This is a genomic window from Burkholderia sp. Tr-862 (assembly GCF_011753085.1).
GTDB classification, from domain to species: Bacteria; Pseudomonadota; Gammaproteobacteria; order Burkholderiales; family Burkholderiaceae; genus Burkholderia; species Burkholderia ambifaria.
The window spans coordinates 1-44,400 of sequence record NZ_VWWG01000048.1; the positions used below are offsets into that span (position 1 = coordinate 1).

At 66.5% G+C, this 44,400-nt stretch carries 43 protein-coding genes, 1 tRNA gene and 1 pseudogene; 30 read left to right on the plus strand and 15 right to left on the minus strand.

Translation table 11 applies throughout. The annotated features are described in order from the left end of the window. Together ssb and F3J14_RS15785 are read right to left on the minus strand one after the other, a co-directional pair. The coding region (gene ssb, locus F3J14_RS15780; RefSeq protein WP_166723789.1) for a single-stranded DNA-binding protein at positions 1-446 on the minus strand (446 nt) is incomplete at its 3' end. A gap of 103 nt (positions 447-549) precedes the next feature. Further along, complete coding sequence (locus tag F3J14_RS15785) at positions 550-1,737, minus strand: MFS transporter (protein WP_043173922.1); 1,188 nt, start codon at positions 1,735-1,737, stop codon at positions 550-552. 263 nt (positions 1,738-2,000) lie between these two features. On the opposite strand from F3J14_RS15785, the gene uvrA reads away from it, so the two are divergent. Further along, positions 2,001-4,886 carry an excinuclease ABC subunit UvrA gene (gene uvrA, locus F3J14_RS15790; protein ID WP_166723790.1) on the plus strand — a complete coding sequence of 962 codons (2,886 nt, stop codon included), beginning with the start codon at positions 2,001-2,003 and terminating at the stop codon, positions 4,884-4,886. A 257-nt stretch (positions 4,887-5,143) separates the two neighbouring features. Continuing rightward, positions 5,144-6,226, plus strand: a complete 1,083-nt coding sequence (locus F3J14_RS15795; RefSeq protein WP_166723791.1) for a hypothetical protein — start codon at positions 5,144-5,146, stop codon at positions 6,224-6,226. 102 nt (positions 6,227-6,328) lie between these two features. Here F3J14_RS15795 and purU read toward each other — a convergent pair whose 3' ends face one another. The 5 genes from purU to F3J14_RS15820 form a co-directional block, all read right to left on the minus strand. Beyond that, positions 6,329-7,213 (minus strand): formyltetrahydrofolate deformylase, encoded by an 885-nt coding sequence (purU, locus tag F3J14_RS15800; protein ID WP_166723792.1) that lies wholly within the window; start codon positions 7,211-7,213, stop codon positions 6,329-6,331. 50 nt (positions 7,214-7,263) lie between these two features. Next, a complete protein-coding gene (locus tag F3J14_RS15805; protein WP_166723793.1) occupies positions 7,264-8,121 on the minus strand; it encodes a DUF4743 domain-containing protein in 858 nt (285 codons plus the stop codon). Positions 8,122-8,126: 5 nt separating this feature from the next. Continuing rightward, on the minus strand, positions 8,127-8,741 hold the full coding sequence (locus tag F3J14_RS15810; RefSeq protein ID WP_166723794.1) for a LysE family translocator: 615 nt from the start codon (positions 8,739-8,741) through the stop codon (positions 8,127-8,129). Positions 8,742-8,767: 26 nt separating this feature from the next. Beyond that, complete coding sequence (locus tag F3J14_RS15815; protein WP_166723795.1) at positions 8,768-9,334, minus strand: adenine phosphoribosyltransferase; 567 nt, start codon at positions 9,332-9,334, stop codon at positions 8,768-8,770. A gap of 79 nt (positions 9,335-9,413) precedes the next feature. Then, on the minus strand, positions 9,414-11,420 hold the full coding sequence (locus F3J14_RS15820; RefSeq protein ID WP_166723796.1) for a monovalent cation:proton antiporter family protein: 2,007 nt from the start codon (positions 11,418-11,420) through the stop codon (positions 9,414-9,416). A gap of 125 nt (positions 11,421-11,545) precedes the next feature. Here F3J14_RS15820 and kdsD point away from each other — a divergent pair, with 125 nt between their 5' ends. From kdsD to F3J14_RS15875, 11 genes are all read left to right on the plus strand, one after another. Continuing rightward, complete coding sequence (gene kdsD / locus F3J14_RS15825) at positions 11,546-12,529, plus strand: arabinose 5-phosphate isomerase KdsD (RefSeq protein ID WP_166723797.1); 984 nt, start codon at positions 11,546-11,548, stop codon at positions 12,527-12,529. Next, a complete protein-coding gene (locus F3J14_RS15830) occupies positions 12,529-13,065 on the plus strand; it encodes an HAD family hydrolase (protein WP_166723798.1) in 537 nt (178 codons plus the stop codon). The genes kdsD and F3J14_RS15830 overlap by 1 nt, the downstream gene beginning before the upstream one ends. Positions 13,066-13,068: 3 nt before the next feature. Further along, positions 13,069-13,683: an LPS export ABC transporter periplasmic protein LptC gene (gene lptC, locus F3J14_RS15835; RefSeq protein WP_166723799.1), complete on the plus strand. Its 615-nt coding sequence runs from the start codon at positions 13,069-13,071 to the stop codon at positions 13,681-13,683. 20 nt (positions 13,684-13,703) lie between these two features. Further along, entirely contained in the window at positions 13,704-14,369 is a 666-nt protein-coding gene (lptA, locus tag F3J14_RS15840) for a lipopolysaccharide transport periplasmic protein LptA (RefSeq protein ID WP_006752624.1), read from the plus strand. Beyond that, positions 14,366-15,142, plus strand: a complete 777-nt coding sequence (gene lptB / locus F3J14_RS15845) for an LPS export ABC transporter ATP-binding protein (RefSeq protein ID WP_166723800.1) — start codon at positions 14,366-14,368, stop codon at positions 15,140-15,142. Before lptA ends, lptB begins: the two co-directional genes overlap by 4 nt. Before the next feature lie 170 nt (positions 15,143-15,312). Further along, entirely contained in the window at positions 15,313-16,818 is a 1,506-nt protein-coding gene (locus F3J14_RS15850) for an RNA polymerase factor sigma-54 (protein WP_166723801.1), read from the plus strand. Positions 16,819-16,976: 158 nt separating this feature from the next. Next, positions 16,977-17,336 carry a ribosome-associated translation inhibitor RaiA gene (raiA, locus tag F3J14_RS15855; protein WP_006477786.1) on the plus strand — a complete coding sequence of 120 codons (360 nt, stop codon included), beginning with the start codon at positions 16,977-16,979 and terminating at the stop codon, positions 17,334-17,336. Between the two features lie 169 nt (positions 17,337-17,505). After that, entirely contained in the window at positions 17,506-18,045 is a 540-nt protein-coding gene (locus tag F3J14_RS15860; RefSeq protein WP_006752627.1) for a PTS sugar transporter subunit IIA, read from the plus strand. Positions 18,046-18,174: 129 nt separating this feature from the next. Then, the gene (hprK, locus tag F3J14_RS15865) at positions 18,175-19,143 is read left to right on the plus strand and encodes an HPr(Ser) kinase/phosphatase (protein WP_010090664.1); all 969 of its coding nucleotides are present in this window, start codon (positions 18,175-18,177) and stop codon (positions 19,141-19,143) included. Positions 19,144-19,218: 75 nt separating this feature from the next. After that, positions 19,219-20,127, plus strand: a complete 909-nt coding sequence (gene rapZ / locus F3J14_RS15870) for an RNase adapter RapZ (protein WP_166723802.1) — start codon at positions 19,219-19,221, stop codon at positions 20,125-20,127. A 26-nt stretch (positions 20,128-20,153) separates the two neighbouring features. Then, positions 20,154-20,789 carry an LON peptidase substrate-binding domain-containing protein gene (locus F3J14_RS15875; RefSeq protein ID WP_006752630.1) on the plus strand — a complete coding sequence of 212 codons (636 nt, stop codon included), beginning with the start codon at positions 20,154-20,156 and terminating at the stop codon, positions 20,787-20,789. 122 nt (positions 20,790-20,911) lie between these two features. Here F3J14_RS15875 and mutY read toward each other — a convergent pair whose 3' ends face one another. Beyond that, positions 20,912-22,018 (minus strand): A/G-specific adenine glycosylase, encoded by a 1,107-nt coding sequence (gene mutY, locus F3J14_RS15880; protein ID WP_166723803.1) that lies wholly within the window; start codon positions 22,016-22,018, stop codon positions 20,912-20,914. A 34-nt stretch (positions 22,019-22,052) separates the two neighbouring features. Then, complete coding sequence (mutM, locus tag F3J14_RS15885; RefSeq protein ID WP_041491280.1) at positions 22,053-22,880, minus strand: bifunctional DNA-formamidopyrimidine glycosylase/DNA-(apurinic or apyrimidinic site) lyase; 828 nt, start codon at positions 22,878-22,880, stop codon at positions 22,053-22,055. Positions 22,881-22,966: 86 nt separating this feature from the next. Between mutM and F3J14_RS15890 the strand changes: the two genes are divergently transcribed. From F3J14_RS15890 to hisC, 8 genes are all read left to right on the plus strand, one after another. After that, positions 22,967-24,790 carry a tetratricopeptide repeat protein gene (locus F3J14_RS15890; RefSeq protein WP_166723804.1) on the plus strand — a complete coding sequence of 608 codons (1,824 nt, stop codon included), beginning with the start codon at positions 22,967-22,969 and terminating at the stop codon, positions 24,788-24,790. Beyond that, positions 24,790-25,410, plus strand: a complete 621-nt coding sequence (gene lolB, locus F3J14_RS15895) for a lipoprotein insertase outer membrane protein LolB (RefSeq protein WP_166723805.1) — start codon at positions 24,790-24,792, stop codon at positions 25,408-25,410. Before F3J14_RS15890 ends, lolB begins: the two co-directional genes overlap by 1 nt. 27 nt (positions 25,411-25,437) lie before the next feature. Then, entirely contained in the window at positions 25,438-26,319 is an 882-nt protein-coding gene (gene ispE / locus F3J14_RS15900) for a 4-(cytidine 5'-diphospho)-2-C-methyl-D-erythritol kinase (RefSeq protein WP_166723806.1), read from the plus strand. Between the two features lie 53 nt (positions 26,320-26,372). Then, a tRNA-Gln gene (locus F3J14_RS15905) sits at positions 26,373-26,449 on the plus strand. Between the two features lie 44 nt (positions 26,450-26,493). Further along, complete coding sequence (locus F3J14_RS15910) at positions 26,494-27,456, plus strand: ribose-phosphate pyrophosphokinase (RefSeq protein WP_006753281.1); 963 nt, start codon at positions 26,494-26,496, stop codon at positions 27,454-27,456. A 162-nt stretch (positions 27,457-27,618) separates the two neighbouring features. Next, positions 27,619-28,227 carry a 50S ribosomal protein L25/general stress protein Ctc gene (locus F3J14_RS15915; protein ID WP_006753282.1) on the plus strand — a complete coding sequence of 203 codons (609 nt, stop codon included), beginning with the start codon at positions 27,619-27,621 and terminating at the stop codon, positions 28,225-28,227. Positions 28,228-28,345: 118 nt separating this feature from the next. After that, positions 28,346-28,945, plus strand: coding sequence for an aminoacyl-tRNA hydrolase (pth, locus tag F3J14_RS15920; RefSeq protein ID WP_006760396.1), 600 nt, complete (start codon positions 28,346-28,348; stop codon positions 28,943-28,945). Between the two features lie 125 nt (positions 28,946-29,070). Then, positions 29,071-30,138 carry a histidinol-phosphate transaminase gene (hisC, locus tag F3J14_RS15925; RefSeq protein ID WP_166723807.1) on the plus strand — a complete coding sequence of 356 codons (1,068 nt, stop codon included), beginning with the start codon at positions 29,071-29,073 and terminating at the stop codon, positions 30,136-30,138. Positions 30,139-30,231: 93 nt separating this feature from the next. Here hisC and F3J14_RS15930 read toward each other — a convergent pair whose 3' ends face one another. From F3J14_RS15930 to rsmD, 3 genes are all read right to left on the minus strand, one after another. Continuing rightward, positions 30,232-30,498, minus strand: coding sequence for a YfhL family 4Fe-4S dicluster ferredoxin (locus F3J14_RS15930; protein ID WP_166723808.1), 267 nt, complete (start codon positions 30,496-30,498; stop codon positions 30,232-30,234). Between the two features lie 59 nt (positions 30,499-30,557). Next, positions 30,558-31,055 carry a pantetheine-phosphate adenylyltransferase gene (gene coaD, locus F3J14_RS15935; RefSeq protein ID WP_006398238.1) on the minus strand — a complete coding sequence of 166 codons (498 nt, stop codon included), beginning with the start codon at positions 31,053-31,055 and terminating at the stop codon, positions 30,558-30,560. Between the two features lie 111 nt (positions 31,056-31,166). Beyond that, positions 31,167-31,781: a 16S rRNA (guanine(966)-N(2))-methyltransferase RsmD gene (rsmD, locus tag F3J14_RS15940; RefSeq protein ID WP_166723809.1), complete on the minus strand. Its 615-nt coding sequence runs from the start codon at positions 31,779-31,781 to the stop codon at positions 31,167-31,169. A gap of 201 nt (positions 31,782-31,982) precedes the next feature. On the opposite strand from rsmD, the gene ftsY reads away from it, so the two are divergent. Then, positions 31,983-33,143 (plus strand): signal recognition particle-docking protein FtsY, encoded by a 1,161-nt coding sequence (gene ftsY / locus F3J14_RS15945; RefSeq protein ID WP_166723810.1) that lies wholly within the window; start codon positions 31,983-31,985, stop codon positions 33,141-33,143. Positions 33,144-33,237: 94 nt separating this feature from the next. On the opposite strand, the gene maiA is transcribed toward ftsY, so the two are convergent. Further along, positions 33,238-33,882 (minus strand): maleylacetoacetate isomerase, encoded by a 645-nt coding sequence (gene maiA / locus F3J14_RS15950; protein WP_006760402.1) that lies wholly within the window; start codon positions 33,880-33,882, stop codon positions 33,238-33,240. A 190-nt stretch (positions 33,883-34,072) separates the two neighbouring features. Here maiA and ybiB point away from each other — a divergent pair, with 190 nt between their 5' ends. Further along, positions 34,073-35,047, plus strand: coding sequence for a DNA-binding protein YbiB (gene ybiB / locus F3J14_RS15955; RefSeq protein WP_166723811.1), 975 nt, complete (start codon positions 34,073-34,075; stop codon positions 35,045-35,047). A 407-nt stretch (positions 35,048-35,454) separates the two neighbouring features. Further along, a complete protein-coding gene (gene leuA / locus F3J14_RS15960) occupies positions 35,455-37,101 on the plus strand; it encodes a 2-isopropylmalate synthase (protein ID WP_166723812.1) in 1,647 nt (548 codons plus the stop codon). A 143-nt stretch (positions 37,102-37,244) separates the two neighbouring features. Here leuA and F3J14_RS15965 read toward each other — a convergent pair whose 3' ends face one another. Then, positions 37,245-37,628 (minus strand): nuclear transport factor 2 family protein, encoded by a 384-nt coding sequence (locus F3J14_RS15965; RefSeq protein ID WP_006753292.1) that lies wholly within the window; start codon positions 37,626-37,628, stop codon positions 37,245-37,247. 45 nt (positions 37,629-37,673) lie between these two features. Then, the gene (locus tag F3J14_RS15970; RefSeq protein ID WP_166723813.1) at positions 37,674-38,243 is read right to left on the minus strand and encodes an acyloxyacyl hydrolase; all 570 of its coding nucleotides are present in this window, start codon (positions 38,241-38,243) and stop codon (positions 37,674-37,676) included. Positions 38,244-38,603: 360 nt separating this feature from the next. Between F3J14_RS15970 and rpoH the strand changes: the two genes are divergently transcribed. From rpoH to F3J14_RS16000, 6 genes and pseudogenes are all read left to right on the plus strand, one after another. After that, on the plus strand, positions 38,604-39,539 hold the full coding sequence (gene rpoH / locus F3J14_RS15975; protein WP_166723814.1) for an RNA polymerase sigma factor RpoH: 936 nt from the start codon (positions 38,604-38,606) through the stop codon (positions 39,537-39,539). 328 nt (positions 39,540-39,867) lie between these two features. Beyond that, positions 39,868-40,146 carry a cytochrome oxidase putative small subunit CydP gene (cydP, locus tag F3J14_RS15980; RefSeq protein WP_012364745.1) on the plus strand — a complete coding sequence of 93 codons (279 nt, stop codon included), beginning with the start codon at positions 39,868-39,870 and terminating at the stop codon, positions 40,144-40,146. Continuing rightward, entirely contained in the window at positions 40,136-41,713 is a 1,578-nt protein-coding gene (locus F3J14_RS15985; RefSeq protein ID WP_166723815.1) for a cytochrome ubiquinol oxidase subunit I, read from the plus strand. Before cydP ends, F3J14_RS15985 begins: the two co-directional genes overlap by 11 nt. Before the next feature lie 31 nt (positions 41,714-41,744). Continuing rightward, positions 41,745-42,881: a cytochrome d ubiquinol oxidase subunit II gene (gene cydB / locus F3J14_RS15990; protein ID WP_166723816.1), complete on the plus strand. Its 1,137-nt coding sequence runs from the start codon at positions 41,745-41,747 to the stop codon at positions 42,879-42,881. Between the two features lie 54 nt (positions 42,882-42,935). Further along, a complete protein-coding gene (gene cydX, locus F3J14_RS15995; RefSeq protein ID WP_166723818.1) occupies positions 42,936-43,058 on the plus strand; it encodes a cytochrome bd-I oxidase subunit CydX in 123 nt (40 codons plus the stop codon). 587 nt (positions 43,059-43,645) lie between these two features. Continuing rightward, positions 43,646-44,400: pseudogene (locus F3J14_RS16000) on the plus strand (carbohydate-binding domain-containing protein); the annotation flags it as partial.

A 44,400-nucleotide genomic window follows, 5' to 3' on the forward strand; every position in this document is an offset into this window, starting at 1 on the left:
CCGCCACCGCCGCGCTCCATCTGCTCGCCGCCGCGACCGCCGCCGCCGCCACCACCGTAGCCGCCGCCGTAACCGCCTTCGTCACCGCCACCACCGCCGCCGCCCGCGCCGCCACGGCCGCCGAGCATCTGCATCTGGTCGGCGACGATTTCGGTCGAGTAGCGATCCTGGCCGTCCTGGCCCTGCCACTTGCGCGTGCGGATGCGGCCTTCGATATAGACCGACGAGCCCTTCTTCAGGTATTCGCTGACGATTTCGGCGAGACGGCCGAAGAACGCCACGCGGTGCCACTCGGTCATTTCCTTGAAATCGCCGCTTGCCTTGTCCTTGTAGCGATCGGTCGTCGCGAGACGGATGTTCGCAACCGCGTCGCCGCTCGGCAGGTAACGGACTTCAGGATCGGCGCCGAGATTGCCGACGAGGATGACCTTGTTGACGGATGCCATGTGTTTCTCCAGTAAATTCGATGCCGGGCCGCCCGCGAAAGACGTCGGAGCGGCCCGCCGGACAAGCCGGCGAGCGCCGCCCGTGCGTGTCCGAAAAGTAGGTTCAGGCCTTGCGCGGCGGCGCTTTCATGCTGGCCGCGATTATAAGCCACGCCGCCACGAGCCCAGAACACGCATAGAAGACGGTGTTCGCGCCGCCATGCTTCAGCAGCCAGCCGCCCACGATGCCGCCGAGCGCGAGCCCGATCGATTGCGTGGTGTTGTAGACACCGGTGGCCGCGCCCTTGCGCGAACCGGGCGCGAGCTTCGACACGAGCGACGGCTGCGATGCTTCCAGGATGTTGAAGCCGAGGAAGTACACGAACAGGATCGCCGCCACAATCAGGATGGTATGCGGTGCGCTGCCGAGCAACAATTGGCCGATCAGGATAGCGAGAATCCCGCCGAGCAGCACCGGCTTCATCTTGCCCCGTTTTTCCGCGACGATGATCGCCGGGACCATCATCACGAACGCGAGCCCCATCACCGGCAGGTAGATCTTCCAGTGCGCGGCGACCGGCAGCCCGCCGTCGACCAGCAGGCGCGGCACGACGAGGAACAGCGCCGTCTGCGTCGCGTGCAGCACGAGCACGCCGAAGTTCAGGCGCAGCAGCTCGCCGTTGTGCAGCACCTCGGCGAACGGCGCCGGCACGTGCACGGGCTTCGCCGCGTCGGGCACGATCCACACGACGACGCCGATCGCGAGGATCGACAGCACGCCGACGATCGCGAACAGCCCGCTCATCCCGACCCAGTGGAAGACGATCGGCGCGCCGACGATCGCGACCGCGAACGACACGCCGATCGAGCCGCCGACCATCGCCATCGCCTTCGTGCGGTTCTGCTCGGAGGTCAGGTCGGCGATGAACGCGAGCACCGCGGACGACACGGCGCCCATCCCCTGGATCACGCGACCGACGATGATCCACGTGATGTCGTGCGCGAACGCGGCGACGAAGCTGCCGAGCGCGAAGATCACGAGGCCCGTGGCGATCACCGGCTTGCGGCCGAACTTGTCGGACGCCCACCCGTAAAAAATGTAGAACAGCGACTGCGTGACGCCATAGGCCCCGAGCGCGATGCCGACGAGCAGCACGTTGTCGCCGCCCGGGATGGTTTTCGCGTAGACCGAGAACACCGGCATGATCATGAACAGGCCGAGCATGCGCAGCGCGAAGATCGCCGCGAGCGACGTGGTCGCGCGCAGTTCGGGCGCACTCATGCGGGAAGACGTGGCGGACGGATTGGACATCGGGAATGAATTTCGAATGATCGGAATGTCCGCCCGGTGGCGGGCGGCGGAAGATCAGGGCCACCGGCCCGGCAGGCCTGGCAGGCGCTTTCCGGGACGTCCCACGGGCAGCCTGCGGGCCGCCCGAAGCCGTGCGGCGCGGCCGCTTCCCCGGCGTGGGCACCGCCTTGCTGCCAGTTGCTGCAAAGGCTGGGGGCCCCCAACGACGGCCTCGAAAAGCCGTTATAGTAGCAGGTTTGGTTCCCTCCATTTTCGCCAGGTTCATGGAACAGATCCGTATCCGTGGGGCACGCACCCACAACCTGAAAAACGTCAATCTCGACCTGCCGCGGCACAAGCTGATCGTGATTACCGGGTTGTCCGGGTCGGGCAAGTCGTCGCTCGCGTTCGACACCCTTTATGCAGAGGGCCAGCGCCGCTACGTCGAAAGCCTGTCCGCATACGCCCGCCAGTTCCTGCAGTTGATGGAGAAACCCGATGTCGACCTGATCGAGGGCCTGTCGCCCGCGATCTCGATCGAGCAGAAGGCGACATCCCACAACCCGCGTTCGACCGTCGGCACGGTCACCGAGATCCACGACTACCTGCGACTTTTGTTCGCACGTGTCGGCACGCCGTACTGCCCCGACCACGACATCCCGCTCGAGGCGCAGAGCGTGTCGCAGATGGTCGACGCGGCGCTCGCGCTGCCCGAGGAAACCAAGCTGATGATCCTCGCGCCCGTCGTCGCGAACCGCAAGGGAGAGCACGCCGAGCTGTTCGAGGACATGCAGGCGCAGGGCTTCGTGCGCTTTCGCGTGCGCTCGGGCGGCGGCACCGCGAACGAAGGCGTCGCGAAGATCTACGAGGTCGAGTCGCTGCCGAAGCTCAAGAAGAACGACAAGCACACGATCGACGTCGTCGTCGACCGCCTGAAGGTGCGCCCGGACATGAAGCAGCGCCTCGCGGAATCGTTCGAGACCGCGCTGCGCCTCGCCGACGGCCGCGCGATCGCGCTCGAGATGGATACCGACCACGAGCACCTGTTCAGCTCGAAGTTCGCGTGCCCGATCTGCTCGTACTCGCTGCAGGAACTCGAGCCGCGCCTGTTCTCGTTCAACAACCCGATGGGCGCGTGCCCGGAATGCGATGGCCTCGGCCAGATCACGTTCTTCGACCCGAAGCGGGTCGTCGCGCACCCGTCGCTGTCGCTCGCCGCGGGCGCCGTGAAGGGCTGGGACCGCCGCAACCAGTTCTACTTCCAGATGCTGCAGAGCCTCGCGGCGTTCTACGAATTCGACATCGACGCCGCGTTCGAGGACCTGCCGGAAAAGATCCGCAAGGTGCTGCTGTTCGGTTCGGGCAAGCAGACGATCCCGTTCTCGTACATCAACGAGCGCGGCCGCACGACGATCCGCGAGCACGTGTTCGAAGGGATTATCCCGAACCTCGAGCGCCGCTACCGCGAGACCGATTCGGTCGCGGTGCGCGAAGAACTCGCGAAGTACCAGAACAACCAGCCGTGCCCGTCGTGCGAAGGCACGCGGCTGCGCCGCGAGGCGCGCCACGTGCGGGTCGGCGCGGGCGACTACGCGCGCGGCATCTATGAAATCAGCGGCTGGCCGCTGCGCGACGCGCTCGGCTATTTCGCCGGCCTGTCGCTCGACGGCGCGAAACGCGAGATCGCCGACAAGGTGATCCAGGAAATCGTCGCGCGCCTGACCTTCCTGAACAACGTCGGCCTCGACTACCTGTCGCTCGAGCGCAGCGCCGAGACGCTGTCCGGCGGCGAGGCGCAGCGGATCCGGCTCGCATCGCAGATCGGCTCGGGCCTGACCGGCGTGATGTACGTGCTCGACGAGCCGTCGATCGGCCTGCACCAGCGCGACAACGACCGCCTGATCGCGACGCTCAAGCACCTGCGCGACCTCGGCAACTCGGTGATCGTCGTCGAGCACGACGAGGACATGATCCGCACGGCCGACTACGTCGTCGACATGGGCCCCGGCGCGGGCGAGCACGGCGGCGTGGTGGTCGCCGAAGGCACGCCGAAGCAGGTGCAGTCGAACCCGCAGTCGCTGACGGGCCAGTATCTGGTCGGCAAGCGCACGATCGAGTATCCGGACGAGCGGCTCGCGCCCGATCCCGAGCGGATGCTGCGCATCGTCGACGCGCACGGCAACAACCTGAAACACGTCGACCTCGAGTTGCCGGTCGGGCTCCTGACCTGCATCACCGGCGTGTCGGGTTCCGGCAAGTCGACGCTGATCAACGACACGCTGTATCACGCGGTCGCGCGCCACCTGTACGGCTCGTCGGCCGAGCCGGCGCCGCACGAGGCCATCGAGGGCCTCGAGCACTTCGACAAGGTGATCAACGTCGACCAGTCGCCGATCGGCCGCACGCCGCGCTCGAACCCGGCCACCTACACGGGCCTGTTCACCCCGATCCGCGAGCTGTTCTCGGGCGTGCCGACCGCGAAGGAGCGCGGCTACGATCCGGGCCGCTTCTCGTTCAACGTGAAGGGCGGCCGCTGCGAGTCGTGCCAGGGCGACGGCGTGCTGAAGGTCGAGATGCACTTCCTGCCGGACGTCTACGTGCCGTGCGACGTGTGCCACGGCAAGCGCTACAACCGCGAAACGCTCGAAGTGCATTACAAGGGCAAGAACATCAGCGAAGTGCTCGACATGACGGTCGAACAGGCGTACGAATTCTTCAGCGCGGTGCCGGTGATCGCCCGCAAGCTGAAGACGCTGCTCGACGTCGGCCTCGGCTACATCCGCCTCGGCCAGTCGGCCACGACGCTGTCGGGCGGGGAGGCGCAGCGCGTGAAGCTGTCGCTGGAGCTGTCGAAGCGTGACACGGGCCGCACGCTGTACATCCTGGATGAGCCGACCACCGGCCTGCACTTCCACGACATCGCGCTGCTGCTCGAGGTGATTCACCGGTTGCGCGACCAGGGCAACACGGTCGTGATCATCGAGCACAATCTCGACGTGATCAAGACGGCCGACTGGGTGATCGACCTCGGCCCCGAAGGCGGCGCCGGCGGCGGCCAGATCATCGCGCAGGGCACGCCCGAGGAGGTCGCGAAGACCAAGGCGAGCTTCACCGGCAAGTACCTCGCGCCGCTGCTCAAGCGTTCGCCCCGCAAGGCGGCGGCCGGCTGAGCGCTTCCGTTCCCGCGCGCGGCTGCCCCGGCCGCGCCCTGCCGGCGCTCGCCGCGGCGCCGGTCTCCTCGTTTTCCCTTGTGCGGTTTTCCCTTCTGCGTTTACACCACGAGCCAAACTGTCCCGTGACAGACCATAATGGCAGCTATACTTTACGGTCGTAAGGTTCGCTATCCGCACCAATCCGGTGCGACGCCGGGCGAGCACCGTCCTGCCGCCCACCGCGCGGCGCGACACACGAACGACAGGAATCCACGATGGAGAAGCAACAAGAGTCGCGCGACGCGCAGAGCCGCGAGCCCCACCTGCGCAGCGTGCGGCTGACGAGCGACTTCAGCCTGCCCAAGCTCTCGGCGATCGAGGTCGGCAGCTATCTGTTCGCCCTCGTCTCGATGGTGCTCGTCATCGAACTCAAGCTGCTGGGCGGGCTGCTGGCCGGCCTGCTGGTCTATCAGCTGATCCACACGATCGCCCCGGTGATCGAACGCCACACGACGAGCATGCGCGCGCGCTGGGTCTCCGTCGTGCTGCTGTCGATCGCGATCGTCGGCGGGCTCACGGGCCTGACGATCGGCATCATCGATCACTTCGAGCACACGGTGCCCAACCTGCAGAGCCTGCTCGGCCAGCTGATGCAGATCGTCGAGCAGACGCGCGCCCGCACGCCGGCCTGGATCGCGAACCTGCTGCCCGTCGACGTCGAACAGATGAAAACCAAGGCGGCGCTGCTGATGCACTCGCACATGGATCAGCTCCAGCAAGGCGGCAAGAGCGTCGCGCGCGGCTTCGGCCATGTGCTGTTCGGGATGATCATTGGCGCGATGATTGCGATCGGCGTCGAGCACGGCAAGGTGCGCCGGCCGCTGTCGACCGCGCTCGTCACGCGCGTGTCGCGCTTCGCCGAATCGTTCCGCCGGATCGTGTTCGCGCAGATCAAGATCTCGGCGATCAACGCGGCCTTCACCGGCATCTACCTGCTCGTCGCGCTGCCGATCTTCCACCAGCGGCTGCCGTTGTCCAAAACACTCGTGCTCGTCACGTTCATCGTCGGGCTGCTGCCGGTGATCGGCAACCTGATCTCGAACACGCTGATCGTCGCAGTGTCGCTGTCGGTCAGCATGGGCACCGCGATCGCATCGCTCGCGTTCCTCGTCGTGATCCACAAGCTCGAATACTTCCTGAACGCGAAGATCATCGGCGGCCAGATCGAGTCGCGCGCGTGGGAGCTGCTGCTCGCGATGCTGATCATGGAAGCCGCGTTCGGGCTGCCGGGCGTGATCGCCGCGCCGATCTTCTATGCGTACCTGAAGCGCGAGCTGTACATGCTGCGGCTGATCTGACGCGCCGCGCATCACGCGACAAAAAAACGCCGCGCCCCATCCAGGGCGCGGCGTTGTTACTTGCAGGCCGGCTGACGGCCGACGGCCGACGCGAACCGCCGATCAGCGGAACACGACGGTCTTCGTCCCGTTCAGCACGATCCGGTGCTCGACGTGCCACTTCACCGCACGCGCGAGCGTCACGCACTCGACGTCGCGGCCGATCGCGGTGAGCTGGTCGGGCGTCATGCTGTGGTCGACGCGCTCGACTTCCTGCTCGATGATCGGGCCTTCGTCGAGATCGGTCGTCACGTAGTGCGCGGTCGCGCCGATCAGCTTCACGCCACGGTCGAACGCCTGGTAATACGGCTTCGCGCCCTTGAAGCTCGGCAGGAACGAATGATGGATGTTGATCGCGCGGCCGGCGAGCTGCTGGCACATGTTCGGCGACAGGATCTGCATGTAGCGCGCGAGCACGACGAGATCGGCCCGGTGCTCGTCGATCACTTCCAGCACGCGCGCTTCCTGCGCGGCCTTCGCCGCATCGGACGAGCCGCCCACGAGCGGGAAGTGATGAAACGGGATGTTGTAGCTCGCGGCGAGCTGGTAGAACTCCTTGTGGTTCGACACGATCGCCGGGATCTCGATCGGCAGCTGGCCGGTGCGGTAGCGAAACAGCAGGTCGTTCAGGCAGTGACCGATCTTCGACACCATGATCACGACGCGCGGCTTCACGGCCGCGTCGTGCAGCTCCCAGCGCATCGCGAACTGCTCGGCGAGCGGCGCGAATTCCTGGCGAAGCGTGTCGAGCGCCGACGCGGCATCCGCGCCGTCGGCATCCTGCTCGAAGTGCACGCGCATGAAGAACTCGCCGGTGCGGCTGTCGCCGAACTGCGCCGAGTCGAGAATGTTGTTGCTGCGCTCGAACAGGAAGCCCGAGACCGCGTGAACGATGCCGTGCCGGTCGGGGCACGACAGTTTCAAGATAAAGCTGTGATCGGTCGACATGACCGCTACTCCCTTCGTTTCGGTATTCGTCAAATAGGCCGTTCGGCGCGTTACGCGGCCGGCGCGAACAGCGCGTCGATGCCCGCCGCGTCGGCCGCCGCGAGCCAGCGGTGGCGCAGCAGCGTGTCGAGCATCGCGAGGCTCGCATCCACCGTCGCGCGGCCTTCGCGCAACCAGCCGATCACCTCGGGCACGCCGGCCAGCAGGTGCTCGGCCACTTCGCCGTCCTGGTTGTGCGGCGCGAAGTCGCGCGGCAGCGGCAGGTCGTACACGAAGATCAGTTCGGACTGCGTGCCTTCCGGCAGCGAGCACAGCACCTGCACCGCCCGGCCCGCGATCGCGCGCGCCGCCAGTTCGGCCGGCATGCCGGCCTCTTCCCAGCATTCCTTCGTGAGCGTCTCGTGAACGCCCAAGCCCCAGCCGATGCCGCCCGCGACGACGTTGTCGAGCATGCCGGGGTCGGTGGCCTTGGTCGCGCTGCGGCGGCCGAGCCACATCTGCGGCGCGGCGGGCGAACCCGGCGCAGCCGCATATTCTACGATGCCGTTCAGGTGCACCGCATAAGTCTGCGTGCCGAAAAAACGCGACGCGGCGCGCTCGATATACGCGAGCGGCGGATCGTCGAAGCGGTTGCGGATCGCATAGATCTCGTCGCGCCAGCCGGGAATCGCGCCTTCGGCCGCCAGCGCGCCGATCGCGCTCGCGAGCGCCATGCTGCGCGCATCGACCGTGTCATAGCGCGCCGACAGCACGACACGCTCGTCGGTCAGCTCGAACACGTCGGGCCAGCGCTCGAGCTTCGCGACGTCGCGGCGACGCACCCAGCCGACCTGCTCGCCCGCGATCTCGAAACGCAGGTGCGCGAGCGGATCGAAGCGGCGCGCGGCCGCAATGCACGGAAACGTCATCGGGTTCAGTCCTTCAGCGCGACGCGGATACCGATCGCGATGAAGGTCGCGCCGGCAATGCGGTCGAGCCACACGCCGGCCTTCGGACGGCGCTTCAGCCATGCGCCGATCGCGCCCGCACTGATGCCGAACAGCGAGAAGATCGCGGCCGTCTGCAGCATGAACAGCGCGCCGAGCTCGAACATCTGCAGCGTCACGCCCTGCGCGCCGTGCGGATCGACGAACTGCGGCAGGAACACGACGAAGAACAGCGTGACCTTCGGGTTCATCAGGTTGCCGATCACGCTCTGCCGGAAGATCGCGCGAAGCGGCTGCGGCGCACGCGCATGCGCATTCGCGAGGCCCTGGCTGCGCAGCGCCTTGATGCCGATCCACACGAGGTACGCCGCGCCCGCGAGCTTCAGCGCCTGGAAGGCGACCGGCGACGAGCGCAGCACGGCCGCGACGCCGAGCGCCGCGAGCGTCGTATGGAACAGGATCCCGGCCGTGAAGCCGAGCGCCGCGACGAAGCCGGCCGCGCGGCCCTGCGAGATGCCGCGTGCGAGCACCTGCAGGTTGTCGGGACCGGGCGCGAACGTGATCGCGATCGACGTGGCGAGAAACAGCATGAAGTTGGGCATCGTGACCTCGCGGCGTGGGCCGGCGTTCAGTGGCCGGGGAATTCGGTGACGGTATAGACGGGCAGCCCCGCATTGCGCAGCAGCGTCGAGCCGCCGAGATCGGGCAGGTCGATGATCGCCGCGCCCTCGACGACGACTGCGCCGAGCCGCTGCAGCAGGTTGCGCCCCGCCATCATCGTGCCGCCGGTCGCGATCAGGTCGTCCATGATGATCACGCGGTCGCCGGGGCGGCACGCGTCCTCGTGGATCTCGACCGTCGCGCTGCCGTATTCGAGATCGTAGGATTCCGAGCGCGTCTTGTACGGCAGCTTGCCGACCTTGCGGATCGGCACGAAACCGACGCTCAGCTCGTACGCGACGATCGGCGCGATGATGAAGCCGCGCGCGTCGAGCCCCGCGACGTAGTCGAGCTTCGCATCGACATAGCGTTCGACGAACAGGTCGACGAGGATGCGCAGCGCCTTCGGGCTCTGCAGCAGCGTCGTAATGTCGCGGAACATGACGCCCGGCTGCGGCCAGTCGGGCACGGTGCGGATCTGGCTGTGGATGAAGGCGACCGGATCGAGCGGTGCGCCCGACGACGAATGCGGCATGAAACTCTCCGAAAAAAACGGTGCGCGAAGATCGGGCACCGTTTCGAATCAATACGGGTCAGGTCAACGAAATCGTGACTCAGGCGACCGCGACCGGCGGCTCGCGCCGATGGCGCGACAGCCGCTCCTCCGCGAGCGCGAGCGCCTCGGGCAGCCCGCGCAGCACGACGATGTCGCTCGCGCGCAGCTTGGTCAGCGGGTCGGGTTCGACGCCGCGGATCCCGTGCCGGCGGATCGCCGTGACTTCCAGCCCGAGCGCATACAGCCCGAGCTCCTCCAGCGAGCGCCCGACCGCGTCCGCGCGCGCGTCGACCGGCACCGATTGTAGCCGCACCTGCTCGTGATCGTCGTCGTCCGCGTCGTCCGCGCCGTGGAAATAGCCGCGCAGCAGCCGGTAGCGCTCGTCGCGCATCTCCTCGACGCGCCGCACGACCTTGCGCATCGGCACGCCGACCAGCACCAGTGTGTGCGACGCGAGCATCAGGCTGCCCTCGACGATCTCCGGAATCACCTCGGTCGCGCCGGCCGCGAGCAGTTTCTCGAGATCGGCGTCGTCGACCGTGCGCACGATCGCCGGCAGCGTCGGCTCCAGCTCGTGCACGTGGTGCAGCACGCGCAGCGCGGACGGCGTGTTCGCATACGTGATCGCGACGGCCGCCGCGCGATGGATACCGGCCGCGACCAGCGACTCGCGACGCGCCGCATCGCCGAACACGACCGATTCGCCGGCCGTCGCGGCCGCGCTCACGCGATCGGGATCGAGGTCCAGCGCGACGTACGAAATGCCTTCCTGCTCGAGCATGCGCGCCAGGTTCTGGCCCGCGCGGCCGTAGCCGCAGATGATCACGTGGCCGCGCTGCTTGAGGCTTTGCGTCGCGATCCGCGTCATCTGCAGCGACTGCTGCATCCATTCCGTCGACGACAACCGCATCACGATCCGGTCGGCGTTCTGGATCAGGAACGGCGCGGCAAGCATCGACAGCAGCATCGACGCGAGGATCGCCTGCAACAGCGTCGAATCGACGAGATGCCGATCGAGGATCAGGTTCAGCAGCACGAAGCCGAATTCGCCGGCCTGCGCGAGCCCGATGCCGGTGCGCATCGCGACGCCCGGCGTCGCGCCGAAGAGGCGCGCGAGCCCCGCGATCATCGTTCCCTTGAACAGGATCTGGCCGACGAAGAAGCCCAGCACGAGCAACGGGTGCTCCCAGATCACGCTCGGATCGAGCAGCATCCCGGTCGTCACGAAGAACAGCCCGAGCAGCACGTCGCGAAACGGCTTGATGTCCTCCTCCACCTGATGACGGAACGGCGTCTCGGAGATCAGCATCCCCGCGATGAACGCTCCGAGCGCGAGCGACAGGCCGAAGCGGTCGGTGATGAAGGCGGCACCGAGCGTGATGAGCAGCAGGTTCAGCACGAACAGTTCCTGCGAGCGGCGCCGCGCGACGACGTTGAGCCAGCGCGTCATGAAGCGCTGGCCGACGATCAGCAGCAGCGCGAGCGCGATCACGATCTTGACCGCCGCGAAGCCGAGCGTGATCGCGAGATCCTTGGACGACTCCGCGCCGAACGCGGCGATCACGATCAGCAGCGGCACCACCGCGAGATCCTGGAACAGCAGCACGCCGAAGATGTTGCGGCCGTGCTCGGTCTCGATCTCGAGCCGCTCGGCGAGCATCTTCGACACGATCGCCGTCGACGACATCGCGAGCGCGCCGCCGAGCGCGACGCTGCCCTGCCACGTGATGTGCACCCAGCGCTCGAACAGCGCGCCGAGCGCGACCGCGAGCACGAGCGTCCCGACCACCTGCAGCAGCCCGAGCCCGAACACGAGCCGCTGCATCGCCCTCAGCTTCGCGAGCGAGAATTCGAGGCCGATCGAGAACATCAGGAATACCACGCCGAATTCCGCGAGGTGCTCGGCCCGCTCGAGGTCCGCGGCGATACCGAATGAGTGCGGGCCAACCAGGATGCCGACGGTCAGGTAGCCGAGCATCGGCGGCAGGTTCAACGAGCGAAAGACGACGACGCCCACCACCGAGGCCAGCAGCAGCAGCAGGGTCATTTCGAGCGGGGAAATCACGGGCAAAGCGTCCTCGTTCGTCGGGGCCACGGCAATGCGGGCGCGGGTGGTGGCGGGGGGCAAGCGACCTCGGACGAGTCCGAAGGCGCGGCGCGGCGAACAAACGCCTTTGCTATACTCCGCGCATGATAGCGAAAATCAATGATGACCGGGCGCTCGCGCTCGCCCGCGACGTGCTCGACATCGAGGCGGACGCCGTGCGCGCGCTGCGCGACCAGCTCGACGGCGACTTCGTGCAGGCCGTCGCGCTGCTGCTCGGCTGCCGCGGGCGTGTCGTGGTATCCGGCATCGGCAAATCGGGGCATATCGCCCGCAAGATCGCGGCGACGCTGGCGAGCACCGGCACGCCGGCCTTCTTCGTCCACCCGGCCGAGGCCAGCCACGGCGACCTCGGCATGGTCACGTCGGACGACGTCTTCATCGGCATCTCCTATTCCGGCGAGTCGGAAGAGCTCGTCGCGATCCTGCCGCTCGTCAAGCGGATTGGCGCGAAGCTGATCGCGATCACGGGCCGCGCGGAATCGAGCCTCGGCACGCTCGCCGACGTGAACCTGAATGCCGCGGTGTCGAAGGAAGCGTGCCCGCTGAACCTCGCCCCCACCGCGAGCACGACCGCCGCGCTGGCGCTCGGCGACGCGCTCGCCGTCGCGGTGCTCGACGCGCGCGGCTTCGGCTCCGAGGATTTCGCGCGCTCGCATCCGGGCGGTGCGCTCGGCCGGCGCCTGCTCACCCATGTGCGCGACGTGATGCGCTCGGGCGACGACGTGCCGCGCGTCGGGCTCGACGCCACGCTGTCGGACGCGCTGTTCCAGATCACCGCGAAACGGCTGGGCATGACGGCCGTGGTCGACGCCGACGGCCGCGTGGCCGGTATCTTCACCGACGGCGACCTGCGCCGCGTGCTCGCGCGCGAAGGCGATTTCCGCACGCTGCCGATCGTCGACGTGATGACGCGCGAACCGCGTACGATCGGCCCCGAACATCTCGCGGTCGAGGCCGTGGAACTGATGGAGCGCCACCGGATCAACCAGATGCTGGTGGTCGATGCCGACGGCGCGCTGATCGGCGCGCTGAACATGCACGACCTGTTTTCGAAGAAGGTGATCTGATGAGCGCAGCGCTGACTGCGGCCGAACGCGCGAGCCGCGTGAAGCTGATGATTTTCGACGTCGACGGCGTGCTGACCGACGGCGGCCTGCTGTTTACCGCGGCCGGCGACGCGATGAAGTCGTTCAATTCGCTCGACGGCCATGGCGTGAAGCTGCTCGGCGAGGCCGGCATCGCGACCGCGATCATCACCGGCCGTCGCTCGGAGATCGTCGCGGCGCGCGCGAAGGAAATGAAGATCGCGCATCTGTTCCAGGGTGTCGAGAACAAGCTCACCGTGTTCGCCGACCTGATCGCGTCGCTCGACATCGGCGCCGACGCATGCGGCTACATGGGCGACGACTGGCCCGACCTGCCGGTGCTGCTGCGCTGCGGCTTCGCGGCCGCGCCGGCCAACGCGCACCCCGAGGTGATCGCCCGCGCGCACTGGGTGGCCGAGGCCCGCGGCGGCCACGGCGCGGTGCGCGAAGTCTGCGACGCGATCCTGCGCGCGCAGCACCGCTACGACGCGCTGCTCGCGGCTGCCTGCGGAGCCTGACGGATGAACACGCATTTCCGCTGGACCCAGTTGCTGCCGCTCATCGCGGTCGCCGCGCTCGCGGGCATCACGTGGTGGCTGCTGCAGGCGACGCTGCCGCCGCCCGGCGAGGGCACCGCGCAGCCGAAGCGCCATACGCCCGACTATTTCGCGGACAACTTCTCGGTCACCGAGCTCGACCAGTCAGGCACGACCCAGTACCGGCTGACGGCCGCGAAGCTGATCCACTATGAAGACACCGACAACAGCGACCTGACCGACCCGGCCATGCGCGCATTCCAGCCCGGCAAGCCGGTCGTCACGACCACCGCGAAGCGCGGCACCGTCAACGGCGATGTGTCGATCGTCGACTTGTACGACGACGCGCGCATCCTGCGCGTGGCCGGCGGCGGCGATCCGCAGATGCAGGCCGATTCCCAGCATTTCCGGATCTTCGTCAATGACGATGTGATCCAGACCGAAAAGCCGGTTAAACTTCAGCGCGGCCTGTCGCTCGTCAACGCGACCGACGGCATGAAGTACAACAACGTCACCCGGGTCATCGAGCTTTACGGCAACGTGCGCGGCACGATCGCCGCGGCGGACACGTCCGGCGGCTCGAAAGGTCAATCCAGGTAACGCATCCCTCACGTGACTGCATGAACGAACCGTTCCCTCGACAGAATTCCGGCGGCGCTGCGCGCGCCGTCCGCGCCGCGCTCGCCGCGACGCTCGTGGCGCTCCCGCTCGTCGGGCTGGCGCCGCTCGCCCATGCCGAGAAGGCTGACCAGAACAAGCCGATCAACGTCGAGGCGGACAACCTCACCTACGACGACCTGAAGCAGGTAACGGTCGCGACCGGCAACGTCGTGATCACGAAGGGCACGATCATCATCAAGGGCGATCGCGTCGAAGTGCGCCAGGATCCGGAAGGCTATCAGTACGCGACGTCGTTCGGCAGCGGCAAGAAGCACGCGACGTTCCGCCAGAAACGCGAAGGTCTCGACGAGTACATCGACGGCGACGCCGAGCGCATCGACTACGACGGCAAGCAGGACCTGACGACCCTGACGACCGCCGCGACCGTGCGCCGCCTGCAGGGCACGTCGACGATCGCCGACACCGTGCACGGCAGCGTGATCACGTACGACGGCCAGCGCGACTTCTACACCGCGAAGGGCGGCAAGGACGTCGCGGCGCCGGGCAATCCGAACGGCCGCGTGCGCGCGATGCTGTCGCCGAAGAGCGGCGGCCCCGGGCAGCTGAACGGCGCGCCGGCGAAGCTGTCGCCGTCGACCACGATCCAGGGAGCGCCGGGACAATGAACGCGCTACCGAATCGCCAGCCGGCCGGCACGACGAGTTCGCTCGTCGTGCGCAACCTGAAGAAACGCTACGGCTCGCGCACGGTCGTCAAGGACGTGTCGCTTGATGTGAAGAGCGGCGAAGTCGTCGGCCTGCTCGGCCCGAACGGCGCCGGCAAGACGACGTCGTTCTACATGATCGTCGGCCTCGTGCCGCTCGACGCGGGCGAGATCTCGCTGAACGGCAGCTCCATCAGCCTGCTGCCGATCCACAAGCGTGCATCGCTCGGCCTGTCGTACCTGCCGCAGGAAGCGTCGGTGTTCCGCAAGCTGACCGTCGAGGAAAACATCCGCGCGGTGCTCGAACTGCAGCACGGCGACGACGGCAAGCGACTGTCGAAGGACGCGATCGCAGCGCGCACCGAGGAGCTGCTCGACGAGCTGCAGATCGGCCACCTGCGCGAGAACCCGGCGCTGTCGCTGTCGGGCGGCGAACGTCGCCGCGTCGAGATCGCGCGTGCGCTTGCGACCAGCCCGAACTTCATCCTGCTCGACGAACCGTTCGCCGGCGTCGACCCGATCGCGGTGCTCGAGATCCAGAAGATCGTCAAGTTCCTGAAGCAGCGCAACATCGGCGTGTTGATTACCGATCACAACGTCCGCGAAACGCTCGGCATCTGCGACCACGCCTACATCATCAGCGACGGTTCGGTGCTCGCCGCCGGCGCGCCGAGCGAAATCATCGAAAACGAAAGCGTGCGCCGCGTGTACCTCGGCGAACACTTCCGCATGTAAGCTCCCCCTTTTGTGGCTGGCTGCACCCCGCCCGGCATCGCCGCGCGGGGCTGCGCCCGCGTGCCCCGCGCGGCGGCCCTGCCCGCGGCCGGGCGCCGCGCCGCGCGTAATCGCCGATGGCTCAATGCGGCTCGGTCGTGGCAAACTGCCGGTATGACTCCCTCTCTGCCATGAAAGCCAGCCTTCAACTCCGCCTGTCGCAACACCTGGCGCTGACCCCGCAACTGCAGCAGTCGATCCGGCTCCTGCAACTGTCGACGCTCGAACTGCAGCAGGAAGTCGCGATGGCCGTCGCGCAGAATCCGCTGCTCGAGAACGATGACGAATGGATCTCGAGTCCGCTGCGTGTCGCGTCGGACGGATCGCTGATTGCGCAGGCGCCTTCCGGACAGAACATCGAGCCGGGCCCCGCGAACGGCAGCAGCCAGTCGAGCGATCGCGCCGAGCGCGACGAGCCGGCCGGCGCCGACGAATACGACGGCTACGGGTCGAGCGACGCCGGCGACGGCCCGCAGTGGAATCTCGACGAGTACGGCCGCTCGAGCGGTGCCTCGGACGACGACGACCTCCCGCCGCTGCAGGTGCAGGAAGCCGCAACGTCGCTGCGCGACCACCTGTCCGCGCAATTGCGCGTCACGCAGGCCGGCCCACGCGATCGCGCACTCGTGATGTTCCTGATCGAATCGCTCGACGACGACGGCTATCTGACCGCCTCGCTCGACGAAGTGCTCAACGACCTGCCGCCGGAACTGGAAATCGACTGCGACGAACTGAATGCGGCGCTCGCGCTGCTGCACAGTTTCGACCCGGCCGGGGTCGGGGCCCGCTCGGCCTCCGAATGCCTGAAGCTGCAGTTGCTGCGCCTCGATCCGTCCCCCACCCGCACGCTCGCGCTGGAGATCGTGTCGCAGCACCTCGAGCTGCTCGCCGCGCGCGACTTCACGCGGCTGCGCAAGCACCTGAAGGCGAGCGACGACGCGCTGCGCGACGCGCACGCGCTGATCCGCTCGCTGGAGCCGTTCCCCGGCGCCGCCTACGGCAAGGCCGAGGCGGACTACGTCGTGCCCGACATCATCGTGAAGAAGGCCGGTCAGGGCTGGCTCGCTGAACTCAATCCGGAAGTGATGCCGCGTCTGCGGATCAACAACCTGTACGCGAACATCCTGCGCAACAGCCGCGGCGATCCGTCGGCCGGATCGCTGAAGCAGCAGCTCCAGGAAGCACGCTGGCTGATCAAGAACATCCAGCAGCGATTCGACACGATTCTGCGTGTCGCGCAGGCCATTGTCGAACGTCAAAAGAATTTCTTCGCGCATGGTGAAATTGCCATGCGCCCCTTGGTTTTGCGGGAAATTGCTGATACGCTGGGCCTACACGAGTCGACTGTCAGCCGTGTGACAACAGGCAAGTACATGCTGACCCCCTTCGGGACGCTGGAATTCAAGTACTTCTTCGGGTCACACGTTTCGACCGACACCGGGGGCGCCGCATCGTCGACCGCCATCCGAGCCCTGATCAAGCAACTGATAGGAGCTGAAGACCCAAAATCGCCACTTTCGGACAGCCGCATTGCCGAGCTGCTGGCAGAACAGGGTTTCGTGGTTGCGCGCCGCACGGTTGCCAAGTATCGCGAAGCCCTCAAAATCCCAGCAGTGAATCTGCGCAAGTCTCTTTAGCCTGCTGCCTGCCCGGCGGCGGGCGTCTTCCGGCCACCGCGCACACGGGGGACAAGCCGGGCGACCTGTCCGCGAATTTGCCGCCACGTGCGGCAAGGGCAAGTCGACCGGAGCGCCGCCTCGATGCGGCCGGGTGGTCACTCGCTTGGAGAAGCACTATGAACCTGAAGATCAGTGGACATCATCTCGAAGTCACGCCTGCAATTCGCGAATACGTGATCACCAAGCTGGACAGGGTGCTACGGCATAGCGATCAGGTGATCGATGGCACTGTGATCCTCTCGGTCGACAACCACAAGGAAAAGGACAAGCAGCAGCGCGCGGAAATCAATCTGCACCTGAAGGGCAAGGATATCTTCGTCGAAAGCGCAAACGGCAACCTCTACGCTGCGATCGATCTGCTGATCGACAAGCTGGACCGCCAGGTCGTCAAGCACATGGAGCGTCTGCAGACCCATGCGCACGACCCGATCAAGCTGCAGCCGTCGATCGACCAGATCGAACTGCCGCCGCAATAACGTTCACCGCAACACCCACGCCGCCCGGTTCGCCGGGCGTTTTTTTTGTGTCCGTACGGCAGTGGTGCGACCGGTCCGTCCATGCCGCGCCACGCACGCGGCTGTGCTCTATAATGTCCCGGTTATCGCCGGGGGGCGTTGGGTGCGGTAGCTGCCTTGCAGGTTGCCGATGCCAAACGCCTTGATATCGCCGAACATGGAAAATCAGTCTGCCGCCGCAAGGAGACCCCAGGCCGCCCAATCGCCTGCCAACATGAATCGCCTAGCCAAAATCCTGCCCATAGAGAACGTCGTCATCGACCTCTCCGTCACCAGCAAGAAACGCGTCTTCGAACAAGCCGGGCTGATGTTCGAGAATCAGAACGGCGTCGCCCGCAGCACCGTCACGGACAACCTGTTCGCGCGCGAGCGCCTCGGCTCGACCGGGCTCGGCGAGGGCGTCGCGATTCCGCACGGGCGCATCAAGGGGCTCAAGCACCCGCTCGCCGCATTCGTGCGGCTCGCCGACGCGATCCCGTTCGAAGCGCCCGACGGCCAGCCGGTCGGTCTCCTGATTTTCCTGCTCGTCCCCGAGCAAGCTACCCAACAGCACCTCGAGATCCTGTCGGAAATCGCGCAACTGCTATCCGATCGCGACGCGCGCGAGCGTCTGCACAACGAAACAGATCTCGCCGAGTTGCATCGCGTGCTCACTCAGTGGCAACCTTGAGTTGATCCGGGCGGAATATTTTCCCGAACGAGGCGGCACTCGCCGCCGTCCAGGGCCGCCCGGCGCCGGTCCGGCATGGCGACGCCCGTCGCCCCGCACACGCACCGGCTCATTGGAGTGACGAAAGTCATGGATACGTCCAGCATCAACGCCCAGAGCATCTTCGACGACAACGCGGCCACGCTGAAACTGAGCTGGCTGACGGGGCATGAAGGCTGGGAGCGCGGTTTTTCGGCCGACACCGTCGCCAACGCGACGTCCAGCGCCGACCTCGTCGGCCACCTGAACCTGATCCACCCGAACCGGATCCAGGTGCTCGGCGAAGCCGAAATCGACTACTACCAGCGGCAGACCGACGAAGACCGCTCGCGCCACATGGCCGAGCTGATCGCACTCGAACCGCCGTTTCTCGTCGTCGCCGGCGGCGCCGCCGCGCCGCCCGAACTCGTGCTGCGCTGTACGCGCTCGTCCACGCCGTTGTTCACGACGCCGATGTCGGCCGCCGCGGTGATCGACAGCCTGCGGCTCTACATGTCGCGCATCCTCGCACCGCGCGCGACGCTGCACGGCGTGTTCCTCGACATCCTCGGGATGGGCGTGCTGCTCACCGGCGACTCCGGGCTCGGCAAGAGCGAACTCGGCCTCGAACTCATCAGCCGCGGCCACGGCCTCGTCGCCGACGACGCCGTCGACTTCGTCCGACTTGGCCCCGATTTCGTCGAAGGCCGCTGCCCGCCGCTGCTGCAGAACCTGCTCGAAGTGCGCGGCCTCGGCCTGCTCGACATCAAGACGATCTTCGGTGAAACCGCCGTGCGCCGGAAAATGAAGCTGAAGCTGATCGTCCAGCTCGTGCGCCGCCCGGACGGCGAATTCCAGCGGCTGCCGCTGGAAAGCCAGACGGTCGACGTGCTCGGCTTGCCGATCAGCAAGGTCACGATCCAGGTGGCGGCCGGCCGCAACCTCGCGGTGCTGGTCGAGGCAGCCGTGCGGAACACGATCCTGCAGCTGCGCGGCATCGACACGTTGCGCGATTTCATGGATCGGCAACGACTCGCGATGCAGGATCCCGACAGTCAGTTCCCCGGCAAGCTCGTGTAACTTCCCCGCGCCGGCCTCGCAGCGCCGACGCGTCGAGCCGGTGCTATGATGAAACGTCAGGATTCTCTGCTTCCCATGCGTATCGTCCTCATCACCGGCATCTCCGGCTCAGGCAAGTCCGTCGCGCTGAATGCGCTTGAAGACGCAGGCTACTACTGCGTCGACAACTTGCCGCCGCACGTGCTCCCCGAACTCGCCCGCTACCTTGCCGACGGCGGCCAGCATCGGCTCGCGGTCGCAATCGATGCGCGCTCGAGCGCGTCGCTCGACGAATTGCCCGGCCTGATCCGCTCGCTGTCGCTCGAGCACGATGTCCGCGTACTGTTCCTCAACGCGAGCACGCAGGCGCTGATCCAGCGCTTCTCCGAAACGCGCCGACGCCACCCGCTGTCCGGTTCGCCGTCGCACGACGCGAACATCGGGCTGCTGTCGTCGCTCGAGGAAGCGATCGAGCGCGAGCGCGACCTGGTCGCGCCGCTCGCCGAATTCGGCCACCAGATCGATACGAGTACCCTGCGCGCGAACGTGCTGCGCACGTGGGTCAAGCGCTTCATCGAGCAGAAGAGCAACGACCTGATGGTGATGTTCGAGTCATTCGGCTTCAAGCGCGGCGTGCCGCTCGATGCCGACCTGATGTTCGACGTGCGCGCGCTGCCGAATCCGTACTACGACCATGAGCTGCGCCCGCTCACCGGGCTGGACCAGCCGGTCATCGCCTTTCTCGACGCACTGCCGATCGTCCACCAGATGATCGACGACATCCATGCGTTCCTGATGAAATGGCTGCCGCACTTTCGCGAAGACAACCGCAGCTACCTGACCGTCGCCATCGGCTGCACGGGCGGTCAGCATCGCTCGGTATTCATCGCGGAAACGCTCGCCGCGCGCCTCGCGCACGATGCGAACGTGATCGTGCGGCATCGTGACGCGCCAGTGGATGTCGACGCGTCGTCGCGGCTCGTCACCGAGGTCGACCGACCTTAGCGACACCGCCCTCTCCCCGGCGCGCCATGTCCACCCTATCGACCACCCTGATCGACCTGCCGCTGTTTCCGCTGCACACGGTGCTGTTTCCCGGTGGCTGGCTGCCGCTCAAGGTGTTCGAGGCGCGCTACCTCGACATGTCCCGCGCATGCCTGCGCGACGACGCACCGTTCGGCGTGTGCCTGCTCAAGAGCGGCCCCGAAGTCGCGCAGGACGGCGCCGTGTCGGTGCCCGAGACCATCGGCTGCATGGCGCGCATCACCGAGTGCGACACCGGCGAATTCGGGATGCTGTACCTGGAGGCGATCGGCACGCAGCGTTTCGAGCTGCTGTCGTATCGTGTCGAAGGCAACGGGCTGCTGGTCGGGATCGCGGAGCCGCTGCCCGACGACATCCCGCTCGAAGGCGAGCAGGCGCTCGCGCAATTCGGCTCGTGCGCCGAGGTGCTCGAGCGCATCATCGAGGCGCTGAAGAAATCCGAACCGGGCAAGCTGCCGTTCGCCGAACCGTTCCGCCTCGACGATCCGAGCTGGGTGTCGAATCGCCTCGCGGAACTGCTGCCGCTCGACCTGCGCGCGCGGCAGAAGCTGATGGAGTTTCCGGATGTCGGCGCGCGGATCGATGCCGTGCACCACGTGCTCGATCGACACGGATGGCTGTAGGCATCGGCCACCCGGTCACGTCGCAGCGTTACAGTGGTGCCGCCGCCGCGCATCGCCCAACGAATGGATGCCCCGCGGCGGCCGGGCGTCTTCCCTAGCGCGCCCTGCCCCTTCCCCTTTCGTTACAGCAGCGGCCCGCTCAGCGCATCGAGCAGCTTGCGCACGGGCGCCGGCACGCCATACGCATCGAGCCCGCTCAGCGGCACCCACGCCGTCTCGGCATCCTGCGCGTGCGCGGCCGGCAGGCCGCCGTTCGTCATGTCGCTCAGCCGCGGCTCGATCTCGAGCCGGAAATGCGTAAACGTGTGCGTGAACGAAGCGAGCGGCACCGGGCCGCCGCCGCCGAAACCGCGTGCGAGTGCCGCGAGCGCGGCATCGCCGTCGGCCTGCGGCAGGCACCACAGGCCGCCCCAGATGCCGGCGGGCGGACGCCGCTCGAGCAGCACGGCATCGCCGTCGCGCAGCACGAGCATCCAGGTCTTGCGTGTCGGCACGGCCTTCTTCGGCCGCGCGGCCGGTAGTTCACGCTGCCGGCCCGTCGATTGCGCGACGCAGTCGCCCGCGAACGGGCAGCGCGCGCAATCCGGCTTGCCGCGCACGCACAGCGTCGCGCCGAGATCCATCAGCCCCTGCGTGTAGGCACTCACGTCGGCCTCATTCGCGGCGTCCGGCAGCAGCGATTCGGCCAACGCCCACATGTCGTTCTCGACACGCTTCTCGCCCGGAAAGCCTTCGACACCGAACACCCGCGCGAGCACGCGCTTCACGTTGCCGTCGAGGATCGTCGCGCGCGCACCGTACGCGAACGACGCGATCGCCGCGGCCGTCGAGCGGCCGATGCCCGGCAGTTCGGCGAGCGCGTCGGGCGTCGACGGGAATACACCGCCATGCTCGGCGACCACAACCTGCGCGCAGCGGTGCAGGTTGCGTGCGCGCGAGTAGTAGCCGAGGCCGGCCCACAGCGCCATCACGTCGTCGGCCGGTGCGGCCGCGAGCGCGGCGACGTCGGGAAAGCGTTCGAGAAAGCGCAGGTAGTACGGGATGACGGTCGATACCTGCGTCTGCTGAAGCATGATTTCCGACAGCCAGATCCAGTACGGATCGCGGGTGTTCTGCCACGGCAGGTCGTGGCGGCCGTGCATGCGCTGCCATGCGATCAGGCGCGTGGCGAACGTGCGGTGCAGCGGCGTGACGGGGAACGGAGCAGGAGCAATGCGGGGCGGCTTCAAGTGTTCGAATCTTTGAAAAAAGGTTTCAACGGGCTCAACGCTGGCAGGTCGGGCAGAAATAGGTCGAGCGCTGACCCTGCACGATCTGGCGGATCGGCGTGCCGCATACGCGGCAAGGCAGCCCCGCACGGTCATAGACGAAGCAGTCGAGCTGGAAATAGCCGCTTTCGCCGTTGCTGCCGACGAAATCGCGCAACGTGCTGCCGCCGCGCTCGATCGCGTCGGCGAGCGTCGCGCGCACCGCGTCGGCCAGTCGCTCGTAGCGCGGCAGCGATACCTTGCCGGCGGCGGTCGTCGGCCGGATACCGGCGCGAAACAGGCTCTCCGATGCATAGATGTTGCCGACGCCGACGACCATGTCGCCCGCGAGCAGCGCCTGCTTGACCGACACCGTGCGGCCGCGCGTGCGCGCATGCAGCAGCGCGCCGGTGAACGCCGGCGAGAACGGCTCGACGCCGAGGCTCGCGAGCAGCGGATGCGCATGCACGTCGCCCGCCTCGCGCGGGTGCCACAGCACGGCGCCGAAGCGGCGCGGATCGCGAAAGCGCAGCACGAACTCGTCGAAGATCCAGTCGATGTGGTCGTGTTTCGCGGCGACCGGCACGCCGGCCGCGGGCAGCACGCGCAGCGTGCCCGTCATCCCGAGATGAACGATGAACCAGCCCGCGTCGACCTCGAACAGCAGGTACTTGCCGCGACGCTCGACGGCGAGCACCTCGCGTGCGCGCAATTGCTCCGCGAGCCCCGCCGGCACGGGCCAGCGCAGCATCGCGGTACGGACGTCGACACGCTCGACGCGGCGGCCCGCGACAAAGGGCTCGATGCCCCGGCGCGTGACTTCGACTTCTGGCAACTCTGGCATGTTTTGCGGGTCTGAAACGGGATTCACGATCGTGCGTGTATTGTAGCGAGCGCGTTACAATCGGTTGAAACATCGAACGGATTTCCATGACTCTGCCCTCGAAGCTGCTTCTGAAGCGCCCCGCCGCCGAGCACGGCGCGCGCGCCTTCCCGGTCCGCCGTGCGCTCGGCGCCGCGCTGTTCGCCGCCTGGACCCTCACCGCCATCCCGGCTCACGCGCAGGATCCGGCATCGGACGACGCGCAGCCGCAGGGCGCGTTCGAGCATGTGATGGCGGATGAGCAGAAGAATCTCCCCGGCGTCGCGCTGACGAGCCAGATCGTCTACCAGGTGCTGGCCGCCGAAGTTGCGCTCCAGCGCAACCAGCCGGCGCCGGCCTACCAGACCTACCTCGCCCTCGCCCGCGACACGCGCGATCCGCGCATGGCGCAGCGTGCGACCGAGATCGCACTGGGCGCGCAAAGCCCGGCCGACGCGCTGTCCGCGGCCAATCTGTGGCGCCAGTACGCGCCCGATTCGAACCGCGCATCGCAAGTCGACGCCGCGCTGCTGGTGCTCGCCGGCAAGCCGGCCGACGCGCAACCGCTGCTCGCGCGTGAGCTGGCCCGCGCGACCGGCGAAACGCGCGGCCCCGCGATCCTCGCGCTGCAGGCGCTGCTGGTGCGCGGCTCCGACCGCGTCGCGGGCCTCGCGGTGCTGAAGGACATGCTGAAGAACGACATGAACCGCCCCGAGGCGCAGCTCGCGATCGCGCGGCAGCAACTGGCGGTCGACGACAAGGAAGGCGCGGCGCGGTCGCTGAAGCAGGCGCTGCAGATCCGTCCTGACTACCTGCCGGCGGCGTTGATGCTGTCGCAAATGGGCCCCGCGGAGCGCGCGGCCGGCATCACGTCGTTCGAGAAATATGTTCAGCAGAATCCGAAGTCGCGCGATGGACGGCTCGCGCTGTCACAGCTCTATCTCGCCGACGACCGCCTCGACGACGCGCAGAAACAGTTCGAGACGATGCGCAAGCTCGACTCGAAGGACCCGACGCCGCTGATGGCGCTCGCGCTGATCAAGATCCAGCAGAAGAAGCTCGATGACGCGAGCGCGTACCTGAAACAGTACGTGCAGCTCGGCGACAAGCAGTCGAACCTCGATGTCGGCCAGGGCTACATCTACCTCGCGCAGATCTCGATCGAGCAGGGCAACGACGCGCAGGCGTCGCAATGGCTCGACAAGGTCGACCAGACGAGCCAGCACTACCTGCCGGCGCAGATCACGCGCGCGCAGCTGCTGCAGAAACAGGGCAAGACCGACGAGGCCCGCAAGGTGCTCGACGATCTGCCGATCAGCGATCCACGCGATGCGGCCGTGGTCGCACGCACCGACGCGTCGATCCTGTTCACCGCGAAGCGCTATCCGGAAGCCGAGGCGCGGCTCGGCCAGGCGGTCCAGGACTTCCCGGACGATCCCGACCTGCGCTACGACTACGCGATGGCGGCCGAAAAGACCGGCCACTACGCGACGATGGAAAAACAGCTGCGCGAGCTGATCCGCACGCAGCCCGACAACCCGCAGGCGTACAACGCGCTCGGCTATTCGCTGGCCGATCGCAATCAGCGCCTGCCGGAGGCCAGCAAGCTGATCGACAAGGCACTGTCGCTCGCGCCGAACGACGCGTACATTATGGACAGCCTCGGCTGGGTGAAGTACCGGATGGGCGACACGACCGGCGCGGCCAAGGTGCTGCAGCGCGCGTTCGAGTTGCAGCCGAATGCCGAGATCGGCGCTCACCTCGGCGAAGTGCTGTGGAAAAGCGGCGCGCAGGACGACGCGCGTATCGCATGGCGAGCCGCGCAGAAGCTCGAGCCCGACAACGACACGCTCGTGCAGACGCTGAAGCGCCTCCAGATCAACGGCCTCTGATGCGGATGTTCCCGATGCTTTCCCTGTCTTCCCGCGCGCTGCGCACGCTGGCCGCGGCCGGCGCGGCGCTCGCGCTCGCCGGCTGCGCGAGCACGCCGCCGTCGGCGAACGCGCCGGCCGGCGCCGCGTTGCAGACGGCCGCGACGCATGCGTACCATGGCCGTTTCGCGGTGCAGTACAACGACCGTCTCGGCAGGCAGCAAAACGTGTACGGCAACTTCGACTGGCTGGAGCACGGCGACGACGTGTCGCTCGAACTGCGCAGCCCGCTCGGCCAGACGCTCGCAGTCGTGAAATCGACACCGCAGGCCGCAACGCTCGAACTGCCGAACCGCCAGCCGCAGTACGCGACCGACGTCGGCGAACTGATGCAGAACACGCTCGGCTTCTCGCTGCCGCTGGCCGGCCTGCGCTACTGGCTGCTGCCGACACCCGCGCCCGCGACGCCCGCGCAGACGGTGCGCGACCCGGCCGACGCGACACACGTCAAGCAGATTCGCCAGGACGGCTGGACGATCGACTACCTCGCCTACGCGGATGCACCGGCCACCGGCGTCAAACGCGTCAACCTCGTGCGCGCGACGCCGCCGCTCGACATCAAGCTCGTGCTCGACCAGTAAGCACGTGAACCTAGCCCCGACATACGCATGACCGATTCGACCCGCTCGCTGCGCAACTGCCTTGCGCCCGCGAAACTCAACCTGTTCCTGCACATCACCGGCCGTCGCCCGAACGGCTATCACGATCTGCAAAGCGTGTTCCAGCTGCTGAACTGGGGCGACACGCTCCACTTCACGCTGCGCGACGACGGTCGTGTCGCACGCGTTACCGACGTGCCGGGCGTGCCCGAGGAAAGCGATCTCGTCGTGCGCGCGGCCAACCTGCTGAAAACGCATACGGGCACCACAGCCGGCGTCGACATCGAGATCGACAAGTGCCTGCCGATGGGCGCGGGCCTCGGTGGCGGCAGCTCCGACGCGGCGACGACGCTGCTCGCGCTGAACCGCCTGTGGCAGCTCGACCTGTCGCGTACGGAACTGCAATCGCTCGCGGTAAAACTCGGCGCCGACGTCCCGTTTTTTGTTTTTGGAAAAAATGCGTTCGCAGAGGGTATCGGAGAAGAATTAGCTGAGGTAGAATTGCCGACTCGCTGGTTCCTGGTTGTGACGCCGCGAGTTCATGTCCCCACCGCTGAAATTTTTTCAGATGAGTTGTTGACAAGGAATACGAAGCCAGTCACAATTGCTGACTTTCTTGCACAGCAAAACAGCGATGCGGGATGGCCAGACAGTTTCGGCCGGAACGATATGCAGCAAGTTGTGACAAGTAAGTACGCGGAAGTTGCGCAGGTGGTCAAATGGTTGTATAATGTGACCCCCGCGAGGATGACCGGCTCCGGAGCAAGCGTGTTTGCAGCGTTTCAAAGCAAGCACGAGGCAGAAGCGGCGAAAGCCAAGCTGCCCACCGGTTGGAACGGTGCAGTTGCCGAGAGCCTGAACGAGCATCCGCTCTTCGCTTTCGCGTCATGAAGTTTTGCTTTGCCGGATGGCCTACAAGTCCGGTGAAGTTATCAGTTAAGTGTAGGGGAGTCGCCAAGTTGGTCAAGGCACCGGATTTTGATTCCGGCATGCGAGGGTTCGAGTCCTTCCTCCCCTGCCAAAAATTTTCCCGCATTTCCCGCCCAAGCCTGAAGCAGGTGCACGATGAGCAGCCACAGCCTTGATGGCCTGATGGTCTTTACTGGCAACGCGAATCCCGCGCTCGCCCAGGAAGTCGTCAATATCCTTGGAATCCCCCTCGGCAAAGCAATGGTCAGCCGTTTCTCCGACGGCGAGATTCAAGTCGAGATCCAGGAAAACGTGCGCGGCAAGGACGTCTTCGTCCTGCAATCCACGTGCGCGCCGACGAACGACAACCTGATGGAACTGATGATCATGGTCGACGCGCTCAAGCGCGCGTCCGCCGGCCGGATCACCGCTGCCATCCCCTACTTCGGCTATGCCCGCCAGGACCGTCGCCCGCGCTCGGCGCGCGTCGCGATCTCGGCGAAGGTCATCGCGAACATGCTGGAAATCGCCGGCGTCGAGCGGATCATCACGATGGATCTGCACGCCGACCAGATTCAAGGTTTCTTCGACATCCCGGTCGACAACATCTACGCAACGCCGATCCTGCTGGGTGACCTGCGCAAGCAGAACTACGCGGATCTGCTCGTCGTGTCGCCGGACGTCGGCGGCGTGGTCCGCGCCCGGGCACTCGCGAAGCAGCTCAACTGCGATCTCGCCATCATCGACAAGCGTCGTCCGAAAGCGAACGTCGCCGAAGTGATGAACATCATCGGTGAAGTCGAAGGCCGCACCTGCGTGATCATGGACGACATGGTCGATACGGCCGGCACGCTCTGCAAGGCCGCGCAAGTCTTGAAGAATCGCGGTGCGAAGCAGGTGTTCGCGTACGCGACGCACCCGGTTCTGTCGGGTGGCGCCGCCGAGCGTATCGCCGCATCGGAACTCGACGAGCTGGTCGTCACCGATACGATCCCGCTGTCGGCCGAATCGCTGGCCTGCTCGAAGATCCGCTCGCTGACGAGCGCGAGCCTGCTGGCCGAAACGTTCTCGCGAATCCGTCGCGGCGACTCGGTGATGTCGCTGTTCGCGGAATCCTGATCGCGTAACGACACGAAAAAGCATGCGCGGAAAGCGAAGCGGCAACGCTTCGCTTTTTGCACAATCGGACGGGATAGACGAAACCCCGCCCGTTTCATCAGGGGCCGCCATTTCGCAGGCCCCGTTTTACTGCCTGGTCGCGGGCAGCTAATGGAGAATCACATGAAAGTCGTCGCTTTCGAGCGCCAAGAGCAAGGTACGGGTGCGAGCCGCCGCCTGCGCAACGCTGGTAAGACCACGGGTATCGTCTACGGTGGCGAAGCAGCCCCGCAAAAGATCGAACTCGATCACAACGCGCTGTGGCACGCACTGAAGAAGGAAGCCTTCCACTCGTCGATCCTCGATCTCGAAGTGGCCGGCCAGTCGCAACAGGTTCTGCTGCGCGACGTGCAATACCACCCGTTCAAGCAACTCGTGCTGCACGTGGACTTCCAGCGCGTCGACGCGAAGAAGAAGCTGCACACGAAGGTGCCGCTGCACTTCCTGAACGCTGAAGTCAGCCCGGCAGTGAAGCTGTCGAGCGCAGTCGTCTCGCACGTCGCGACGGAAATCGAAATCGAGTGCCTGCCGTCGGCACTGCCGGAATTCCTCGAAGTCGACCTGTCGAAGATCGAAGCAGGTCAGTCGCTGCACGCGAAGGACATCGCTCTGCCGAAGGGCGTGGCGCTGGTCGCGCACATCGACGCGGAAAACCCGGTTGTCGCATCGGCGACGATCCCGGCTGGCGCCGTGTCGGACGCAGCAGGCGAAGGCGAAACGCCGGCTGCCTAAGGGCTGCCCACGCGCCCGTTCGATCCGTTTCACGAAACGGTCGACGCAACCCGCCGCGGCTCGCCCGGCGGGTTTTTCTTTTTCTGCGCCCAGGCGGCGCTGCCGCCTACGAAACGTCATGATCAAACTGATCGTCGGCCTCGGCAATCCCGGGGCGGAATACACTGCGACGCGCCACAACGCCGGCTTCTGGCTGGTCGACCAGCTCGCCCGCGAAGCCGGCGCGACGCTGCGCGACGAGCGCCGCTTCCACGGCTTCTACGCGAAAGCGCGCCTGCACGGCGAGGAAGTCCATCTGCTCGAGCCGCAAACCTACATGAACCGCTCCGGCCAGTCGGTCGTCGCGCTCGCGAGTTTCTTCAAGATCCTGCCCGACCAGATCCTCGTCGCACACGACGAGCTCGATCTGCCGCCCGGCACCGTGAAGCTGAAGCTCGGCGGCGGCAGCGGCGGCCACAACGGCCTGAAGGACATCTCCGCGCACCTGTCGTCGCAGCAGTACTGGCGGCTGCGCATCGGCATCGGCCATCCGCGCGACCTGATCCCGGAAGGCGCGCGTGCCGGCGCGAAGCCCGACGTCGCGAACTTCGTGCTGAAGCCGCCGCGCCGTGAAGAGCAGGACGTGATCGACGCATCGATCGAGCGCGCGCTCGCCGTGATGCCAATGGTCGTCAAGGGTGAGCTCGACCGCGCGACGATGCAGCTGCATCGCAACTGAAGCCGCGCCGGCACGGTGCAACGTGCCGTCCGGCGGCGCCGGGCGGACTCTCGGTCCTGTGCAATTGCGCACCGCGTCGCCCACATGCGGTAATCTGGTCGTTTTTGCCCGTCAGGAGCCAAGCGGTGAGCCGTTACTGGAGCGACGTCGTTCAGCAACTCGTGCCTTACGTGCCGGGCGAACAGCCCGCACTCGCACACCCCGTCAAGCTGAACACCAACGAGAATCCCTATCCGCCTTCGCCGCGCGTCGTCGCGGCGATCGCACGCGAACTCGGCGACACCGGCGACACGCTGCGTCGCTATCCCGATCCGCTCGCGCGCGCACTGCGCGAGACGGTCGCGGCCCATCACCGCATCAAGCCCGAACAGGTCTTCGTCGGCAACGGCTCCGACGAAGTACTCGCGCACGCATTCCAGGCACTGCTCAAGCATGAGCGGCCGCTGCGCTTTCCCGACATCTCGTACAGCTTCTATCCGACCTACGCGCGCCTGTACGGCGTCGAGACCACGATCGTGCCGCTCGCGGACGACTTCTCGATCCGTGTCGAAGACTATCTCGACGACGCGGGCGGCGTGCTGTTTCCGAACCCGAACGCGCCGACCGGGCGCGCGCTGCCGCTCGCGGACATCGAACGGATCGCGGCCGCCAACCCGTCGTCGGTCGTGCTGATCGACGAAGCGTATGTCGATTTCGGCGCGCAATCCGCGATCACGCTGATCGACCGCTATCCGAACCTGCTCGTCGTGCATACGACGTCGAAGGCGCGCTCGCTCGCGGGCATGCGCGTCGGCTTCGCGTTCGGCGATGCGGCGCTGATCGACGCGCTCAATCGCGTAAAGGACAGCTTCAACTCCTATCCGCTCGACCGGCTCGCGCAGGCCGCCGCCCAGGCCGCATACGAAGACACCGACCATTTCGACGCGACCTGCCGGCGCGTGATCGACACCCGTGCGCGCCTCACGCACGCGCTCGAGGCGCTCGGCTTCGACGTCGTGCCGTCGGCCGCGAATTTCGTGTTCGCGCGCCACCCCGCGCACGATGCGGGCGCGATCGCGGCAAAGCTGAAGGATCGGGAAATTTTCGTGCGGCACTTCCGCGCGCCGCGCATCGACCAGCACTTGCGCATCACCGTCGGCACCGACGCGGAATGCGACGCGCTCGTCGCGGCGTTGCGCGACCTGATCGGCTGAAGCACAAGCGGGAAGCGGAACCGGCGCCGAGGGGCGCCGGTCGAGGAAATCGTGACGTCGTGACGCGTGCGTCACGGCGGGGTCACTGCGGGGTCACTGCGCATCGTCGCCCTTCGCGGCGGTCAACGCGTAATACTTCTCCATCAACTGCGCGTGCGATTCGTCATGCTGCGGATCGCGCGGAATGCATTCGACCGGACACACCTGCTGGCACTGCGGTTCGTCGAAATGGCCGACGCACTCGGTGCACTTGTTCGGGTCGATCACATAGATATCCGGGCCCATCGAAATCGCGCCGTTCGGGCACTCGGGCTCGCACACGTCGCAATTGATGCACTCGTCGGTAATCATCAAAGACATACTGATCTCACTTCTTCAGGCCGGCGGCCGGCTTCGCGACGAAACCGGCCGGCGCCGCATCACGCGGCCGGGCCTCCCATCGCGGCGACTTTCTCGGTCAACCACTTCTCGACGGACGGGAACACGAATTTGCTGACATCGCCGCCCAACTGCGCGATTTCGCGCACGATCGTCCCCGAGATGAACTGGTATTGATCGGACGGCGTCATGAACATCGTCTCGACGTCGGGCAGCAGATAGCGGTTCATCCCCGCCATCTGGAACTCATACTCGAAATCGGACACGGCACGCAGGCCGCGCACGATCACGCGCGCGTTGTTGGTGCGGACAAAGTCTTTCAACAGGCCCTTGAACCCCATCACCTTCACGTTCGGATAATGGCCGAGCACCTCGTTCGCAATCTTCAGACGTTCTTCCAGCGAGAAGAACGGCTTCTTCGCGCGGCTGTCGGCTACTCCGACCACCAGCGTATCAAAAATACTCGACGCACGCCGCACGAGGTCTTCGTGCCCGCGCGTCAGCGGATCGAACGTACCGGGATACACGGCGACTACCATGTCGCTCCTCCTGTCATCACGCAAACGGGGTGGCAGCCGTGCGATGCGCACGCCACTGCCGAGATGGGCATGCGTCGCCTGTCCGGCGCGCCGCCTCGTATGGAACGCGCATTATTCATCATTTTCGCGCTGCAGCAAATGGTAGTGAACCGCACCGGCCTTGCCGTGCTTGACCACCTGCCACCCGGCGAGCGCTTCGTGCGCGGCCGGGTCGAGCTCCGCCCCCGTCTCGACGTAGAGCAAGCCATCCGGTGCGACGAGCGGCGCCGCCAGCGCGATCACGCGATCGAGCACGGCCGGCTCGCCGAACGGCGGATCGAGGAACACGACGTCGAACGCGCCCGGGGTCAGCCCGGCCGCGAGCCGCAGCGCATCGGCTTCCGCGACCTCGACCGAGCGCGCGCCGAGCTTGTCCTTGATCGCGCGCAGCTGCTGCGCCGCGCGCGGGTGGCGCTCGACCATCACGACGCTCGTCGCGCCGCGCGACGCGGCCTCGAACCCGAGCGCGCCGGTGCCCGCGAACAGGTCGAGACAGCGCCGGCCGTCGAGATCCTGGCCGAGCCAGTTGAACAGCGTCTCGCGCACGCGATCGGGCGTCGGCCGCAGGCCGTCGAGATCGAGCACGGCGAGCGGCGTGCGTTTCCAGTCACCGCCGATGATGCGGATCGTGTGCGGCTTGCCGCGGCCGGAGGAGGCCGCCGGGCGGCCGGAAGAGGGACGGGACATACGGAATATCGACGACGGAGGGACCGGGTGCGCACGGGGGCGCACCGCTAAACAGGCGCACGTTACCACAGCGGCGGCACCGGCTGACGCGAGTGCCTCGCCGCACTGATAAAATGCACGGTTTCGGCCGCCGTGCGCACGCCCGACGGCCCCTGCCGCGCTCCGCCCCGCGGCGCCCCGCCCTCTTCCCGACGTCAGACCATGTTCAGCTTCTTCAAACGATTCAAGAAAACGCAGGAGTCCGACTCCACGGAATCGCAATCGGCCGACGCGCTGCAACCGGACGAGCCGTCCGACGCGCCCGCCCCCGATGCCCGTCAGGCGATCGAAGCACCGCCCGCCCCCGCGCAACCGCAACCGACCGCGCCGGCCGTCGTGATGACGGTCACGCCGACCAACGACGGCAGCGACGAAGTCGTCGAAGCGGTCGAGATCGTGCCGCCGCCGACGCAGGACGCCTCGGCGAAGAAATCGTGGCTCGTGCGCCTGAAAACAGGGCTCGCGAAGACGGGTTCGAGCATCACCGGCGTGTTCGTCAACACGAAGATCGACGAGGACCTGTACGAAGAACTCGAAGCCGCGCTGCTGATGTCCGACGCCGGCGTCGATGCGACCGAGTACCTGCTCGGTGCGCTGCGCGAGAAAGTGCGAACCGGCCGGCTGACCGATCCGCAGCAGGTGAAGAGCGCGCTGCACGACCTGCTCGTCGAACTGCTGAAGCCACTCGAGAAATCGCTGATGCTCGGCCGCGCGCAGCCGCTCGTGATGATGATCACGGGCGTGAACGGCGCGGGCAAGACCACCAGCATCGGCAAGCTCGCGAAGCATCTGCAGAGCTTCGACCAGTCGGTGCTGCTGGCCGCGGGTGACACGTTCCGCGCGGCCGCGCGCGAACAGCTGGCGGTCTGGGGCGAACGCAACAACGTGACGGTCGTCCAGCAGGAAAGCGGCGACCCGGCCGCGGTGATCTTCGACGCAGTCAGCGCCGCGCGCGCGCGCAAGATCGACGTGATGATGGCCGACACGGCCGGCCGCCTGCCGACGCAGCTGCACCTGATGGAAGAGCTGAAGAAGGTGAAGCGCGTGATCTCGAAGGCGCACGACGGCGCGCCGCACGAGGTGCTGCTCGTGATCGACGCGAACACCGGCCAGAATGCGCTCACGCAGGTGAAGGCCTTCGACGATGCGCTCGGCCTCACGGGCCTGATCGTCACGAAGCTCGACGGCACCGCCAAGGGCGGGATCCTCGCCGCGATCGCGCGGCAGCGCCCGGTGCCCGTCTACTTCATCGGCGTCGGCGAGAAGGTTGAGGACCTGCAGCCGTTCAACGCCGTGGAATTCGCGGACGCGCTATTCGACTGAACGCCGCCGGCCCGCATCGCACGGGGCGCCTTCGGGCGCCCTTTTTCATGCGCGCAGGAAACCGCCAGCCGGCGGCCGCGGCATCGTTCGGCGGTCATTCGGCGTCGGGCTGCACGCCGGGCTCGGCGGCCTTGAACGCGTCGAGCGTCGACGCGTAATCGGCCACCCGCTGGATCGTCGGGAAGCGCGTCGTATCAATCGAGAAGCGGTTCGCGTTGAACACCTGCGGCACGATGCAGATATCGGCGAGCGTCGGCGTGTCGCCGAAGCAAAGCTTGCCGGTGCGCGGATCGTTCGCGAGGCGCGTCTCGAGCGACGCAAAGCCCGCCTCGATCCAGTGCCGATACCATTCGTTCTTCGCTTCCTCCGGCACCTTCAGCGTGTGCTTCAGGTACTTGAGCACGCGCAGGTTGTTCAGCGGATGGATCTCGCACGCGACCTGCAACGCGATCGCCCGCACATACGCGCGGTCGCCCGGCTGCTTCGGCAGCAGCGCGGGTTCGGGATGCGTTTCCTCGAGATATTCGATGATCGCGAGCGATTGCTGCAGCGTGGCATCGCCGTCGATCAGCGTCGGCACGACGGCATCCGGATTCACCGCGCGGTAGGCGTCCTTCAGTTGCTCGCCGCCGTCGCGCAGCATGTGCACGGGGACCGTTTCGTACGGCAGCTGCTTCAGGTTCAGGGCGATCCGCACGCGGTACGACGCGGAACTGCGGAAATAGCTGTAGAGCTTCATGGGATGTCTCTCGTAGTCGTATTTGGCCGGCGACGGGATGCGCAGGGCACCGCCGGGAACCCGAGTTTAGCGCGCCGCGCGGTGCCGACGCGCGCGGCCGCGTCCTTGGGCGAGCCGCGCCCATGCGATACTCGGGGCATTCCTTACCGTTCACCGCGCGGCCCGATGCCGGCCGCCCGCCCCACGCCCGATGACCGCTCCCCACGACTCCGCAGCCTCGCCGTTCCCTTGCGCCCGCTTCATCAAGGAAATCGGCCGCGGCCCGAACGGCGCACGCGCGCTGTCCGCCGAAGACACGTTCGAGCTCTATCGCGCGATGCTCGATGCGCGCGTGTCGGACGTCGAGCTCGGCGCGATCCTGATCGCCTATCGCCTGAAGGGTGAAAGCGCCGACGAACTGGCCGCGATGCTCGCCGCCGCGCAGGCGTCGTTCGAACCCGTGCACGTGCAGGATGCCGCGTTCCGCCCGGTGTCGATTCCGAGCTACAACGGCGCGCGCAAGCAGCCGAACCTGGTGCCGCTGCTCGCGCTGCTGCTCGCGCGCGAAGGCGTGCCGGTGCTCGTTCACGGCGTCGAGCGCGATCCGGGCCGCGTGACGAGCGCGGAGATCTTCTCGGCGCTGTCGATCGCGCCGTCGACGTCGCACGACGCGATCGAGGACACGCTCGCCGAGCGCCGCGTCGCGTTCGCGCCAATCGATGCGCTGGCGCCGCGCATCGCGCGCCTGCTGTCGATGCGCCGCGTGCTCGGCGTGCGCAACTCCACGCACACGCTGGTGAAGATCCTCCAGCCGTTCGCGCCGGCCGGGCTGCGGCTCGTCAACTACACGCATCCGCCGTACCGCGAGAGCCTCGCGCAACTGTTCCGCGATCATCCGGACGCCGCGCTCGGCGGTGCGCTGCTCGCGCGCGGCACCGAAGGCGAAGCGGCGGCCGACACGCGGCGCCAGGTGCAGGTCGACTGGCTGCACGACGGCGTGTGCGACACGCTGATCGAGGCCGAGCGCTCGTCGACCGACGCGCCGCCCGTCACACTGCCCGAATCGCGCGACGCGGCGACGACGGCCGCCTGGACGGACGCCGTGCTGCGCGGCGAAATTCCGGTGCCCGACGCGCTTGCGCGGCAGGTCGCGACGATCGTGCGGATCGTCCGGACCGCACCGTAATCGGTATCCCGGGTCGGCCCCACCCGGGTCGGCCCCTTTCGCGCCGACCTTTGAACCGACCATTTGACACGCGCATGCATCCTGACATAGAGTTGTCGCCATGCGTTCCTTTCCGAACACCCTCCGAATTACCTCCGGCCGCCTAGCGCGGTCGCTATCGCTACGACTAGCCTAAGGCTCGCGTAGCGCCGTGTGCTGTCCGCACGGTCCCTCCAGCAGTTCCTCGCAGCACCCTTCTCGCAGTTTTTACAACCCGAAGTCGTCAGCATTCGTCCGTCTATCCGTCGGTCGATTCGCGAAGATCATCCGCATCCGCGGCGCGTTTTCTGCGCCACGGTGCGAGGCAGCGCCAACCGTCGCCCCTGCCGCCCGTCTTCGCTCGCGACTTGAGACCCGAGGTCCAGAAGATGAAGCGCAACCCGCAAGACAAGTACCGTCCGTTCGAACCCGTCCGCCTCAATGGCCGCCGCTGGCCGACCCGCACCATCGAGCGTGCGCCGGTCTGGATGAGCACCGACCTGCGCGACGGCAACCAGTCGCTGATCGAGCCGATGAGCATCGAACAGAAACTGGAATTCTTCGACATGCTGGTTGCGATCGGTTTCAAGGAAATCGAAGTCGGTTTTCCGTCGGCGTCGCAAACCGACTTCGATTTCGTCCGCAAGCTGATCGACGACAAGCGCATCCCCGACGACGTGACGATCGAAGTGCTCGTGCAGTCGCGCGAAGACCTGATCGCACGCACCTTCGACGCGCTCGAAGGCGTGCCGCGCGCGATCGTGCACCTGTACAACGCGATCTGCCCGTCGTTCCGGCGCATCGTGTTCGGGATGTCGAAGGACGACGTGAAGGCACTCGCGGTCGACGGCACGCGCCTCATCAAGGAACACGCTGCGGCCCGCCCGGACACGCACTGGACCTACCAGTACTCGCCGGAAACCTTCAGCATGACCGAACTGACGTTCGCGCGCGAAGTGTGCGACGCGGTCGCGCAGGCATGGCGGCCGACCCGCGATCACAAGATGATCGTCAACCTGCCGGCGACCGTCGAAGCTGCGAGCCCGAACGTGTTCGCCGACCAGATCGAGTGGATGGACCGCAATCTCGCGTATCGCGACAGCATCGTGCTGTCCGTGCATCCGCACAACGATCGCGGCACCGCGGTCGCGGCCGCCGAACTCGCGCTGCTCGCGGGCGCCGACCGCATCGAGGGCTGCCTGTTCGGCAACGGCGAGCGCACCGGCAACGTCGATCTCGTCACGCTCGCGCTGAACCTCTATACGCAGGGCATCGACCCGGGCCTCGATTTCTCCGACATCGACGCGGTGCGCCGCGTGGTCGAGCGCTGCAACCAGATTCCGGTGCATCCGCGCCATCCGTACGCGGGCGACCTCGTGTTCACGGCATTCTCCGGCTCGCACCAGGATGCGATCCGCAAGGGCTTCGCGCAGCAGCGGCCCGACGCGGTGTGGGAAGTGCCGTACCTGCCGATCGACCCGGCCGACCTCGGCCGCAGCTATGACGCGGTGATCCGCGTGAACAGCCAGTCCGGCAAGGGCGGCGCGACGTTCCTGCTCGAACGCGGGATGGGCTTCACGCCGACACGTCGCGTGCAGATCGAATTCAGCCACGCGGTGCAGACGCTCGCCGACGCGTCCGGCGAGGAAGTGACCGGCGATGCGATCTGCGCGCTGTTCGCCCGCGAATTCTTCGAGACCGCCGGCCCGGCCGCGCGCCACGGAGACGGCGCGCGCTGGCAGAACCGCGACATCGCGGTCGCGCCGCCGGCCGACGCGACGCCCGAAGACGCCGTGCAGCGCGTGGCCGCGGCCTTCGCGACGGCGGCCGGCGCGACGATCGACGTCGCGTCGTGCGAACACGCGCGCACGACGGACGGCAGGATCGCGGTATCGGTCGGCTGCCGGATCGGCGATGCGCCGCTGCGGCATGGCGTCGGGGTGCACGCCAATGCGGCGAGCGCCGCGCTCGACGCGGTCGTCAGCGCGATCAACCGCTCGACCTGGCATTGCGCCGACCGACGCGCGGCGGCCTGAGCGCCGGGTTTCACTTCAGGGTTTGAACGTCAGGGGGCGGGGCGTGACCGCCCGTGCGCCGCGCGATCCGCGCCGCACGGGCCAGCAAAAAGCGGCCCAGAAGGCCGCTTCAGTGGGGACATGAAAAGGAGCGCCACGCGCGCTCATGTCTCGGTTGCGCACCGCGTCGCCTGCCACGCCAGCAGGCGCCAGTGGCCTTGCTCGTGGGTGTGGACGGCCGTATAGGCGATCGGAAACACCAGCCCGCCGTTGTTCGTTTCCATCTCGATCAGCGCGCGCCCGGTGACGACGCAGGTGGCGTCGCCGACGGTCAGCAGGTCCTGCGACTGGATTTCGATCTGGCGATAGCGGCGGCGGCCGGCGACGATTGCGTCGATGAACTGCTGCTTGGTTTCTCGTTTGCCGTTGGTGTGCACGAAGAACACCTTGTCCGACAATTGCGCGTCAAGCGCCTCGCCGTCCCCGTCGACCATCGCCCGGAACCGATCGCGCTCGAGGGCGCGAATCGCATCGACCACCTTCGTCATCGCCTGACTCCTCGGCAACGCGCCCGCCGTGCGCGGGCGTGCGGATCAGAAGTTGTACTGCACGTAGAACTGGTGGAAATTTATACCAGGATTCGGCTCTTTGATACCCGCGTTAGACACATGTTGAAAACGGTAACCGAGCTGATACTGTTGGCGTTCTCCGAACTGCGCGCCGACGCCGACCACGTCCGCGAACTGGAAGGACGTCGACAGCGACAGATTGTTCGAGATCGTCGGGTGAGTCAGGAACCGGATGCCGGCACCGGCCTCGATGAACGGGCGAACCTGGCCCGCGCTCTTGATGAAACGGAACATCGGCGTTGCGCCGAACTCCCCGAGATTGGCGTGAACGTTGCCGCCCGTATGCCAGTAGCCGACGTGGCCTTCCATCACGAACGCGAAGTGCCAGCCACCGATTTCCCACCAGTTCCAGCCCGGATCCCACACCACGGCGAGATCGGCCTTGTCGATCCCGCGGCGATCGGAAAAACCGCCGCCCGCTTGAATCCCCCACCGGTCCGCGAATGCGGCCCCCGATCCGCCCAGCAGCGACGCCGCCAGCAGCGCATGCAGCGCAAGCCGGGAATGGGACCGGCGATTCTTCTTATTGTTCATCTGACACTCCAACTTTGCGGGTTGAATGGAGCCTTGCCGCAGCGGCCGGCCCGAGCGAACTGAATGGTATGGTAAAGGACTTTTCGGATCGGCATCACGAAGCGAAATTGTTTGCTTCCAAAAGTACAAAAATCGAAAACGTCTACTGATTACCATCTGAAACAAGGGTTTACGGAACTTCGTCCAGCGAGCCCGGTCGCAAATTAGACTATCGACTCGACAAGTTCGATAGAAAAACCGGGAACTTGGATGTCCACGCGCCCTCTAAGGATTAGCACTCGAATTACGGGAGTGCTAAGATGGGCCCCGGAATCTCATCCGAGACCAGGGGTTTGTCCCTGATTCCAAAGGAGTTTTTTAGTGAGCCACGCCCTGACCCTTCCGAACACCCTGAGCCCGACGCCGGCCAAGGCCGAATCGGCAGGCTCGCTGGCGCTCGCAACTCATTCGATGTTGCCGGGCCAGCTTGGCAACATCGACGCGTATATCCAGGCCGTCAACCGGATCCCGCTGCTGACCGCCGAGGAAGAACGCCGCTATGCGACCGAATTCCGCGAAGACAACAACCTCGACTCGGCACGCCGCCTCGTGCTGTCGCACCTGCGGCTCGTCGTGTCGATCGCGCGCAACTATCTCGGCTACGGCCTGCCGCACGGCGACCTGATCCAGGAAGGCAACATCGGCCTGATGAAGGCGGTGAAGCGTTTCGACCCGGCGCAAAACGTGCGCCTGGTGTCGTACGCGATCCACTGGATCAAGGCCGAGATCCACGAGTACATCCTGCGCAACTGGCGGATGGTGAAGGTCGCGACGACGAAGGCGCAGCGCAAGCTGTTCTTCAACCTGCGCAGCCACAAGAAGAGCATGCAGGCGATGACGCCCGAGGAAATCGACGGCCTCGCGCAAGAGCTCAACGTCAAGCGCGAAGACGTGACCGAGATGGAAACGCGCCTGTCGGGCGGCGACATCGCGCTCGAGGGGCAAGTGGATGACGGCGAGGAGTCGTATGCGCCGATCGCCTACCTGGCCGATTCGCACAACGAGCCGAGCGCCGTGCTCGCCGCGCGTCAGCGCGACATGCTGCAGACGGACGGCATCGCGCAGGCGCTCGAGGCGCTCGACGCACGCAGCCGCCGGATCATCGAGGCGCGCTGGCTGCACGTCGACGACGACGGCTCGGGCGGCTCGACGCTGCACGATCTCGCGGCCGAATTCGGCGTGTCGGCGGAACGCATCCGCCAGATCGAAGCGAGCGCCATGAAGAAGATGCGCACCGCACTCGCCGAATACGCTTAAATCCACGATTTAGAGCGCTTCACCGAAAACCGCTGCCCGACCGGCAGCGGTTTTTTTTCGTCTGTCGTTTCGCACATTGCTCCGCTAATTAATCGGCCTTATTGACCGGCTATTGGATGGATTCCAGCCCCATCCGCATACCCTTGATCTACCTCAAGTTTTGGCCCGCGATTCGCGACGGTCTGCCGCAGCGCGGCACTCGGCATCGGAAAGCCGGCGCTTTAAAATTGGCATGTCGGCTTAAAAGGATTAAAACAGCTTAAGTTCCGTCATAAATCCGACGTAAAGTCGCCCCGAAACCAACGTAAATCGATTCAGGATAATCGCCTTGATCTCGATCAACAAAGAGCCTGCGCCACCTCCCCCGCAGGCCGCCGGCACGATCGGCTGGCGCGCGCGCATCGCCGCATGGGCGCGCGGCCCGACCCTCATGCGCGACATCACGCTGGTGCTGATCGTCAAGCTGATCCTCCTGATGTCGCTCAAATACGCATTCTTCAATCATCCGCAGGCCGAGCACATGTCACTGCCGCCTGCCGTCGTCGCCGAGAAGCTGCTCTCGGTGCCGGCTCCTGCATCTACCGAGGGAGACCACCATGATAAGTAGCGAAGTCGTCGATCTGTCACGTTTACAGTTCGGCATCACGGCGCTCTACCACTTCCTGTTCGTGCCGCTGACGCTCGGCCTGTCCTGGCTGCTCGTCATCATGGAAGCCGTCTACGTGATGACCGGCAAACAGGTCTACAAGGACATGACCCAGTTCTGGGGCAAGCTGTTCGGGATCAACTTCGCGATGGGTGTGACGACCGGCATCACGCTCGAATTCCAGTTCGGGACGAACTGGTCGTACTACTCGCACTATGTCGGCGACATCTTCGGCGTGCCGCTCGCGGTGGAAGGCCTGATGGCGTTCTTCCTCGAATCGACGTTCGTCGGCCTGTTCTTCTTCGGCTGGAACCGCCTGTCGAGGATCAAGCACCTGATGGTCACGTTCCTCGTTGCGCTGGGCTCGAACCTGTCCGCGCTGTGGATCCTCGTCGCGAACGGCTGGATGAACAACCCGGTCGGCGCGGCGTTCAACTACCAGACGATGCGCATGGAGATGACGAGCCTGTTCGACGTGCTGTTCAACCCGGTCGCGCAGGTGAAGTTCGTGCACACCGTGTCGGCCGGCTACGTGTCGGCGGCGATGTTCGTGCTCGGCGTGTCGTCGTGGTACCTGCTGAAGAAGCGCGACGTCGACTTCGCGCTGCGCTCGTTCGCGGTCGCGGCCGGCTTCGGCCTCGCGGCGACGCTCTGCGTGATCGTGCTCGGCGACGAATCGGGCTATACGACCGGCGAAGTGCAGAAGATGAAGCTCGCCGCGATCGAATCCGAATGGGAAACGCAGCCGGCGCCCGCGTCGTTCACGTTGATCGGCATTCCCAACCAGGAAGAGCAGCGCACCGACTATGCGATCAAGATCCCCTACGCGCTCGGCCTGATCGCGACGCGCTCGATCGACGAACCGGTGATCGGCCTGCGCGAGCTCGCGAAGCACAGCGAGGAGCACATCCAGAGCGGGATGGTTGCGTACGGCGCGCTGCAGAAGATCAAGCAGGGCGACACGAGCGAGGCGACCCGCGCGTTGTTCGACCAGCACAAGGAATATCTCGGCTACGGGCTGATGCTCAAGCAGTTCACGCCGAACGTGACGGACGCGACGCCCGAGCAGATCAAGGCCGCCGCGAAGAAGACGATCCCGCCAGTTGCGCCCGTGTTCTTCTCGTTCCGGATCATGGTGGCCCTCGGCTTCCTGTTCGTCGCGACGTTCGTTGCCGCGTTCTGGTTCTGCGCGCGCCGCGAGCTGCTGCAGGACAACCGCCGCTGGTTCCTCCGCTATGCGGTGTGGGCGATCCCGCTGCCGTGGATCGCGATCGAATTCGGCTGGATCGTCGCCGAGCTCGGCCGCCAGCCGTGGACGATCGCCGGCGTGCTGCCGACGCACCTGTCCGCGTCGAGCCTGCAGCCCAGCGACCTGTACCTGAGTCTCGCCGGCTTCATCCTGTTCTACACCGCGCTGTTCGTCATCGAGATCAAGCTGATGTTCAAGTACGCGCGTCTCGGCCCGTCGTCGCTGCATACCGGCCGCTATCACCACGAACTCGCCGCCGGCGAGCGTGCCGCGGTCTGAGCACGCGCCCGCAACGGAACAAGGAATCGCTATGGACTATGCAACTCTCAAGCTGATCTGGTGGCTGCTCGTCGGCGTGCTGCTGATCGGCTTCGCCGTCACCGACGGCTTCGACATGGGCGCGACCGCGCTGCTGCCGTTCCTCGGCAAGACCGACGACGAGCGCCGCATCATCGTCAACACGGTCGGCGCGACGTGGGAAGGCAACCAGGTGTGGCTGATCACGGCCGGCGGCGCGATGTTCGCCGCGTGGCCGCTCGTCTACGCCGCGTCGTTCTCCGGCTTCTATTTCGCGATGCTGCTCGTGCTGTTCGCGCTGTTCTTCCGGCCGGTCGGCTTCGACTATCGCAGCAAGCGGCCCGACCCGCGCTGGCGCGCGGGCTGGGACTGGGGCCTGTTCGTCGGCGGCTTCGTGCCGGCGCTGGTGTTCGGCGTCGCGTTCGGCAACCTGCTGCAGGGCGTGCCGTTCAAGTTCGACAGCGACCTGCGGGTGACCTACTACGGCGGCTTCTGGGCGCTGCTGAACCCGTTCGCGCTGCTCTGCGGGCTCGTCAGCCTCACGATGCTCGTCGCGCACGGCGCCGCGTTCATCAAGATGAAGACCGACGGCGTGATCGCGCGCCGCGCGTCGATCGCACTGCGCGTGTCTGCGCTCCTGGCGGTCGTGCTGTTCGTGCTGGCCGGGGTGCTGGTCGCGTCGACGATCGGCGGCTTCCACATCACGCACGCCGCGCCGAACGACACGGTCGCGAACCCGCTGCTGAAGGACGTCGCCGCCGGCGCGGGCCTGTGGCTCGCGAACTACGGCGAGTATCCGTGGATGATGGCGGCGCCGGTGGTCGGGATCGCGGGCGGCCTGCTCGCGCTGCTGCTCGCCGGCTCCAGACAGGAAAAGACGGCGTTCTTCTGCACCGGCCTGATGGTCGCCGGCGTGATCCTGACCGCGGGCTTCTCGATGTTCCCGTTCATCATGCCGTCGTCGCTCGACCCGCGCAGCAGCCTGACCGTGTGGGATTCGACGTCGAGCCACATGACGCTGCAGGTGATGCTGTTCGCGGTGATCGTGTTCCTGCCGATCGTCCTGCTCTACACGAGCTGGGTCTATCGCGTGATGCGCGGCAAGGTCACGCGCCAGACGCTCGAAGAAAACGAGCACTCGATGTATTGAACCCGGCCGGGGCGCGCATGCGCCCTCGCCCACCGTTTCACAAGGAGTCGGATCATGTGGTATTTCAGCTGGATTCTCGGTATCGGCGTCGCGCTGTCGTTCGGCATCGTCAACGCGATGTGGCTCGAAGCGCGGCAAAAGCCGCAGGAAGCGCCGGTGCGCACACGCCGCGACTGACGCGTGCGCGGCGGCGGCACGCATCTCGCCCCGCCGCCGCTGCCTCCGGAACGAACCTCGCTGCATGCGAGGTTTTTTTTCGTCCCGGCAGTGGGGAGCCCGCGCGGCAGGCCGATGCCAATTTAGCGCCAGATTGATACCACTTGAATACCAATAAAAGGTTTCATATGATCGTTGGACGCGGCCGCCAACAGGCCGAATCCATTTGAGTGGGGGAGACATGCGAATCCCGTGTGGGGCGCGCGCCTGCGCGTCGCGTCGCCGCTTGCGTGTGGCGGCCGGTTGCCGGGTGACGGCGCTCGCCGTCGCCGTCGGGCGCGACCACCCCGATACCGCCGGCGACGCGCGCCTCGACGCCGCCGCCTCTGCCGCCCATTCCCGATGAACGCGCCGACGTGCCCTCGCCGATCGGATCGGCACGCGTGCCCGCCTCCCGTTCCGTAACGCACGCGACCCGCGTGCCGCATACGTCCGGCGCAACCGCCTCGCGCCGGGCGCTGGTGTCCCCGCAGCTCCGTTGAAAGACCCGACCGCAGCGACGTCGTCCCACGACGCCGCCACGCCCCCCTTTTTTCTCAGGAGTTCGAATGAAGAGCACGTTGCCCTCCCTGTTGACCGGCTTGCTGATCGCGGCGCTGTTGCCGGCCGCGACCTGCGCCGAGCCCGCGCAAACCGCCGCCGGCGCAATCGCCGGCACCGCCCGGCCGGCCACGCAGCCGGCCGATCTCGCCGCACTGCTGTCGAATGGCCTCGCGTTGCGCTTCACCGTGGACAACAACCACGCGGCCGCGGCCGGCGTGCCATGTGCCGACCTCGGCGCCGACGGCGCGGCTTGCGCGACGGGCCGCCTGTTCCTGCAGAACCGCGGCCACCAGCCGATCGCCGACGGTGGCTGGAAGCTCTATTTGCACAGCATCCGCCGCCTGCTGCGAATCGACCGTCCGGGCTTTGCGCTGCGCCGGCTCACCGGCGACCTGTACGAGCTGACGCCGCAGCCGGGATCGGTACGGCTCGCGCCCGGCGCATCGAGCTGCCGTTCGTCGCCGAATACTGGGTGCGGCGCTACAGCGACGTGATTCCGCGGCCGTACGTCGTCGTCGACGGCGCACCGCCTGCGGTGCTCCGCTACAACGACACCGACGACGAGCTTCGCTACGTCGAATCGCTGCCGGCCGACGCGCAGAACAACTCGACGGGCAACGCGCCGGCCGTCGCCGCGCGGCCCGACGCGAGCCGCGCGCTGCCGAGCGTGAAGCGCGAGCAGCCGCTGCCCGGCGCGCTCGATCTGCGCGGCGTCGAGCTCTTGCTGGCCGGCCTGCCCGACGCGCAGGTCGCGGCGCTG

Coding starts and splice junctions, on each gene's coding strand:
- ftsY (WP_166723810.1), top strand. CDS start 31,983: ATGTTCAGCTTCTTCAAACGATTCAAGAAAACGCAGGAGTCCGACTCC.
- F3J14_RS15805 (WP_166723793.1), bottom strand. CDS start 8,121: ATGACGTTTCCGTGCATTGCGGCCGCGCGCCGCTTCGATCCGCTCGCG.
- lolB (WP_166723805.1), top strand. CDS start 24,790: ATGCGGATGTTCCCGATGCTTTCCCTGTCTTCCCGCGCGCTGCGCACG.
- F3J14_RS15930 (WP_166723808.1), bottom strand. CDS start 30,498: ATGTCTTTGATGATTACCGACGAGTGCATCAATTGCGACGTGTGCGAG.
- F3J14_RS15830 (WP_166723798.1), top strand. CDS start 12,529: ATGAGCGCAGCGCTGACTGCGGCCGAACGCGCGAGCCGCGTGAAGCTG.
- pth (WP_006760396.1), top strand. CDS start 28,346: ATGATCAAACTGATCGTCGGCCTCGGCAATCCCGGGGCGGAATACACT.
- uvrA (WP_166723790.1), top strand. CDS start 2,001: ATGGAACAGATCCGTATCCGTGGGGCACGCACCCACAACCTGAAAAAC.
- F3J14_RS15850 (WP_166723801.1), top strand. CDS start 15,313: ATGAAAGCCAGCCTTCAACTCCGCCTGTCGCAACACCTGGCGCTGACC.
- F3J14_RS15875 (WP_006752630.1), top strand. CDS start 20,154: ATGTCCACCCTATCGACCACCCTGATCGACCTGCCGCTGTTTCCGCTG.
- F3J14_RS15910 (WP_006753281.1), top strand. CDS start 26,494: ATGAGCAGCCACAGCCTTGATGGCCTGATGGTCTTTACTGGCAACGCG.
- F3J14_RS15890 (WP_166723804.1), top strand. CDS start 22,967: ATGACTCTGCCCTCGAAGCTGCTTCTGAAGCGCCCCGCCGCCGAGCAC.
- kdsD (WP_166723797.1), top strand. CDS start 11,546: ATGATAGCGAAAATCAATGATGACCGGGCGCTCGCGCTCGCCCGCGAC.
- F3J14_RS15785 (WP_043173922.1), bottom strand. CDS start 1,737: ATGTCCAATCCGTCCGCCACGTCTTCCCGCATGAGTGCGCCCGAACTG.
- cydB (WP_166723816.1), top strand. CDS start 41,745: ATGGACTATGCAACTCTCAAGCTGATCTGGTGGCTGCTCGTCGGCGTG.
- lptA (WP_006752624.1), top strand. CDS start 13,704: ATGAACGAACCGTTCCCTCGACAGAATTCCGGCGGCGCTGCGCGCGCC.
- maiA (WP_006760402.1), bottom strand. CDS start 33,882: ATGAAGCTCTACAGCTATTTCCGCAGTTCCGCGTCGTACCGCGTGCGG.
- ispE (WP_166723806.1), top strand. CDS start 25,438: ATGACCGATTCGACCCGCTCGCTGCGCAACTGCCTTGCGCCCGCGAAA.
- lptC (WP_166723799.1), top strand. CDS start 13,069: ATGAACACGCATTTCCGCTGGACCCAGTTGCTGCCGCTCATCGCGGTC.
- F3J14_RS15810 (WP_166723794.1), bottom strand. CDS start 8,741: ATGCCCAACTTCATGCTGTTTCTCGCCACGTCGATCGCGATCACGTTC.
- coaD (WP_006398238.1), bottom strand. CDS start 31,055: ATGGTAGTCGCCGTGTATCCCGGTACGTTCGATCCGCTGACGCGCGGG.
- leuA (WP_166723812.1), top strand. CDS start 35,455: ATGAAGCGCAACCCGCAAGACAAGTACCGTCCGTTCGAACCCGTCCGC.
- F3J14_RS15860 (WP_006752627.1), top strand. CDS start 17,506: ATGCCAAACGCCTTGATATCGCCGAACATGGAAAATCAGTCTGCCGCC.
- F3J14_RS15795 (WP_166723791.1), top strand. CDS start 5,144: ATGGAGAAGCAACAAGAGTCGCGCGACGCGCAGAGCCGCGAGCCCCAC.
- rapZ (WP_166723802.1), top strand. CDS start 19,219: ATGCGTATCGTCCTCATCACCGGCATCTCCGGCTCAGGCAAGTCCGTC.
- F3J14_RS15985 (WP_166723815.1), top strand. CDS start 40,136: ATGATAAGTAGCGAAGTCGTCGATCTGTCACGTTTACAGTTCGGCATC.
- purU (WP_166723792.1), bottom strand. CDS start 7,213: ATGTCGACCGATCACAGCTTTATCTTGAAACTGTCGTGCCCCGACCGG.
- rsmD (WP_166723809.1), bottom strand. CDS start 31,781: ATGTCCCGTCCCTCTTCCGGCCGCCCGGCGGCCTCCTCCGGCCGCGGC.
- hprK (WP_010090664.1), top strand. CDS start 18,175: ATGGATACGTCCAGCATCAACGCCCAGAGCATCTTCGACGACAACGCG.
- F3J14_RS15815 (WP_166723795.1), bottom strand. CDS start 9,334: ATGCCGCATTCGTCGTCGGGCGCACCGCTCGATCCGGTCGCCTTCATC.
- cydX (WP_166723818.1), top strand. CDS start 42,936: ATGTGGTATTTCAGCTGGATTCTCGGTATCGGCGTCGCGCTGTCGTTC.
- mutM (WP_041491280.1), bottom strand. CDS start 22,880: ATGCCAGAGTTGCCAGAAGTCGAAGTCACGCGCCGGGGCATCGAGCCC.
- raiA (WP_006477786.1), top strand. CDS start 16,977: ATGAACCTGAAGATCAGTGGACATCATCTCGAAGTCACGCCTGCAATT.
- ybiB (WP_166723811.1), top strand. CDS start 34,073: ATGACCGCTCCCCACGACTCCGCAGCCTCGCCGTTCCCTTGCGCCCGC.
- F3J14_RS15915 (WP_006753282.1), top strand. CDS start 27,619: ATGAAAGTCGTCGCTTTCGAGCGCCAAGAGCAAGGTACGGGTGCGAGC.
- F3J14_RS15970 (WP_166723813.1), bottom strand. CDS start 38,243: ATGAACAATAAGAAGAATCGCCGGTCCCATTCCCGGCTTGCGCTGCAT.
- F3J14_RS15965 (WP_006753292.1), bottom strand. CDS start 37,628: ATGACGAAGGTGGTCGATGCGATTCGCGCCCTCGAGCGCGATCGGTTC.
- lptB (WP_166723800.1), top strand. CDS start 14,366: ATGAACGCGCTACCGAATCGCCAGCCGGCCGGCACGACGAGTTCGCTC.